The organism is Sphingopyxis panaciterrulae (genome assembly GCF_014199295.1).
Taxonomy (GTDB): domain Bacteria; phylum Pseudomonadota; class Alphaproteobacteria; order Sphingomonadales; family Sphingomonadaceae; genus Sphingopyxis; species Sphingopyxis panaciterrulae.
In genome coordinates this window covers 220,675-276,737 of sequence record NZ_JACIJH010000001.1, presented here as the reverse complement: position 1 = coordinate 276,737, position 56,063 = coordinate 220,675, and the positions used below count along the sequence as shown (strand labels likewise).

The 56,063-nt window shown below is 68.0% G+C and carries 54 protein-coding genes (2 of these 54 only partly in view); 34 read left to right on the top strand and 20 right to left on the bottom strand.

Annotated elements, in window-relative coordinates; all coding sequences use genetic code 11:
* The 10 genes from FHR21_RS01410 to FHR21_RS01365 form a co-directional block, all read left to right on the top strand.
* A protein-coding gene (locus FHR21_RS01410; protein WP_338113014.1) for an MFS transporter crosses the window boundary here: on the top strand, positions 1-271 show its 3' end. Its footprint begins 1,148 nt before the window's first position; only the last 271 of its 1,419 coding nucleotides appear in the window; its start codon lies off the left edge, out of view; the stop codon is at positions 269-271.
* Positions 268-1,725 (top strand): MFS transporter, encoded by a 1,458-nt coding sequence (locus FHR21_RS01405; protein ID WP_184094555.1) that lies wholly within the window; start codon positions 268-270, stop codon positions 1,723-1,725. The genes FHR21_RS01410 and FHR21_RS01405 overlap by 4 nt, the downstream gene beginning before the upstream one ends.
* A gap of 112 nt (positions 1,726-1,837) precedes the next feature.
* Positions 1,838-3,127, top strand: a complete 1,290-nt coding sequence (locus FHR21_RS01400) for an acyl-CoA dehydrogenase family protein (protein ID WP_184094553.1) — start codon at positions 1,838-1,840, stop codon at positions 3,125-3,127.
* 112 nt (positions 3,128-3,239) lie between these two features.
* Positions 3,240-4,331 carry a Zn-dependent alcohol dehydrogenase gene (locus FHR21_RS01395; protein WP_184094551.1) on the top strand — a complete coding sequence of 364 codons (1,092 nt, stop codon included), beginning with the start codon at positions 3,240-3,242 and terminating at the stop codon, positions 4,329-4,331.
* Entirely contained in the window at positions 4,328-5,395 is a 1,068-nt protein-coding gene (locus FHR21_RS01390) for a phosphotransferase family protein (protein WP_184094549.1), read from the top strand. The genes FHR21_RS01395 and FHR21_RS01390 overlap by 4 nt, the downstream gene beginning before the upstream one ends.
* A complete protein-coding gene (locus FHR21_RS01385) occupies positions 5,392-6,165 on the top strand; it encodes an SDR family NAD(P)-dependent oxidoreductase (RefSeq protein ID WP_184094547.1) in 774 nt (257 codons plus the stop codon). Before FHR21_RS01390 ends, FHR21_RS01385 begins: the two co-directional genes overlap by 4 nt.
* 2 nt (positions 6,166-6,167) lie before the next feature.
* On the top strand, positions 6,168-6,971 hold the full coding sequence (locus FHR21_RS01380) for an SDR family NAD(P)-dependent oxidoreductase (protein WP_184094545.1): 804 nt from the start codon (positions 6,168-6,170) through the stop codon (positions 6,969-6,971).
* A gap of 29 nt (positions 6,972-7,000) precedes the next feature.
* On the top strand, positions 7,001-7,948 hold the full coding sequence (locus FHR21_RS01375; protein ID WP_184094543.1) for an aldo/keto reductase family protein: 948 nt from the start codon (positions 7,001-7,003) through the stop codon (positions 7,946-7,948).
* Complete coding sequence (locus FHR21_RS01370) at positions 7,945-9,147, top strand: serine hydrolase (protein WP_184094541.1); 1,203 nt, start codon at positions 7,945-7,947, stop codon at positions 9,145-9,147. Before FHR21_RS01375 ends, FHR21_RS01370 begins: the two co-directional genes overlap by 4 nt.
* Positions 9,148-9,171: 24 nt before the next feature.
* Entirely contained in the window at positions 9,172-11,205 is a 2,034-nt protein-coding gene (locus FHR21_RS01365; protein WP_184094539.1) for a 3-hydroxyacyl-CoA dehydrogenase NAD-binding domain-containing protein, read from the top strand.
* 272 nt (positions 11,206-11,477) lie between these two features.
* On the opposite strand, the gene mmsB is transcribed toward FHR21_RS01365, so the two are convergent.
* The 8 genes from mmsB to FHR21_RS01325 all read right to left on the bottom strand — a co-directional run bounded on the left by mmsB (position 11,478) and on the right by FHR21_RS01325 (position 18,387).
* Positions 11,478-12,353 (bottom strand): 3-hydroxyisobutyrate dehydrogenase, encoded by an 876-nt coding sequence (gene mmsB, locus FHR21_RS01360; RefSeq protein WP_184094537.1) that lies wholly within the window; start codon positions 12,351-12,353, stop codon positions 11,478-11,480.
* A 141-nt stretch (positions 12,354-12,494) separates the two neighbouring features.
* Complete coding sequence (locus FHR21_RS01355) at positions 12,495-13,277, bottom strand: enoyl-CoA hydratase-related protein (protein WP_184094535.1); 783 nt, start codon at positions 13,275-13,277, stop codon at positions 12,495-12,497.
* 112 nt (positions 13,278-13,389) lie between these two features.
* Positions 13,390-14,436: an enoyl-CoA hydratase/isomerase family protein gene (locus FHR21_RS01350; RefSeq protein WP_184094533.1), complete on the bottom strand. Its 1,047-nt coding sequence runs from the start codon at positions 14,434-14,436 to the stop codon at positions 13,390-13,392.
* Positions 14,433-15,578: an acyl-CoA dehydrogenase family protein gene (locus FHR21_RS01345; protein ID WP_184094531.1), complete on the bottom strand. Its 1,146-nt coding sequence runs from the start codon at positions 15,576-15,578 to the stop codon at positions 14,433-14,435. Before FHR21_RS01345 ends, FHR21_RS01350 begins: the two co-directional genes overlap by 4 nt.
* The gene (locus FHR21_RS01340; protein WP_338113011.1) at positions 15,575-15,976 is read right to left on the bottom strand and encodes a RidA family protein; all 402 of its coding nucleotides are present in this window, start codon (positions 15,974-15,976) and stop codon (positions 15,575-15,577) included. Before FHR21_RS01340 ends, FHR21_RS01345 begins: the two co-directional genes overlap by 4 nt.
* Positions 15,969-16,268, bottom strand: a complete 300-nt coding sequence (locus FHR21_RS01335; RefSeq protein WP_184094527.1) for an I78 family peptidase inhibitor — start codon at positions 16,266-16,268, stop codon at positions 15,969-15,971. Before FHR21_RS01335 ends, FHR21_RS01340 begins: the two co-directional genes overlap by 8 nt.
* Positions 16,269-16,299: 31 nt before the next feature.
* Positions 16,300-16,830 (bottom strand): hypothetical protein, encoded by a 531-nt coding sequence (locus FHR21_RS01330; RefSeq protein WP_184094525.1) that lies wholly within the window; start codon positions 16,828-16,830, stop codon positions 16,300-16,302.
* A 63-nt stretch (positions 16,831-16,893) separates the two neighbouring features.
* Positions 16,894-18,387: a CoA-acylating methylmalonate-semialdehyde dehydrogenase gene (locus tag FHR21_RS01325; RefSeq protein WP_184094523.1), complete on the bottom strand. Its 1,494-nt coding sequence runs from the start codon at positions 18,385-18,387 to the stop codon at positions 16,894-16,896.
* A gap of 97 nt (positions 18,388-18,484) precedes the next feature.
* Between FHR21_RS01325 and FHR21_RS01320 the strand changes: the two genes are divergently transcribed.
* From FHR21_RS01320 to FHR21_RS01290, 7 genes are all read left to right on the top strand, one after another.
* The gene (locus tag FHR21_RS01320) at positions 18,485-19,381 is read left to right on the top strand and encodes a LysR family transcriptional regulator (protein WP_184094521.1); all 897 of its coding nucleotides are present in this window, start codon (positions 18,485-18,487) and stop codon (positions 19,379-19,381) included.
* A gap of 124 nt (positions 19,382-19,505) precedes the next feature.
* The gene (locus FHR21_RS01315; RefSeq protein WP_184094519.1) at positions 19,506-20,678 is read left to right on the top strand and encodes an efflux RND transporter periplasmic adaptor subunit; all 1,173 of its coding nucleotides are present in this window, start codon (positions 19,506-19,508) and stop codon (positions 20,676-20,678) included.
* A gap of 6 nt (positions 20,679-20,684) precedes the next feature.
* Positions 20,685-23,879, top strand: a complete 3,195-nt coding sequence (locus FHR21_RS01310) for an efflux RND transporter permease subunit (protein ID WP_184094517.1) — start codon at positions 20,685-20,687, stop codon at positions 23,877-23,879.
* Positions 23,876-25,276, top strand: coding sequence for an efflux transporter outer membrane subunit (locus FHR21_RS01305; RefSeq protein WP_184094515.1), 1,401 nt, complete (start codon positions 23,876-23,878; stop codon positions 25,274-25,276). Before FHR21_RS01310 ends, FHR21_RS01305 begins: the two co-directional genes overlap by 4 nt.
* 363 nt (positions 25,277-25,639) lie before the next feature.
* On the top strand, positions 25,640-26,428 hold the full coding sequence (locus FHR21_RS01300) for a hypothetical protein (protein WP_246426992.1): 789 nt from the start codon (positions 25,640-25,642) through the stop codon (positions 26,426-26,428).
* Positions 26,331-27,869, top strand: a complete 1,539-nt coding sequence (locus FHR21_RS01295; protein WP_338113010.1) for a Y-family DNA polymerase — start codon at positions 26,331-26,333, stop codon at positions 27,867-27,869. The genes FHR21_RS01300 and FHR21_RS01295 overlap by 98 nt, the downstream gene beginning before the upstream one ends.
* Positions 27,866-31,087 carry an error-prone DNA polymerase gene (locus tag FHR21_RS01290; RefSeq protein WP_184094513.1) on the top strand — a complete coding sequence of 1,074 codons (3,222 nt, stop codon included), beginning with the start codon at positions 27,866-27,868 and terminating at the stop codon, positions 31,085-31,087. Before FHR21_RS01295 ends, FHR21_RS01290 begins: the two co-directional genes overlap by 4 nt.
* A 136-nt stretch (positions 31,088-31,223) precedes the next feature.
* On the opposite strand, the gene FHR21_RS01285 is transcribed toward FHR21_RS01290, so the two are convergent.
* Complete coding sequence (locus FHR21_RS01285; protein WP_184094511.1) at positions 31,224-32,087, bottom strand: flagellin N-terminal helical domain-containing protein; 864 nt, start codon at positions 32,085-32,087, stop codon at positions 31,224-31,226.
* A gap of 234 nt (positions 32,088-32,321) precedes the next feature.
* Entirely contained in the window at positions 32,322-33,191 is an 870-nt protein-coding gene (locus FHR21_RS01280; protein WP_184094509.1) for a flagellin N-terminal helical domain-containing protein, read from the bottom strand.
* Between the two features lie 249 nt (positions 33,192-33,440).
* Here FHR21_RS01280 and fliE point away from each other — a divergent pair, with 249 nt between their 5' ends.
* From fliE to FHR21_RS01195, 17 genes are all read left to right on the top strand, one after another.
* Positions 33,441-33,782, top strand: coding sequence for a flagellar hook-basal body complex protein FliE (fliE, locus tag FHR21_RS01275; RefSeq protein WP_184094507.1), 342 nt, complete (start codon positions 33,441-33,443; stop codon positions 33,780-33,782).
* A gap of 3 nt (positions 33,783-33,785) precedes the next feature.
* Entirely contained in the window at positions 33,786-35,432 is a 1,647-nt protein-coding gene (fliF, locus tag FHR21_RS01270) for a flagellar basal-body MS-ring/collar protein FliF (protein ID WP_184094505.1), read from the top strand.
* Positions 35,425-36,450, top strand: a complete 1,026-nt coding sequence (gene fliG / locus FHR21_RS01265; protein ID WP_184094503.1) for a flagellar motor switch protein FliG — start codon at positions 35,425-35,427, stop codon at positions 36,448-36,450. Before fliF ends, fliG begins: the two co-directional genes overlap by 8 nt.
* Positions 36,443-37,051 carry a FliH/SctL family protein gene (locus FHR21_RS01260; protein WP_184094501.1) on the top strand — a complete coding sequence of 203 codons (609 nt, stop codon included), beginning with the start codon at positions 36,443-36,445 and terminating at the stop codon, positions 37,049-37,051. Before fliG ends, FHR21_RS01260 begins: the two co-directional genes overlap by 8 nt.
* On the top strand, positions 37,048-38,379 hold the full coding sequence (locus tag FHR21_RS01255) for a FliI/YscN family ATPase (RefSeq protein ID WP_184094499.1): 1,332 nt from the start codon (positions 37,048-37,050) through the stop codon (positions 38,377-38,379). The genes FHR21_RS01260 and FHR21_RS01255 overlap by 4 nt, the downstream gene beginning before the upstream one ends.
* Entirely contained in the window at positions 38,376-38,822 is a 447-nt protein-coding gene (locus FHR21_RS01250) for a hypothetical protein (RefSeq protein WP_184094497.1), read from the top strand. The genes FHR21_RS01255 and FHR21_RS01250 overlap by 4 nt, the downstream gene beginning before the upstream one ends.
* Positions 38,822-39,991, top strand: a complete 1,170-nt coding sequence (locus FHR21_RS01245; protein ID WP_184094495.1) for a flagellar hook-length control protein FliK — start codon at positions 38,822-38,824, stop codon at positions 39,989-39,991. Before FHR21_RS01250 ends, FHR21_RS01245 begins: the two co-directional genes overlap by 1 nt.
* Before the next feature lie 17 nt (positions 39,992-40,008).
* Positions 40,009-40,620 carry a flagellar basal body-associated FliL family protein gene (locus tag FHR21_RS01240; protein ID WP_184094493.1) on the top strand — a complete coding sequence of 204 codons (612 nt, stop codon included), beginning with the start codon at positions 40,009-40,011 and terminating at the stop codon, positions 40,618-40,620.
* Positions 40,620-41,528: a FliM/FliN family flagellar motor switch protein gene (locus tag FHR21_RS01235; protein WP_184094491.1), complete on the top strand. Its 909-nt coding sequence runs from the start codon at positions 40,620-40,622 to the stop codon at positions 41,526-41,528. The genes FHR21_RS01240 and FHR21_RS01235 overlap by 1 nt, the downstream gene beginning before the upstream one ends.
* On the top strand, positions 41,521-41,856 hold the full coding sequence (fliN, locus tag FHR21_RS01230) for a flagellar motor switch protein FliN (RefSeq protein ID WP_184094489.1): 336 nt from the start codon (positions 41,521-41,523) through the stop codon (positions 41,854-41,856). Before FHR21_RS01235 ends, fliN begins: the two co-directional genes overlap by 8 nt.
* The gene (locus FHR21_RS01225; protein WP_184094487.1) at positions 41,856-42,134 is read left to right on the top strand and encodes a FliO/MopB family protein; all 279 of its coding nucleotides are present in this window, start codon (positions 41,856-41,858) and stop codon (positions 42,132-42,134) included. Before fliN ends, FHR21_RS01225 begins: the two co-directional genes overlap by 1 nt.
* 148 nt (positions 42,135-42,282) lie before the next feature.
* The gene (fliP, locus tag FHR21_RS01220) at positions 42,283-43,047 is read left to right on the top strand and encodes a flagellar type III secretion system pore protein FliP (protein ID WP_420825266.1); all 765 of its coding nucleotides are present in this window, start codon (positions 42,283-42,285) and stop codon (positions 43,045-43,047) included.
* 4 nt (positions 43,048-43,051) lie between these two features.
* Positions 43,052-43,321: a flagellar biosynthetic protein FliQ gene (locus tag FHR21_RS01215; protein ID WP_184094485.1), complete on the top strand. Its 270-nt coding sequence runs from the start codon at positions 43,052-43,054 to the stop codon at positions 43,319-43,321.
* Positions 43,322-43,328: 7 nt separating this feature from the next.
* Positions 43,329-44,108: a flagellar biosynthetic protein FliR gene (gene fliR, locus FHR21_RS01210; protein WP_184094483.1), complete on the top strand. Its 780-nt coding sequence runs from the start codon at positions 43,329-43,331 to the stop codon at positions 44,106-44,108.
* Positions 44,109-44,111: 3 nt separating this feature from the next.
* On the top strand, positions 44,112-45,251 hold the full coding sequence (flhB, locus tag FHR21_RS01205) for a flagellar type III secretion system protein FlhB (RefSeq protein WP_184094481.1): 1,140 nt from the start codon (positions 44,112-44,114) through the stop codon (positions 45,249-45,251).
* Between the two features lie 59 nt (positions 45,252-45,310).
* Entirely contained in the window at positions 45,311-46,687 is a 1,377-nt protein-coding gene (gene fliD, locus FHR21_RS01200) for a flagellar filament capping protein FliD (RefSeq protein ID WP_184094479.1), read from the top strand.
* A gap of 12 nt (positions 46,688-46,699) precedes the next feature.
* Positions 46,700-47,095: a flagellar export chaperone FliS gene (locus tag FHR21_RS01195; protein ID WP_184094477.1), complete on the top strand. Its 396-nt coding sequence runs from the start codon at positions 46,700-46,702 to the stop codon at positions 47,093-47,095.
* A 133-nt stretch (positions 47,096-47,228) separates the two neighbouring features.
* Here the strand turns inward: FHR21_RS01195 and FHR21_RS01190 are convergent, their stop codons facing one another.
* From FHR21_RS01190 to FHR21_RS01145, 10 genes are all read right to left on the bottom strand, one after another.
* Positions 47,229-48,299, bottom strand: coding sequence for a sigma-54 interaction domain-containing protein (locus FHR21_RS01190; RefSeq protein ID WP_246426991.1), 1,071 nt, complete (start codon positions 48,297-48,299; stop codon positions 47,229-47,231).
* A 184-nt stretch (positions 48,300-48,483) separates the two neighbouring features.
* On the bottom strand, positions 48,484-49,344 hold the full coding sequence (locus tag FHR21_RS01185; RefSeq protein ID WP_184094476.1) for a flagellar motor protein MotB: 861 nt from the start codon (positions 49,342-49,344) through the stop codon (positions 48,484-48,486).
* Positions 49,344-50,207, bottom strand: coding sequence for a flagellar motor stator protein MotA (gene motA / locus FHR21_RS01180; protein WP_184094474.1), 864 nt, complete (start codon positions 50,205-50,207; stop codon positions 49,344-49,346). The genes FHR21_RS01185 and motA overlap by 1 nt, the downstream gene beginning before the upstream one ends.
* Positions 50,208-50,297: 90 nt before the next feature.
* Positions 50,298-51,128, bottom strand: coding sequence for a flagellin (locus tag FHR21_RS01175; RefSeq protein ID WP_184094472.1), 831 nt, complete (start codon positions 51,126-51,128; stop codon positions 50,298-50,300).
* Between the two features lie 13 nt (positions 51,129-51,141).
* Entirely contained in the window at positions 51,142-52,470 is a 1,329-nt protein-coding gene (gene flgK / locus FHR21_RS01170) for a flagellar hook-associated protein FlgK (RefSeq protein WP_184094470.1), read from the bottom strand.
* Positions 52,467-52,799: a rod-binding protein gene (locus tag FHR21_RS01165; protein ID WP_184094468.1), complete on the bottom strand. Its 333-nt coding sequence runs from the start codon at positions 52,797-52,799 to the stop codon at positions 52,467-52,469. The genes flgK and FHR21_RS01165 overlap by 4 nt, the downstream gene beginning before the upstream one ends.
* Positions 52,799-53,911: a flagellar basal body P-ring protein FlgI gene (locus tag FHR21_RS01160; protein WP_184094466.1), complete on the bottom strand. Its 1,113-nt coding sequence runs from the start codon at positions 53,909-53,911 to the stop codon at positions 52,799-52,801. Before FHR21_RS01160 ends, FHR21_RS01165 begins: the two co-directional genes overlap by 1 nt.
* A gap of 20 nt (positions 53,912-53,931) precedes the next feature.
* Positions 53,932-54,591, bottom strand: a complete 660-nt coding sequence (locus FHR21_RS01155) for a flagellar basal body L-ring protein FlgH (protein WP_184094464.1) — start codon at positions 54,589-54,591, stop codon at positions 53,932-53,934.
* Positions 54,572-55,360, bottom strand: a complete 789-nt coding sequence (gene flgG / locus FHR21_RS01150) for a flagellar basal-body rod protein FlgG (RefSeq protein ID WP_184094462.1) — start codon at positions 55,358-55,360, stop codon at positions 54,572-54,574. The genes FHR21_RS01155 and flgG overlap by 20 nt, the downstream gene beginning before the upstream one ends.
* A 12-nt stretch (positions 55,361-55,372) precedes the next feature.
* Positions 55,373-56,063, bottom strand: partial view of a flagellar basal body rod protein FlgF gene (locus tag FHR21_RS01145; RefSeq protein ID WP_184094460.1) — the 3' portion only. 53 nt of this gene lie beyond the right edge of the window; 691 of the gene's 744 nt are visible here — the last part of the coding sequence; the start codon falls outside the window, past its right edge — the gene reads right to left on this strand; its stop codon occupies positions 55,373-55,375.

The following is a 56,063-nucleotide window of genomic DNA, read 5'->3' as shown; positions in this document are numbered from 1 at the left end:
CGCCGGCAATTTCTTCATGCAGAAATGCGCGACCGGGCTCGGCATCTTCGTCACCGGCCTGCTCGTCGACCTCGCCGGGATTCCCGAAAAGGCCGACCCCGCCAAGGTGCCCGAAAGCGTCGTCGACAATTTCTCCTTTTACTACTGCGTGCTGGTGATCCTGTGCGCGATCGTCTCGTCGCTGATCTTCCGCTATTATCCGATCGACCGCGAAGACCATGAGGCGCGCGTGGCCGCGCTCGCCGCGGCGGAAACGGGCACGGCGCGATGACGCAAAGCGCTCTCCCCGCCCGACTACTGCCGACCCGGATCAAGGCCGCGCACGGCCTCGGCAGCGTGACGCTGGGGATCAAGGAGTCGGGGCTCACCACCTTCTTCATGATCTATTACAACCAGGTGCTGGGGTTCGATCCGCGCGTGGTGTCGCTGATCCTGATCGGCGCGATGTTCGTCGATGCGATGGTCGACCCGCTGATCGGGCGGCTGTCCGACGCGACGCGCACGCGGCTCGGCCGGCGACTGCCGTGGCTGTACGGCGCGGCGCTGCCGATGGCGATCGCCTGGACGCTGCTGTGGATGTCGCCCGACATCGCGGCGCATTCGACGCTGGGACTGTTCCTGAACGTCGTCGCGGTGCGCGTGCTGGTGTCGGCGTGCGAGATTCCCTCGATCTCGCTCGTCGCCGAACTGACACGCGATTACGACGAGCGCACCGCCTTGATGCGCTATCGTTTCCTGTTCGGCTGGCTCGGCGGGCTACTCGCGGTCGCGCTCGCCTATGGCTATTTCCTGAAATCGGACGACCCAGCGACCAACGGCCTGCTCGATCCGTCGGGCTATGCCGCCTTCGGCCTGTTCGGCGCAGCGCTGATCCTCGTCTCGACGCTCGGCTCGGCGTTCGGGCAGCAGCGCCGCATCCTCGCGCTGCCGCCGCCACCGCCGGCCGCGCACCATGGCAAGGCGATGCTCGCCGACATCGCCCTCGCCTTTCGCAACCCGGCCTTCGTCGCGCTGGTCAGCGGCGCGCTGTTCATCACCACCGGCTATGCGACGACGATCGCATCGACCAATTACATGATGCTCTATGTCTGGCAGATGAGCGACGCGCAACTCGCCTGGTATCCGGCCGGGCTCGCCATCGCGGTGTTCGGCGCCTTCGCCGCGGTCGGCCACGCCCACCGCCGCTTCGGCAAGCGCAACACCGCGATCGGCGCGGCGCTGGCGAGCGGCGCGATCGCCTTCCTTCCCTATGCGGCACGCAACCTCGGCTGGTGGCCCGAGCTCGGCGGCTGGCCGTCGATGGGGCTGCTGCTGTCGTTCCAGACGGCCTCGCTGTTCGGGCTGATCGTCGCGTCCATCTCGACCTCGTCGATGGTCGCCGAGATCGTCGAGGCGCACGAGGTCGATCATGGCACGCGCATCGAGGGGGTGTTCTTCTCCGGTTATCTGATGACGCAGAAATTCGGGCAGGCGCTCGGCATCTTCCTCGTCGGTCAGCTCGTCGCCTATGTCGGATTGACCGACCGGATGCGGCCCGAGGATTGGCCCGAAGACACGGCGCGGACGCTGGCGTGGATCTTTGCCGGGCTGATGATATTGATCGGGATCATGGCGACCGCCGGGCTGCGCCGCTATGCCATCGACCGGGCGAGCCACGAAGCACGGCTGGCCGCGCTCGCCTCGCCCCGGCGCGATGCGGCCGATAGCACGGAGCCGCGACCGTAGCGGAAGAGTGCGACGGCGCCCTTCGGCTAGCAATTTTCTATGCGGCGGGACTTGGCAAGGCGGGCGAATCGGTTCAAGAGTTTACGTGAACGTAAAGGGAAAGGAAGCAGCGATGGATTTCGACCTCACCGACCGGCAGAAGCATTGGCAGGGCCGCGTGCGCGAGTTCGTCGAGCGCAAGATCCGCCCCGCCGTCCCCACCTACAAGGAGCAGGACCGCACCGGCGACCGCTGGAAGGTCATCCAGGTCGTCGAGGATCTGAAGGCCGAGGCGAAGGCCGCGGGCATCTGGAACCTGTTCATGCCGCCGCGCAGCGCCGCGCACCACCATGTCGACGAGAGTTTCGAGTTCGATGGGCCGGGCCTCACCAACCTCGAATATGCGCTGTGCGCCGAGGAAATGGGCCGCGTCGGCTTCGCGAGCGAGGTGTTCAACTGTTCGGCGCCCGATACCGGAAACATGGAGGTGTTCCACCGCTATGGCACCGCGGCGCAGAAGGAGCGCTGGCTGAAGCCGATCATGAATGGCGAGATCCGCTCGGCCTTCCTGATGACCGAGCCCGCGGTCGCCTCGTCCGACGCGACCAATATCGAGACGCGGATCGAGCGCGACGGCGACGATTATGTCATCAACGGCCGCAAATGGTGGTCGTCGGGAGTCGGCGACCCGCGCTGCAAGGTCGCGATCGTGATGGGCAAGACCGACTTCGGCGCCAAGCGCCACCAGCAGCAGTCGATGCTCGCGGTGCCGATGGACGCGCCGGGGATCACCGTGCTGCGCCACCTGCCGGTCTTCGGCTATGACGACGCGCCGCACGGCCATATGGAGGTCGAGCTGAAGGATGTGCGCGTCAATGCCGAGGAGGCGATGCTGCTTGGCGAAGGCCGCGGCTTCGAGATCGCGCAGGGCCGCCTCGGGCCGGGCCGCATCCACCACTGCATGCGCACGATCGGCGTCGCCGAGGAAGCGCTGGAGAAGATGTGCAAGCGGCTCCAGTCGCGCGTCGCCTTCGGCAAGACGATCGCCGAGCACAGCATCTGGGAGCAGCGCATCGCGCGCGCGCGCATCGACATCGAGATGACGCGCCTCCTGTGCCTGAAGGCCGCCGACATGATGGACAAGATCGGCAACAAGGCGGCCGCGGCCGAGATCGCGATGATCAAGGTGCAGGCGCCGAACATGGCGCTGCAGATCATCGACGACGCGATCCAGGCGCATGGCGGCGGCGGCGTCTCCGATGATTTCGGTCTCGCCAACGCCTATGCCCACCAGCGGACCCTGCGGCTCGCCGACGGTCCCGACGAAGTGCACGCGCGCGCGATCGCGCGGATCGAGCTCGCCAAGCATTCGCCCGCGAGCGATCCGGGCTTTTCGTCGGGCGACATCGGGGTTTCGCGCTAGCCTCCCGTCCCGCTTGCGGGAGGGGCCGGGGGAGGGCCCGTCCCGGTTCGCGTTCGGCATCCCCTCCCCTAACCCCTCCCGCAAGCGGGAGGGGGACGAACGGAGATTTTAGATGACCAAAGCCGCCGTCCTGATCGAACCCGGCAAGCCGCTCGTTATCGAGGAGGTCGTCGTCGACAAGCCCGGGCCGCACGAGGTGCGCATCCGCACCGCCGCCTGCGGACTCTGCCATTCGGACCTGCATTTCATCGACGGCGCCTATCCGCACCCCCTCCCCGCCATCCCCGGCCATGAGGCCGCGGGCATCGTCGAGGCGGTCGGCAGCGAGGTGCGCACGGTGAAGGTCGGCGACGCGGTCGTCACCTGCCTGTCCGCCTTTTGCGGCCACTGCGAGTTCTGCGTTTCGGGGCGCATGTCGCTGTGCATGGGCGGCGACACCCGCCGCGCCGCCGGAGCGGCACCGCGCATCACCCGCCCCGACGGCAGCATCGTCAATCAGATGCTCAACCTCAGCGCCTTTTCGGAGGTGATGCTGGTCCACGAACATGCCTGCGTCGCGATCGACCCCGAGATGCCGCTCGACCGCGCCGCGGTGATCGGCTGCGCGGTGACGACGGGCGCGGGGACGATCTTCAACGCGTGCAAGGTGACGCCGGGCGAGACCGTCGCGGTCGTCGGCTGCGGCGGCGTCGGGCTCGCGACGATCAACGCCGCGAAGATCGCGGGCGCGGGGCGCATCATCGCCGCCGACCCGGTACCCGAGAAGCGCGCGCTGGCGCAGAAGCTGGGCGCCACCGATGTGGTGGACGCACTCGCCGACGATGCCGCGAAGCAGATCGTCGAGCTGACCAAGGGCGGCGTCGACCATGCGATCGAGGCGGTGGGCCGCCCCGCCTCGGCGAGCCTCGCGGTCGCCTCGCTCCGCCGCGGCGGCACCGCGACGATTTTGGGCATGATGCCGCTTTCGGAAAAGGTTGGGCTCGGCGCGATGGATCTGCTCTCGGGCAAGAAATTGCAGGGCGCGATCATGGGCGGCAACCGCTTCCCCGTCGACATCCCGCGGCTCGTCGATTTCTACCTGCGCGGACTGCTCGACCTCGACAGCATCGTCGCCGAGACGATTCCGCTCGAACAGATCAACGAAGGGTTCGACAAGATGAAGAAGGGCGACGCCGCACGGTCGGTGATCGTGTTCGATCAATGACGCTCGACGCACAGAAGGCCTTCAGCGGCACCGTCGCGCCCGAAGGCGCCGATATCCTCGACGAGGCGAAGCTGACCGCGTGGATGGAGGCGCACGTCGAGAGCTTCGAGGGCCCGCTGACCCAGAGCAAGTTCGCCGGCGGCCAGTCGAACCCGACCTACAAGATATCGGCGCCGTCGGGGAATTACGTCCTCCGCCGCAAACCCTTCGGGCCGCTGCTTCCCTCGGCGCATGCGGTCGACCGCGAGTATAAGGTGCAGGCGGGGCTCCATAAGATGGGCTTTCCCGTCGCGCGCCAATATGGCCTTTGCACCGACGACGATGTGGTCGGAAGCTGGTTCTACGTCATGGCTATGGTCGATGGCCACACCATCTGGGACGGCGCGATGCCGGGGTCGACGCCCGAGAACCGCCGCGCGACCTATTTCGCGATGATCGACACGCTCGCCGCGCTGCACGGCGTCGACGTCGAGGCGGCGGGGCTGTCCGATTACGGCAAGCCCGGCAATTATTTCGGCCGCCAGGTCGACCGCTGGACCAAGCAGTACAAGCTCTCCGAAACCGAGACGATGGACGAGATGGAGCGGCTGATCGCCTGGCTGCCCGCGACCCTGCCCGAACAGACGCGCACCAGCGTCGTCCACGGCGACTATCGCATCGACAATATGATCTGGGCCAGGGACCGCGCGCAAGTGCTCGCGGTGCTCGACTGGGAGCTGTCGACGCTCGGCGATCCGCTCGCCGATTTCACCTATGTGGCGATGGCGTGGGTGACCGAGAATGGCGGACGCTCGGGCGTCATGGACCTCGACCGCGCCGAACTCGGCATTCCCGAACTCAACGAGGTGGTCGAGCGTTATTGCGCGGCGACGGGGCGCGACGGCGTGCCCGACATGAACTGGTATTTCGCCTATAATTTCTTCCGCCTCGCCGGGATCATGCAGGGGATCAAGAAGCGCGTCATCGACGGCACCGCCTCCTCCGCGCACGCCAAGGCGATGTCCGAACGCGTCCTGCCGCTCGCGCAAATGGCTTGGGACTTTGCAAAGAAGGCCGGGGCATGAGCCTGTTCGACATGAAAGGCCAGGTCGCGCTGATCACCGGATCGTCGCGCGGGATCGGGAAAGCCATAGCGGAAGCGATGGCCGGGCAGGGCGCGAAGGTCGTGATATCGAGCCGCAAACAGGATGCCTGCGACGCGGTGGCGGCCGAACTGAACGCGAAACATGGAGCGGGAACCGCGATCGCGGTCGCGGCGAACATCTCGTCGAAGGAGGCTCTCCAGCATCTGGTCGACGAGACCGTCGCCGCTTTCGGCCCGGTCACCGCGCTCGTCTGCAATGCGGCGTCGAACCCCTATTACGGGCCATCGGCGGGGATCAGCGACGAGCAGTTCCGTAAGATTCTCGACAATAATATCGTCGCCAACCACTGGCTGATCCACATGTGTGCGCCCGCGATGCTCGCGGCGGATAAGGGGTCGATCACGATCATCAGCTCGATCGGCGGCCTGAAAGGATCGTCGATCCTGGGCGCCTATGCGATCTCCAAGGCGGCCGACATGCAGATGGCGCGCAACCTCGCCGACGAGTTCGGCCCGCAGGGGGTACGCGTGAACTGCATCGCGCCGGGGCTGATCAAGACCGATTTCGCCCGCGCGCTGTGGGAGAATCCCGACACGCTGGAGGTGTCGACGCGCCGCTCGTCGCTGCGCCGCATCGGCGAGCCGCACGAGATCGCGGGCGCCGCGGTGTTCCTCGCGAGCCCGGCGGGCGGTTTCACCACCGGTCAGACGATCGTCATCGACGGCGGCAATACTTCGAGCGGAGGATGAACATGGGCGCATTGGACGGCAAGATCGCGATCATCACCGGCGCGGGCAGCGGCATCGGCCGCGCGAGCGCGCTGCGCTTCGCCGCCGAGGGCGCGAAGCTCGTCATCGGTGACAAGACGGCGGCGGTGCATGATACCGCCAAGGCCGTGAAGGACGCGGGCGGCGAGGTCGTCGCGCTGGAGATCGATGCCGGGGTCGAGGCCGATGTCGCGAAGCTGGTCGCGACCGCAAAGGACAGTTTCGGCGGGCTCGACGTCGCTTTCGCCAACGCCGGGATCATCGGCGACATGGGCGGCATCTTCGATTTCGATCCTGCCGCCTGGACCGAGACGCTGCGCGTCAATCTGATCGGCCCGGCGCTGATGGTGAAGCACGCCGGCAAGGCGATGGTCGATCAGGGCCGCGGCGGCGCGATCGTGCTGACCGCGAGCGTCGCAGGGCTCAATTCGGGCGCGGGTCCGGGCGCCTATTCGGCGTCGAAGGCAGGGGTCATCAACCTCGCCAAGGTTGCGGCGCAGCAGCTTTCGACGAGCGGCGTGCGCGTCAACGCGGTCTGCCCCGGCCTGACCGAGACCGGCATGACCAAGCCGACTTTCGACTATGCCAAGGCCAAGGACGTCACCCACAAGCTCGGCCAGCTCAATCCGTTACGCCGCGCCGCGCAGCCTGAGGAGCTCGCCAATGTCGCGCTCTTCCTCGCGAGCGATCAGGCGAGCTATGTCAACGGACAGGCGATCGCGGTCGACGGCGGACTCACCAGCTCGCACCCGGTGACGCGCCAGCTTCTGGGCCAGACTTCGCACTAGGGAGGAGCGTCTAAGGAAAGGATTTGGCGATGCAGTATCGACAGCTCGGCGACAGCGGGATCGAGGTTTCGGCGATCTGCCTCGGCAGCTGGCTGACCTATGGCGTCGGAGTCGACGACAGCGCGGGCCGCGCCTGCGTCGATGCGTCGCTCGATGCCGGGATCAATTTCATCGACACCGCGAACATCTATGGTCGCGGCGCCGCGGAGAGCTTCCTCGGCGACGCGCTGAAGGGGCGGCCCCGCGACTCCTATGTGCTCGCGACGAAACTCTTCTTCCCGATGACCGACACCGATAAGGGGCTGTCCGCCGCGCAGGTGGCAAAGCAGATCGATGCCAGCCTGACGCGCCTCCGCACCGACTATGTCGATCTCTATCAATGCCATCGCTACGACCCCGACACCCCGCTCGAAGAGACGATGGAGGCGCTGAGCCAAGTCGTGCGCAGCGGCAAGGCGCGCGCGATCGGCTTTTCCGAATGGGCGCCCGAGCAGATCGAGGCCGCGCTCGCGCTGGCGCCACCCAATGTCAAATTCGTGTCGAGCCAGCCGCAATACAGCCTGCTCTATCGCCGCGCCGAAAAGAAGGTCATCCCGATCAGCATCGCGAACGACATCGGCCAGATCGTCTGGTCGCCGCTCGCACAGGGCGTGCTCAGCGGCAAATATCTGCCCGGCGTCGCGCTGCCCGAGGGAAGCCGCGCGACGAGCGACGACGCGCATTTCATGCAGCAGTTCCTGACCGACCCGGTGCTCGAAGCGGTGCAAAGGCTGAAACCGGTCGCCGACAAGGCGGGGTGCTCGCTGGCGCAGCTCGCGATTGCGTGGGTGCTCGCGCAGCCGGGCATCACGAGCGCGATCGTCGGGGCGAGCAGGCCCGACCAGCTTCGCGAAACCGCTAGGGCGGCCGACCTCGCGATCGACCCGGCGTCGCTTGCCGAAGCCGCCGCCATTCTCGAAGGAGTCCGCATTTCGTGAGTCACGGTTTCGATACCAAGCGGCTGGACCGCATCCCGGCTTTCCTCGCGGCGAAATATGTCGATAGCGGCCGCCTGCCGCACGCGGCGACTTTGGTGTCGCGGCGCGGCGAGATCGCGCATCGCTCGTGCATCGGCGAGGCGCGGCCGGGCGAAGCGCTGAAGGAGGATGCGATCTTCCGCATCGCGAGCATGACCAAGCCGATCACGAGCATCGCCTTCATGATGCTGCTCGAAGAGGGCAAGGTCGCGCTGTCCGATCCGCTGGTGAAATATTGCCCCGAGTTCAGGGACACCGGCGTCTTCGTCGCGGGCGGCGGCAACGTCCCCTTCCTGACCCGGCCGCCGGCGCGCCCGATCCTGATGGTCGACCTGCTGCGCCATACGTCCGGGCTGACCTACAGCTTTCAGGAGCGGACGCCGGTCGACGCCGCCTATCGCAAGACGAAGATCGACGATTTCGACGCCGACTACACGATGGACGGCTTCATCGAGGGGCTGGCGAAGATTCCGCTGCAATTCGACCCGGGCGCGCACTGGAACTATTCGATGGCGACCGACGTGCTGGGCGCGGTGATCGAGCGGATCGAACGCAAGCCCTTCGCCGCGGTGCTCAAGGAGCGCATCTTCGATCCGCTCGGCATGGCCGACACCGGCTTTCGGGTGCCCGTCGACCAGCAGCACCGGCTGACCGACTGCTATGCCTTCGACCCGAAGGAGAAGATGCGGCAATTCGACGCCGGCGACCGCAGCCGCTGGGCCAAGGACCGCAGCTTCCATTCTGGCGGTGGCGGGCTCGCCTCGACGCTGAACGACTATCATCGCTTCTGCCTGATGCTGCTCGGCGGCGGCAAGCTCGATGGCACACGGATCGTCAGCCGCAAGACGCTGAGCCTGATGACGTCGAACCATCTCGTCGGCGGCGGCGACCTGACGCAGCACAGCGTCGGCATCTTTTCCGAGGACGAGAATGCCGGGGTCGGCTTCGGCCTCGGCTTCGCGGTGACGCTCGACCCGGCGGCCGCGGGGATTCCGGGCTCGGCGGGCGATTTCTACTGGGGCGGCATGTTCTCGACCGGCTTCTTCGTCGATCCGGTCGAGGAGATCTGCATGGTCTTCATGACCCAGCTCATGCCCTCTTCCACCTATCCCGTGCGGCGCGAGGTCAAGACCCTCGTCCACGCCGCGATCGACGATTGACCCATTAGACCAAGGAGTTCTCCCATGTCCGAAGATACCCCCGTCAGCGTCACGATGCAGAAGGACGGCGACGTCGCCGTCATCATCGTCAACAATCCGCCCGTCAACGCGCTGTCCTGGCACGTTCGCTGGGGACTCAAGGAGCATTTCGAGGCCGCGCTCGCCGATGACGGCGTCCAGGCGATCGTGCTGCGCTGCGACGGCGGCACCTTCATCGCCGGGGCCGATATCAGCGAATTCGGCAAGCCCCCGCGGGGTCCCGATTTCAATGCCGTGCTCAACACGATCGAGGCGGCGACCAAGCCGGTCGTCGCGGCGATCCACGGCACGGCGCTCGGCGGCGGACTGGAAACCGCGCTCGTCTGTCATTACCGCGTCGCCGTGCCTTCGGCGAAGCTCGGCGTGCCCGAGGTCAAGCTGGGCCTGCTGCCCGGCGCGGGCGGCACGCAGCGGCTGCCGCGCGTCGTCGGGGTCGAGGCCGCGGCGACGATGACGTCGCTTGGCGATCCCGTCCCCGCCCCCAGGGCAAAGGAGATGGGCCTTGTCGACGCGCTGGCGGGCGAGGACAGCCTTGCCGCCGATGCGATCGCCTTTGCGCGCGCGAAGATCGCCGACGGCCCGCGGCCTACCCGGGATCGGGAGGTGTTCGGCGACATCGGGGTGATCGAACAGCTCAAGACGAAGAACGCCAAGCGCTGGCGCGGTTTCGAGGCGCCCTACGCCAACCTCGCCTGCGTCGAGGCGGCGACGCGGCTGCCCTTCGACGAGGGCCTGGCCTTCGAGCGCCAGGAATTCATGAAGCTGATGATGGGCAGCCAGTCGGCGGCGCAGCGCCATATCTTCTTCGCCGAGCGCCAGGCCGCGAAGATCGACGGTCTGCCCAAGGACATCAAGCTGCGCGACGTGAAGAAGGTCGGCATCATCGGCGCCGGCACGATGGGCGGCGGCATCATGATGAACTTCCTGCAGAAGGGCTTCGCCTGCACGATCGTCGAGACGCAGCAGGAGGCGCTCGACCGCGGTCTGGGCGTGGTGCGCAAGAATTACGACGCCAGCGCGGCGAAGGGCCGCTTCAAGCCCGAGCAGGTCGACCAGATGATGAGCCTCATCACCCCGTCGCTCGAACTGGACGCGCTCGCCGACTGCGACCTCATCATCGAGGCGGTCTATGAGAATATGGACGTCAAGAAGGAGATTTTCGGCAAGCTCGACAAGATCGCCAAGCCCGGCGCGATCCTCGCGTCGAACACCAGCTACCTCGACGTCAACGAGATCGCGGCGTCGACGAGCCGGCCGGGCGACGTTCTGGGCATGCATTTCTTCTCGCCCGCCAATGTGATGAAGCTGCTGGAGGTCGTGCGCGGCGACAAGACCGCCGACGATGTGCTCGCCACGGCCATGGCCATTGGCAAGAAAATCGGCAAGGTCGCGGTGGTCGCGGGCGTGTGCCACGGCTTCATCGGCAACCGCATGCTCGCGCCGCGCCAGATCGAGGCGCAGAAGCTGCTGCTCGAAGGCGCGACCCCGGCGCAGATCGACAAGGTGCATGTCGATTTCGGCATGCCGATGGGGCCGTTCCAGATGAGCGACCTGGCCGGCGTCGACATCGGCTGGCACCGCGACCCCAACCGCATCGAGAGCATCCGCGACGCGCTGTGCGCCGAAGGCCGCTGGGGTCAGAAGAAGCAGGCGGGCTTCTATGACTATGATGACAAGCGCAATCCGTCGGAAAGCCCGCGCGTCGCCGAGATCATCGCGGAATTCCGCCAGAAGGCGGGGGTCGAGAAGCGCGAGATCAGCGAGTCCGAGATCGTCGAGCGCACCCTCTATCCGATGGTCAACGAAGGCGCGCTGATCCTCGCCGAAGGCAAGGCACAGCGCGCGAGCGACATCGATGTCGTGTGGATATATGGCTATGGCTGGCCGGTCTATCGCGGCGGTCCGATGTTCTGGGCGGGGCTGGAAGGCACTGACAAGATCGCGGCGGCGCTGGAACAGCACGGCTTCGAGGTCGCGCCGCTGCTGAAGGAAAAGGCGGCGGCGAAGAGCGGATTCTAAAGGGGCCTGCGTTAAATCGGCATCACCCATCCCCGTTCGCCCCGCCTTCGCGGAGGGCGGGCTCTGAGCTTGTCGAAGGGCTGTTCTTTCCTTGCGACGCCGAAAAGAAAGAACGGTGCTTCGACAAGCTCAGCACGAACAGAAGAAAGGGTGGCGCAGATTTAGGGCTCGCGGCTCTAAACCGCCCGCAAAGACGGAAAGTAAGGCCGCTTGCCAACCAGGCAGGCGGCCTTACTTTTTGAAAGACGCCTTCCCATTACAGGAGGCGACGTTCAGCCCTGCAGCGTCCGGATGATCGCCGAAAAATCGTGGCCGCCCTCGTCCTCCGCAACGAAGGCTTCGTAGAGTTCGCGCGCTCTGGTCCCCATCGGGACATTCGCATCGACGCTCGCCGCCGCCTCTATCGCGAGGCGCAGATCCTTGAGCATCAGCGCCGCGGCAAAGCCGCCCTTGTAATCATTGTCGGCGGGGGTCGTCGGGCCGACGCCGGGAAGCGGCGCATAGCTGGTCAGCGACCAGCACTGGCCCGACGAGACGCTGGCGATGTCGAAGAATTTCTGCGGATCGAGCCCGAGTTTCTGCGCAAGCGCGAGCGTTTCGCACGTCGCGACCATCGAGGCGCCGAGGAGCATGTTGTTGCAGATCTTCGCGCCCTGCCCCGCACCCGCGTCGCCGGCGTGGATCACCGCCTTGCCCATCTTCGCGAGGATCGGTTCGGCCCGCGCGAAGCCGTCGTCGGTGCCGCCGACCATGAAGGTCAGCGTCCCCGCATTGGCCGCCGCGATGCCGCCCGACACCGGCGCGTCGACCGCGACGAGGCTCCGGGCGGTCGCCGCCTCGATATTGGCGCGCGCGGTCGCGACGTCGATCGTCGAGCAGTCGAGGAGCAGCGTGCCCGGCGCGGCGTTGGGGAAGACGTCGGCTTCGTAGACGCCGGCGACATGCTGGCCCGCAGGGAGCATCGTCACCACCGCCTCGGCACCGGTCACGGCTTCGGCGGCCGACGCGGCGCGAGTGCAACCCGCTTCGACCGCGCGGGCGAGCGCCTCTTCGCTGAGGTCGAAGGCGCGGACCTCGTGCCCCGCCTTCGCGAGGTTCGCGGCCATCCCGCCGCCCATGTTTCCGAGTCCGATGAAAGCGATTTTCATTGTCTCTCTCCATAAGCCCTCTCCCTTTCAGGGGAGAGGGTTGGGAGAGGGGGAGGCGTGCATTCCCCTCTCCAACTCCGGCTAGGCGCTACGCGCCAAGCCTCCATATCCTCTCCCCTGAAGGGGAGAGGGCTCAGAAGGTCACCGCCCTTTCCACACGCCTGCGCGCTTTTCGATGAAGGCGGCCATGCCCTCGGCCTTGTCCTCGGTGGCGGCGAGGATCTGGAACAGGCGGCGTTCGTAGATCAGCCCCTGGTCGAGCGTGGTTTCATAGGCGGCGTTGACCATGTCCTTGTTCACCATCGCGGCCATCGGCGGCATCGAGGCGATCAGCGCGGCGGTCTTCATCGCTTCATCGACCAGCGCGTCGTGCGCGACGACGCGCGCGACCAGCCCTGCGCGTTCGGCCTCGGTGGCATCCATCATTCGGCCGGTCAGGCACATTTCCATCGCCTTCGCCTTGCCGACCGCGCGCGTTAGCCGCTGCGAGCCGCCCATGCCCGGCGCGACGCCGAGCTTGATTTCGGGCTGGCCGAATTTCGCCTTGTCCGACGCGATGATGAAGTCGGCCATCATTGCGAGCTCGCAGCCGCCGCCGAGCGCGAAGCCGTTGACCGCGGCGATCCACGGCTTGCGGACCTTCTTCACGAAGTCGCTCGTCCATTTCGAGAAGAAATCCTCAAGATAGAAATCAGCGGCCGGCTTGTCGGCCATTTCCTTGATGTCGGCGCCCGCGGCAAAGGCCTTGTCGCCCGAGCCAGTGAGGACGGCGCAGCGTTGGCTACCATCCGCCTCAAACGCAGCGAAAGCGGCGATGAGGTCGTCGAGAACCGACGAGTTGAGCGCGTTCAAGGCCTGCGGGCGGTTGAGCGTCACCAGCGTGACGGCGCCGCGCTGTTCGACGAGGAGGGTTTCGTAGGTCATTCGGCATCTCCGTATTTTCGTCATGCCGGACTCGATCCGGCATCCCGCTTTGCGACGTTGAGAAAGCGGGACCCCGGATCACGTCCGGGGTGACGAAAGGTGGGTGGCAAGGTCAGGTGAGCGGCGTCCATTTCTCGTTATCGGGCAGCGATGAGAAGATCGCGTCGATCCACGCATCGGTCACCGCCTCGGCAGTCGGCGGGTCCCATTTCGGGCTGTTGTCCTTGTCGACGATCAGGGCGCGGACCCCTTCGAGGAAATCGTGCATTTGGACGACGCGGCTACCGATCGCATATTCCTGCGCCATTTCGGCGGCGAAGTCGGGCATCGCCGCGCCCTCGCGAAGCTGGCGCAGCGCGACCTTGCAGGTCTGGGGCGATTTGGTGTGAAGCGCGTCCAGTTCTTTCGCCGCCCATTCGCCGCCGTCCTTTTCCAGCGCGGCGAGGATGTCCTCGTAGCGGTCGCTGGCGAACAGGCGGTTGATCTTGTCGATCTGGCCGGTGATCGCGGCGGGCGGCGCGGTGACCGACAGCTCGCCCAATATGCCGCCGATCCGGTCGGGGTGCGCCGCGATCCGCTCCTTTGCCTCGGCAAGCCGCGCCGACGGAAGATAATGGGTCGCGAGGCCGAGCGCGAGGCATTCGGCGCCGTCGAGCCGCGCGCCGGTCAGCGCGAGAAAGACGCCGACGCGTCCTTCGAGCCGCGGCAGATACCAGCCGCCGCCGACGTCGGGGAACAGGCCGATCCCGGTCTCGGGCATCGCGAAGCGGGTGTGTTCGGTCGCGACGCGATAGTTCGCCGGCTGCGAAATGCCGACCCCGCCGCCCATCGTGATGCCGTCCATGAAGGCGACGACCGGCTTGGGGTAGGTGAAGAGCAGATGGTTGAGGCGATATTCGGTGTGGAAGAAGGCGCGCGCCTCCCGCCCGTCCTTCGCGCCGCTCTCCGCGAGCATGCGGATGTCGCCGCCGGCACAGAAGCCGCGACCCTCGCTATGGTCGATGATCACCGCCTCGACGGCGGCATCCCCGCGCCACCCGACGAGCGCGTCGATCATCGCCTCGCACATCGGCAGGTTGAGCGCGTGTATCGCCTTCGGGCGGTTGAGCGACAGGCGGGCGATGCGGCCTTCGGTCGAGATCAAGACATCTTCGGTCATTGGCGCAGCAGGTCCCTTCCCACGATCATCCGCATCACCTGATTGGTGCCTTCGAGGATCGAATGGACGCGCAGGTCGCGCCAGAAACGCTCGATCGGATAATCCTTCAGATAGCCGTAGCCGCCGAACAGCTGGAGCGCGTCGTTGACGATCTTGCTGCCGTTATCGGTCGCGAGCCGCTTCGCCATCGCCGAGAAGCGCGACTTGTCGGGGGCGTTCGCGGTGACCTTCGCCGCGGCGAGATAGAGCAGCGCCCGCGCGGCTTCGAGGTCGGTCGCCATGTCGGCGAGCATGAACTGAGTGTTCTGGAAATCCGAAATCGGCTGCCCGAACTGCTGGCGGTCCTTGGTATAGGCGATCGCTTCGTCGAGGCAGCGCTGCGCGCCGCCGAGCGAGCAGGCGCCGATGTTGAGCCGCCCGCCGTCGAGCCCCGCCATCGCGAAGCGGAAGCCGTCGCCTTCGGCGCCGACCCGGTTTTCGACCGGCACACGGCAATCCTCGAAGACAACTTGAGCCGTAGGGGATGCGTTCCAGCCGAGCTTCTTCTCGGGCGCGCCGAAGCTCAACCCCGGCGTGTCCTTTTCGACGACGAGGCAGGAAATGCCTTTCGACTTTTCCTCGCCGGTGCGAACCATGCAGACATAGATGTCGTTGGTGCCCGCGCCCGAGATGAACTGCTTGGTGCCGTTGAGGATATAATGGTCGCCGTCCCGCCTCGCCGTCGTCTTCAATGCCGCGGCGTCCGACCCCGAACCCGGCTCGGTCAGGCAATAGCTCGCGATCTTCTCCATGCTCACGAGCTCGGGCAGGAAGCGCGCCTTGATCTCCGCGCCGCCGAAGCGGTCGATCATCCACGTCGCCATATTGTGGATCGAGACATAGGCGCTGGTCGCGGGACAGCCATAGGCCATCGCCTCCATGATCAGCGCCGCCTCCAGCCGGCCGAGCCCGATACCGCCCGATTCCTCGGCCACGTAAATGGCGCCGAAGCCGAGTTCGCCCGCGGCCTTCCACACGTCGACGGGATAATGATGTTTCTCGTCCCATTCCGCCGCGAAGGGCGTGATGCGATCGGCGGTGAACTTGCGCGCCATGTCCTGAATGGCGAGCTGGTCGTCGGTGAGTTGAAACTGGTCGGTCATGCTCTTTTCTCGATGATGGCCTCGGCCTCGATTTCGACTTTCCATTCGGGGCGCAGCAGCGCCGACACGACGACCATCGTCGCGGCGGGCCGGATCGCGCCGAACACCGCCCCGTGCGCGCGCCCCACGAGGTCGGCGTCGGCGGGGTCGGTGATGAACATGCGGGTGCGCACGACGTCGGCGGGCACGCCGCCGAGCGCCGCAAGCGCCTCGCCGATGATCGTCAGGCAGCGCGACGCCTGCACCCCGGCGTCGCCGGCGGTCGACGAGCCATCGGGCTCGATCGGCGCGCAGCCGGCGACATCGATCCGGTCGCCCACCCGAACCGCCCGGCTGTAGCCGTAGACGGGTTCGAAGGGCGAGGCGGAGCTATGGGTGCGGCGCTGACTGTCAGCCACAGGTGACCTGGGTGATTTTATAGGCATCGTCGTAAATGATGTTCACTCGGTCCTGGCGATAATCCATCGTCATCGCCGAGCGCGGCGGCCCCCAGCGTAGCGTGCGGGCCTCGGATTCCTTGAGGATCGCCGCGCCGAGCTCGGGCGTCGCGGTCTGGCCGACATGGCTTTGCACCGCGTCGGCGTTGCAGGTCATCTCGGCGGGCGGCGGCGTCGATTCGGCGGACATTTCGCTCGCAGCGCAGGCGGCGAGCGGCAAGGCGGCGGCGATTGCGATCCAGCGGTGGTTCATGACGCTATCTCCCTTTCATCAACATCGCCGCTCAAGCGGCGCAACGCGTATAGCGCATCGGTTCGGCCGCGGCACCCTCGCCATAATCGCGGCGCACCAGCGTCTTGCCGGCTCCCGAAAGCCCGAGCAGCATCAGCCGATCCCAGGTCTCCCCCTCGCCGCTGAACTTGAAATCGGCGACGATGCGGTTCGCGCCGCGGTCGCGCACCCGGGCGAGGTCACCGGCCGATTCGAAGAAGCGTAGCGTCTTCGCGTCGACGACCAGCGCGGTGAGGTCGGTGCCGGGGCGCGCGGCGCAATCCTCGGCCTTGAGCGCCCAGCGGCCCTGGATCGCGGCGGGAATCGCCCGGTCGCCGCCGCCGACGCCCGGCTCGGGCGCGGCGGGTGGCGTTACCGACGGGTCGGGGGTGTAGGCAAGGTCGGCGTCGCCCGTCGCGGGGGCGGCGGACGTGGCAGGCGCCGGAGCGGCCTTGTCGGCGGTCTCGGTCGGCGGCTTCTCGTCCTTGCCGCCGCTGCAGGCGGCGAGCGTCATCAGGGCGGCCGGCATGATCCATCGCATCATCGTCTTTCTCCTTCGTCAGAAGAAATGCCCGATATTCGCACCGGTTTCATGCGTGCGCCCGGATCAGCCCATCGTCGGGATGACGAAGGCGTTCGATCCGTCGCCGCCGCCGTCGGGCCAGCGTGCGGTGACCGTCTTGACCTTGGTCCAGAATTTGACGCCTTCCATGCCGTGCTGGTTGGTGTCGCCGAAGGCCGAGCGTTTCCAGCCGCCGAACGTATGATAGGCGACCGGCACCGGGATCGGGACGTTGATGCCGACCATGCCGACGTTGACGCGCTGCGCGAATTCGCGCGCCGCGTGGCCGTTGCGGGTGAAGATCGCGACACCGTTGCCGTACTGGTGCTTCGACGGCAGTTCGAGTGCGGCTTCGAAATCCGCGGCGCGGACGATCTGGAGTACCGGGCCGAAAATCTCTTCCTTGTAACTTTCCATGTCGGGGGTGACATGGTCGAAGAGCGTCGGGCCGACGAAGAAGCCCTCCTCATGCCCCTGGAGCGTGAAGCCGCGGCCGTCGATGACGAGCTCGGCGCCCTCGTCGGCGCATGTCTGGATCCAGCCTTCGACCTTCGCCTTGTGTGCGGCCGAGACGACGGGGCCGTAATGCGCCTCGGCATCGGTCGATACGCCAACGCGCAGCGCCTCGATCGCGGGAATGAGCTTGTCGCGGAGGCGGTTCGCGGTGTCCTCACCGACCGGCACGACGACCGGCAGCGCCATGCAGCGTTCGCCCGCCGAGCCGAAGGCGGCGCCGGTCAGGTCGTTCACCACCTGGTCGAGGTCGGCGTCGGGCATGACGATGCCGTGGTTCTTCGCACCGCCCATCGCCTGCACGCGCTTGCCGTTCGACACGCCGCGATTGTAGACATAATGGGCGATGTCCGACGAGCCGACGAAGCTGACCGCGCCGATATCCGGGTGGTCGAGGATCGCATCGACCATTTCCTTGTCGCCGTGGACGACCTGCAAAATGCCTTCGGGAAGGCCGGCCTCGAGCATCAGCTCGCCGAGGCGCACCGGCACGCTGGGATCGCGCTCGCTGGGTTTCAGGATGAAGGCGTTGCCGGTCGCGATCGCCGGGCCGAACATCCACATCGGGATCATCGCGGGGAAGTTGAACGGCGTGATGCCAGCACCGATGCCGATCGGCTGGCGCATCGAATAGACGTCGATGCCGGGGCCCGCGCCCTGCGTATATTCGCCCTTCAGCACATGCGGGATGCCGCAGCAGAATTCGATGACGTCGAGCCCGCGCTGGACGTCGCCGCGCGCGTCGGCGACGACCTTGCCATGCTCGCTCGCCAGCAGTTCGGCGAGTTCGTCGAGATGCGCCTCGACGATCCGCTTGTAATCGAACATCACGCGCGCGCGGCGCTGCGGATTGACCGCCGCCCACGCGGGCTGCGCCGCCTTCGCCGCCGCGACCGCACGGTCGAGCAGCGCGGCATCGCCGAGCGCGACCGCGGCCTGCACGCCGCCGTTGTTCGGGTCGAAGATATCGCTCTTGCGGGCGCTGCCGCCGGCACCGCCGACGATATGATGGTCGATCTGTCGCATGTCGTGTCTCCCGTCTGTCCTTGCCGTCCGCAACAGACCAAGACCGGACCGATTGCAAGGGATAGACTTGCAGCATGAAACTGCATATTTGCAGCCTATGGATTGGGACAAGCTGCAATATTTCCTGTCGGTCGCGCACCACGGCACACTGGCGCGCGCGGCGCAGGCCCTGCACGTCGACCCGACAACGGTCAGCCGGCGGGTGAGCAGCCTCGAGGCCGATCTGCAGCAAACCCTGTTCGAACGCGCGCCGGCCGGCTTCGTCCTGACCGCGGCGGGCCGGGCACTCGTCCCGCATGCCGAGACGATGGCGGCGGCGGCGGCGCGCATCCACGCCCGCGAGGGACCGTCGGACCTGTCGGGGCAGCTTCGCATCAGCGTGTCCGAAGGATTCGGCAGCAGCTTCATCGCGCCGCGCCTCACGGGTTTCGTCGCCGCGCATCCCGAGATCGAGATCGACCTCGTCGCTTCGTCGGGCTTCCTCAACCCCTCGCGGCGCGAGGCCGACATGGCGGTGCTGCTCGCGCGGCCGCGGAAAGGTCCGCTGCGCACCCGCAAGCTCGCCGACTACAGCCTTGGCCTCTATGCGCCCGCGGACCGGCCCGACTGGCAGGACGCGGTCGAGCGGGCGCCGCTGTCGCGCGCGGGCATGGCGGTGATCGGCTATATGCCCGACATCCTCTATGCCCCCGAACTCGACTATCTGGGCGAGATCGAACCGGGGCTTCGCGCGACCGTGCGATCCTCGTCGATCCTCGCGCAGCGCCGGATGATCGCGAGCGGCGCCGGGGTCGGCGTCCTTCCCTGCTTCCTGGCCGCCGAAGATCCCGCGCTGGTCCGCGTGCGCCCCGACCAGACGATCGGGCGCAGCTTCTGGCTGGCGCTCCACCGCGACGTCGCGCCGCAGCCGCGCATCCGCGCCTTCATCGACTGGCTCGACACCGAGGTGCAGAAGGAACGCGGGCTGCTGGTGCCGGGTCAGAGTCTGTCCTGATCCGGGCAAAAGTGTCGCAATTTGTCGCAAGCGCCCTATTCCGCTTGCCAGCGCGCGGCCGATGCGGTGAATAGGGGCGAATTTCCGCCGCTTCCTCCCCGCGGAACGACATGAGACACGAATGATGCCCAACCAGAGGCCGCTGCTCCTGATCGGAGCCCTGTGCGCCGCGATGCTGTCGCTGACCGCCTGTTCGGGCGACCCGTCGGGGCGCGAGCGCACCGCGCCGCAGGTCGGTTACGTCACTGTCGCCGCGTCGGCGGTTCCGATCGCCGCCGAGCTCGGCGGACGCACCGTCGCCTATGAAAGCAGCGAGGTACGACCGCAAGTCAACGGCCTGATCCGCAAGCGGCTGTTCACCGAAGGCAGCGTCGTGCGCGCGGGCCAGCCGCTGTTCCAGATCGACGCAAGCCTTTACGAGGCGGCCGCCCAGCAGGCCGAGGCGAATCTGGCGAGCGCCGAGGCGAGCGCGCAGGCGGCCGACGAGAAGGCGAAGCGGTTCGAACCGCTCGCCAGGATGCAGGCGATCGCCGAGCAGGATTATACCGACGCGCTCGCCGCGGCACGGGTCGCGCGGGCGGCGGTGGCGCAGAATCGCGCAGCGCTCGAAACCGCGCGGATCAACCTGCGCTATACGACGATCCGCGCGCCGATCGGCGGACGCATCGGCCGCTCGCTCGCGACGCCCGGCGCGCTCGTCAGCGCAAGCCAGGCCGCCCCGCTGGCGGTGATCCAGCGCGTCGATCCCATCTATGTCGACATGCAGCAGTCGAGCGCCGAGCTGACCGCGCTACGCCGCTCGCTGGCCAGTGGCGGCACCCGGCCGGGGAGTACGGCGGTGACGCTGCGGCTCGAGGACGGCAGCAACTATGCGGTGCCCGGGACGGTCGAATTTTCCGAGGCGACCGTCAACGAGGCGACCGGCACCGTCACGCTGCGCGCGCGCTTTCCCAATCCCGGCGGCCTGCTGTTGCCCGGCATGTTCGTGACCGCATTGTTCGAGCAGGCGGTCGAGCCCGATGCGATCCTGGTGCCGCAGCAGGCGGTGCAGCGCGACTTCGACGGCAGTGCCTTCGTCTATCTGGTCGGCAAGGACGACAAGGTCGCGCGACGCAAGGTCGTCACCACGCGCACCGCGGGAACGGACTGGGTCGTCTCGTCGGGGCTGGCGGCGGGCGACCGGGTGATCACGCAGGGGACCGGCAATCTGAAGACGGGCATGGCGGTCGAGCCGGTTCCGGCGAGCCGTCCGCAGACGATAGGGGCGGCGGGCGGCAGCCAAGCAAAGGACGAATAGCGCCCGATGTCCCGCATCTTCATCAACCGACCGATTTTCGCCTGGGTGCTGGCGATCATCGTCATGCTGGGCGGGCTGGGCGCGGTCTTTTCGCTGCCGATCGAGCAATATCCCGATATCGCCCCGGTCCAGGTCAACGTCCGCGCCAGCTATCCGGGCGCCTCGGCCGAAACGATCGAGAACAGCGTCACCCAGGTGCTCGAACAACAGCTCACCGGGATCGACGGCCTGCTCTATTTCAGTTCGCAATCGAGTTCGCGCGGGCAGGCGAGCATTCGCGCCATCTTCGCCAAGGGCACCGACCCCGACATCGCGCAGGTGCAGGTCCAGAATCAGATCCAGTCGGCGATCTCGCGCCTGCCCGAACAGGTGCAGAGCCGCGGGGTACGCGTCAGCAAGTCCAATTCGGACACGCTGCTGCTCGTCGCGGTGTTCGACACCACCGATTCGCGGTCGAACCAGGATGTGTCCGACTATCTGACCTCGAACATCCAGGACCCGCTGTCGCGCGTCGACGGCGTCGGCGACGTCAATGTGTTCGGCGCGCCGCACGCGATGCGCATCTGGCTCAATCCGCAGCGGCTGGCGGCGATGGCACTGATGCCCGGCGACGTGGTCAATGCGATCAACGCGCAGAACAGCGAAATCGCGGCGGGCGACGTCGGCGGTCTGCCGGCCCCGGAAGGGCAGATGCTCAACGCGACGGTGACCGCGCAGTCGAAGCTGCAGACGCCGGAGGAATTCGAGAATATCGTCCTCAAGACGCTGTCCGACGGATCGACGGTGCGGATCAAGGATGTCGCACGCGTCGAGCTGGGCGCCGAAAATTACACGAGCATCACCCGCGTCAACGGCCATCCGGGCGCTGGCATAGCCATCTCGCTGTCGCCGGGATCCGACGCGCTGAAGACCGCCGAGCTGGTCAAGGCGCGGATGGACGAGCTGGCCGCCGACATGCCCGAGGGGCTCGGCTATGCCTATGCCAATGATTCGACCAATTTCATCAAATTGTCGGTCAGCGAGGTGCAGAAGGCGCTGTTCGAGGCGATCCTGCTCGTCGTCGTCGTCATGTTCGTCTTTCTGCAGAGCTGGCGCGCGACGCTGATCCCCGCGATCGCAGTGCCGGTGGTGCTGCTCGGCACCTTCGCGGTCTTCTATATCGCCGGCTTCTCGATCAACACGCTGACGCTGTTCGGGCTGGTCCTCGCGATCGGGCTGCTCGTCGACGACGCGATCGTCGTGGTCGAGAATGTCGAGCGGCTGATGGCGGAAAATCCCGGCATGACCGCGCGCGAGGCGACGATCCAGTCGATGGAGGAATTGCAGGTCGCGCTGGTCGCGATCGGCCTCGTCCTGTCCGCGGTCTTCCTGCCGATGGCGTTTTTCGGCGGGTCGACCGGGGTCATCTATCGCCAATTCTCGATCACCATCGTCTCGGCGATGGCGCTGTCGGTGCTCGTCGCGCTGATCCTCAGCCCGGCGCTGACCTCGACGCTGCTCAAGCCCGGAGCACACGGAGCCACAGGCGACCGACCGCATCGTTTCCCGCGCCTGCGCGACGCGTTCGAGCGCGCCAAGGAAGGATTCAACACGCGCTTCGACCGCGCGAGCGCCAACTATGCCGGCAGCGTCGCCAAGGTCGTCGATCGCAAATGGCTGTTCCTGGCGATCTACGCGCTCGCCGTCGCGCTGCTGGTACTGCTCTTCTATCGCCTGCCGAGCGGCTTTCTGCCCAATGAGGACCAGGGACGGGTCGCGGTCCAGTTCCGCCTGCCCGCGGGCGCGACGCAGGAACGCACGCTCGAAGTGCGCGACGCGGTCGAACATTATCTGCTGACCGCCGAGAAGAACAATGTCCAGGCGCTGTTCCTGATCGCCGGCGGCGGCGGGGGCGGCGCGTCGGGGCAGAATACGGGGCAAGGCTATATCAACCTGGTCCATTGGGACGATCGCCCGGGCCCGGACAACAGCGCCGACGCCATCGCGCAGCGCGCGCGCAAGGCCCTGTCGGGGCTGCGCGACGCGCAGATCTATGCGCTCGTTCCCGGCGCGGTGCGCGGACTGGGCGACACGTCGGGCTTCACGGTGGAGTTGCAGAACCGCAGCGGCCTGTCGCGCGACGATTTCGCCGCGGCACGCGACCGGCTGCTCGACATGGCGAACGCCAATCCGAAGCTGACCTCGGTGCGGCTGAGCGACCTGCCCGACGTCGCGACGCTGAAGGTCGATATCGATACGCAGCGGCTGACCGCCTATGGCCTGTCGAACAGCGACGTGAACAACACGCTGTCGACCGCCTGGGGCGGCCGCTATGTCAACGACTTCATCGACAAGGGGCGCGTCAAGCGCGTCTATGTCCAGGGCGACGCGCAATATCGCGCGCGGCCCGAGGATCTGGGCCAATGGTATGTGCGCTCGTCGGACGGCGGCATGTCGCCCTTTTCGGCCTTTTCGCACGTCAGTTGGTCGACGACGCCCAGCAGTACCTCGCGCTTTCAGGGCGTGCCCGCCTTCGAGATTTCGGGCCAGGCGGCTGCCGGCGTGAGTTCGGGCGAGGCGATGGCCGAAGTGGAGCGGATGGCGGCCGAAATTCCGGGCACCAGCGTCGCCTGGTCGGGCGCCTCTTATCAGGAGCGGCTGTCGTCGGGGCAGGCGCCGCTGCTCTATGGCCTGTCGCTGCTCGTCGTCTTCCTCTGCCTCGCGGCGCTTTACGAAAGCTGGTCGATCCCGGTCGCGGTGCTGCTCGTCATCCCGCTGGGGCTCGTCGGCGCGGTGCTTGCGGTCACGCTGCGCGGACTGGAGAACGACGTCTATATGCAGATCGGCCTCTTAACGACGATGGGTCTGGCAGCGAAGAATGCGATTCTGATGATCGAATTCGCCGAGCAGCAGGAGCGGCAGGGCAAGCGCGTGATCGAGGCGGCGATCGCCGCGGCGAAGATCCGCCTGCGCCCGATCCTGATGACCAGCTTCGCCTTCATCTTCGGCGTGCTGCCGCTCGCCATCGCGACCGGCGCCGGAGCGAACAGCCGCGTCGCGATCGGCACCTCGGTCATCGGCGGGATGCTGACCGCGACCCTGCTCGCCATCTTCTTCATCCCGCTCTTCTTCGTTCTCGTACGGCGCGGAGTGCGCGATGGATTCGCGGCGCTGCGCGAACGCTTCGGCAAGCGCGACGACGCACAGGAGATGCCGGCATGACCCGCACCCGCCTGTTCCTGATCGCCGCGCCGCTGCTGCTCGCGGGTTGTTCGCTTGCGCCCAAGACGGTGCTGTCGGCGCCCCCGGTGTCCGAAAGCTGGCCGGTCGGCGACGCCTATCTGGCGCAGAGCGAGGCGGCGCTGCCCGCTCTCTCCTACGATCAGGTCTTCACCGACCCGCGCTTGCAGGCGCTGATCGAGCAGGCACTCGCGAACAACCGCGACCTGCGTACCGCTTTCGCCAATGTCGCCGCGGCGCGGGCGCAGGCTCGGGTGACGCGATCGGCGCAATTCCCGGCAATCGGCGCGACCGCGGGCGCGGGCTATGCGGATCGCGGCGACGGCGCGGGCAGCGGCGACTTCTCGCTGCAGGGCGGGGTCACCGGCTTCGAGCTCGACCTGTTCGGGCGCCTCGCCAACGCGACCGAGGCCGAACGCAATCGCGCGCTGGCGACCGAGGCGGCGGCGCGCACGGTGCGGCTTGCGCTGATCGCCGATCTCGCCGACGCCTGGGCCAATTATGGCGCCGACCGCGACCTGCTGGCGATCGCGCGCGACACCGCGGCCAATGCGCGCGAGAATGTGCGGCTCACCGAGGCGCGGCTCGACGGCGGCATCGCGCCGCGCACCGACCTGCGCCAGGCCGAACAGATTCTCGCGACCGCCGAGGATGCGATCGCGGCGCAGACGAGCGCGCTCGCGCAGGACGAGAATCTGATTCGCCTGCTCGTCGGCGGCGACGTCGACCGCGCGACGCTGCCCGCGAGTCTGGCCGAGGTCACGCCCGCAATCGTCGCGCTGCCCGCGGGGGTCAGTTCCCGGATCCTGCTCCGCCGTCCCGACGTGATCGAGGCCGAATATCGGCTGCGCGCCGCCAATGCCGACATCGGCGTCGCGCGGGCGCGGCTGTTCCCCACCATCTCGCTGACCGGACTGCTCGGTTTCGCGAGCGACGCGCTGTCGAGCCTGTTCGATGGCGGTTCGTTCCATTGGTCGGCGGGCGGCGATGCGAGCGCGTCGATCTTCGATTTCGGCGGCCGGCGCGCCGGGGTCGCCGTTACCGAAGCCCAGCGCGACGCAGCGCTTTCCAGCTATGAAGGCGCGATCCAGACCGCGTTCCGCGAGGTCGCCGACGCGCTCGCGGTGCAGGGCACGATAGCCGAGCGGGTGCGCGCGGCGGCGGCGAACAGCGAAGCCGCGGCCGACACCGCGGCGCTGACCGACGCGCGCTACAGGGGCGGGGTCGACAGTTTCCTGTCCAGCCTCGACGCGCAGCGCAGCCTCTATTCGGCACGGCGCAGCGAGATCGCGACCCGGCTCCTGCTCGCGCAGACCCGAATCGCGCTGTTCCGCGCGCTGGGGGGAGACAGCGCGGCGGGAGCAGAGGCTGCGCGTTAGAATATTGCACGCGAAGACGCGAAGGGATCGCGCTTGCCGCGAAGCAGCTTTCCCTGGGCGACGTAGTGCCAAATCCATCGGGTGCAGGAAAAGGAATCTTTCGGCCCAAGCCGACCTCTCTGCATCTTTGCGCGAAACAATTGGACGTCCAGTTTGAAAGGCGGAGCGTGGCCTTTCCGGCTTCGTCACCCCGGGCTTGATCCGGGGTCCCGCTTTCTCCGTGGCTGAGGGGACCCCGGATCAAGCCCGGGGTGACGAGGAGGGTATTGAACCTTCCAAATCCAGACTGCGTCACCGTCTCAAGACCGGCGGCTTGACAAGCGCCGGGACTCGCGCGCTAATAGAACATATAGAGAACATATCATGCGCGAGTCGTCTTCCCCTCTCGCCGGGCTGCGCCGTCGCGTTGCCCGGATCGCCGCTTCCGGTGGGCCGTCCGGCGCGCGCGCCGGGGGCTGGCTGGCGAGCGGGCATGCAGGGTTCGACGCCGCGCTCGGCGGCGGGCTCGCCGCGGGGCGGGTGCACGAGATGTTCGCCGCCGATCCGCTCGACGCTGCGAGCGCCGCCGCCTTTGCCGCGCTGCTCGCCTTGCGCGGCGGGGGCGCCGCGCCGCTGCTGTGGTTGCGGACCGCCGACGCGGCGCGGCGGGGCGGGTGTCTCCACGCGCCGGGCATCGCCGAACTGGGCGGCAACCCCGACCGGCTGCTGCTGATCGAGGCGGGCGATGCCAAAGCGCTGCTCGCCGCCGCCAACGACGCGGCGCGCTGCCCCGGATCGGCGGCGGTCGTCGTCGAAAGCTGGGGCCGGCTGCCCGCGCTCGACCTGACCGCGGGACGGCGGCTGGCGCTCGGCGCACGCGACGCCGGGGTGACGCTGCTGCTGCTGCGCCTCGCCGCCGAGCCGACGCCGAGCGTCGCCGAGACGCGCTGGCGCATCGCGGCGGCGCCCTCACGCGAATTGGAAGCGCAGGCGCCCGGCGCGCCCGCCTTCGACCTGGAATTACTGCGCTGGCGCGGCGGCCCTGCGGGCGCGCGCTGGCGGCTGGAGTGGAACCGTGACGATCAAGCCTTCCGCGACGCGGCGCTATCTGGCGCTGTTCTTCCCCTGGCTTCCCGCCGAACGCTGGAATCGCGCGGCGCCGAGGCCGCCTGAGGCGCCGCTCGTCTTTGCCGAGAAGCTGCGCGGCGCGTTGCGGCTCACGAGCGTCGATGCGCGCGCCGCGGCGCTCGGACTCGTCCCCGGCATGGCGCTCGCCGATGCGCGGGCGCAGGTGCTGGGCCTGCTCATCGTGCCGCACGACCCCGCGCTCGACCGCGACTGGCTCGACCGGCTCGCGCAGGGCTGCGCGCGCTATACCCCGCTCGTCGCGCTCGACCCGCCCGACGGGCTGATCCTCGACATCGCCGGCGCCGCGCATCCGTTCGGCAGCGAGACAGCGCTGGTCGCCGATGTCGAGGCGCGGCTCGAGCGGACGGGCATGACCGTACGCTCGGCGCTCGGTCCCACCGCCGACGCGGCGCGTGCGCTCGCACGCTATCCGGCGCCGCCCGCCCCCGACGAGGCGGCGGCGATCCGGCGGCTGCCGGTCGCGGCGCTCGAACTCGATGCCGAGGCGACTCGTGCGCTTGCCCGTGCGGGACTCAAGACGATCGGTGACCTGGCGAGCCGACCGATGGCGAGCCTCGCCGCGCGCTTCGGCGCCGACGCCGCCGACGCGCTGCGCCGCCTGCTCGGCGATGCGCCGAGCCCGCTCGACCCACGCATCGCTCCGCCCCCGGTCGCTGCCGAACGCCGTTTCGCCGAGCCAGTGACGAGCGCGCCGCACGCGATGACTATCCTCGCCGAACTGGCGGGCGAGGTGATCGCCGCGATGGCCGAACGCGGCAAGGGCGGACGGCAGTTTCGCGCGACCTTCTTTCGCAGCGACGGGCTGGCGCGGGCGATTGCGGTCGAGACCGGCGCCCCGACACGCGACGCCGAGTTGGTGATGCGTCTGTTCGCCGAGCGGATCGATGCCCTGCGCGATCCGATCGATCCCGGTTTCGGCTTCGACATGATCCGCCTGTCGGTGCCGCGGCTCGAAGCACTCGGCGCGAGCCAGTTGGCGCTGGAGGGCGGCGCGGTGCGCGAGGCGACGACGGACGCGCTCGCCGACCGACTCGCGACGCGGCTCGGACGCGGACGGGTGCGCCGATATCGCCCCGTCGACACGCATATTCCCGAACAGGCGCAACTCGAACTGCCCGCGGTCGACGCGCCGCCGCCGCAGCCCTGGCCCGCGCCTGCGCCCGGCGAGCCGCCGCTGCGTCCCTTCTGGCTCTTCGATCCGCCGCAGCCGATCGAGGTGATCGCCGAGGTCCCCGACGGCCCGCCGCAGCGCTTCCGCTGGCGCCGGGCGCTTCATGCGGTGTGCCGCTACGAAGGGCCCGAGCGCATCGCCGCCGAATGGTGGCGCCGCCGCGACAACAAGGGGCTGACGCGCGACTATTACCGCGTCGAGGATGTCCAGGGCCGCCGCTACTGGCTGTTTCGCCATGGGCTCTACGATGAAAAGCCCGATCCGCGCTGGTATATCCACGGGCTGTTCGCATGAGCGAGATCCCCGCCCCGCCCCCCGCCTTCGCCGAGCTGGTCGCCGCGACCAACTACAGCTTCCTGCGCGGCGCCTCACACCCCGCCGAGATGGTCGCGGAGGCAATGGCGCTCGGCCTCGGCGGCATCGGCATCGCCGACCGCAACAGCGTCGCGGGGGTGGTGCGGGCTTGGGCTTTCCTCAAGGAACTGGAGGCGAAAGGGGAGGATTCGCCCCACTTCCGGTTCGTCGTCGGCGCGCGGCTCGTCTTCGCCGACGGGACGCCCGATATCGTCGCCTATCCGGTCAGCCGGCATGGCTGGGGACGGCTGACACGGCTGCTGTCGGTCGGCAATCGGCGCGCGCAGAAGGGCGACTGCATCCTGCACCTCGACGACCTGCTTGGGCATTGTGGCGATCTCCTGCTGATCGCGATGGACGGCGACGCGGCGCTGCTTCGCACGCTCAAGCGGGCGCGGCCGAAGTCGGTGTGGCTGGCGGCAACGATGCCGCGGACCGGAAGCGACGCGCGGCGACTAGCCGAATGCCGGCGCCTGTCGGCGGCGGTGGGCGTCCCACTGCTCGCGACCAACGACGCGCTCTATGCCACCGCCGCGCAGCGTCCGCTGCACGACATCATCACCTGCATCCGCGAAGGGATGACGGTCCAGAAGGCGGGCCGATTGCTGCGCGCCAATGGCGAACGGCATCTGAAGGCGCCCGGAGAGATGGCGCGACTGTTCGGCGGCTGTCCCGAGGCGGTCGGCGAAAGCGCGAAGCTGCTCGCGCGCATCCGCTTCCGCCTCGACGATCTGCGCTACGAATATCCGCACGAACCGGTGCCGCCGGGCTGGAAACCGTTCGCCTATCTTCACCATCTGGTGAAGACGGCGGCGGAGGCGCGTTATAAAACGCCGCTGCCGCCCAAGGTTCGCAAGCTGATGGGGAACGAGCTGCGGCTGATCCGGCGCCGGAGCTATGCCTACTATTTCCTGACCGTTTACGATCTCGTTCGTTTCGCCAAAACACAGGATCCTCCCATACTCTGCCAGGGACGCGGGTCGGCGGCCAATTCGATCGTCTGCTTCCTGCTCGGCGTCACCTCGGTCGATCCGATGCAGCACGAGCTGCTTTTCTCGCGCTTCATGTCGGCCGAGCGCGACGAGCCGCCCGACATCGACGTCGATTTCGAGCATGAGCGGCGCGAGGAGGTGATCCAGCACATCTACGACCGCTATGGGCGCGAGCGCGCCGGGATCGCGGCGACCGTCATTCACTACCGCCCGCGCAGCACGATTCGCGAGGTCGGCAAGGCGCTCGGTTTCAGCGAGGATGTGACCGCGCGGCTTGCCGATACGAGCTGGGGAAGCTGGGGCGAGGAGGTGCCGACCCGGCGCCTCGTTGAGGCCGGGCTCGATCCGCACAATGGCGAGATCGAGCGGCTGCACCGCTTCGTCGGCGAACTGCTGCAGGCGCCGCGCCACCTCTCGCAGCATGTCGGCGGCTTCGTGCTGACCGAAGGGCGGCTCGACGAGCTGGTGCCGATCCACAATGCCGCGATGGAGGACCGCACCTTCATCGAATGGGACAAAGACGACATCGACGCGCTCGGGCTGATGAAGGTCGATGTGCTCGCGCTCGGTATGCTGACCTGCATCCGCAAATGCTTCGACCTGATGCGCGAGCATGGGCTGGGCGACCGGACGCTGGAGGTCGATATCGAGTGCGATGACAAAGCTGTATACAAGATGCTGGAAAGGGGCGACAGCATCGGCGTGTTCCAGGTCGAAAGCCGGGCGCAGATCAACATGCTGCCGAGGCTGAAACCCCAAGTATTTTACGATCTGGTCGTGCAGGTCGCGATCGTGCGACCCGGCCCGATCGAAGGCGACATGGTCCACCCCTATTTGCGGCGGCGGAACAAGGAGGAGCCGGTCGAATTTCCTCGGCCCGCGCCACCGCATCCCACCGACGAGTTGCACGACGTGCTGGGCAAGACCTTCGGCGTCCCGCTGTTCCAGGAACAGGCGATGAAGCTTGCGATGGTCGCAGCCGATTTCACGCCCGAAGAAGCGAACGGCCTGCGCCGGGCGATGGCGACCTTCCGCAATGTCGGAACCATCGACAATTTCCGCGAGAAGATGATCGGCGGCATGGTGCGGCGCGGCTATGAACAGGAGTTCGCCGAACGCTGCTTCAAGCAGATCGAAGGATTCGGCAGCTACGGCTTTCCCGAAAGCCATGCCCAGTCCTTCGCCCGGCTCGTCTATGTCTCCTCATGGATCAAGCATTATCACCCCGCCGTCTTCGTCTGCGGCATCCTCAATTCGCAGCCGATGGGCTTCTATGCCCCCGCGCAGCTCGTCCGCGATGCGCGCGAGCATGGGGTCGAGGTGCGCGCGGCCGACGTCAACGCCAGCCATTGGGACAACAGTCTCGAACGCACCGACGACGGCGCCCTCGCGCTGCGGCTGGGATTCCGGCAGGTTGACGGGTTTCGAGCGGAATGGGCGGACGCGATCGTCGCGGCGCGCACCAGCCCCTTCGCCAGCATTGAGGAGTTGGCGCGCCGCGCCGCGCTGCCCGCCCGCGCGCTGCGGCTGATCGCCGAGGCCGATGCCTGCCGGTCGATGGGGGCCGAGCGGCGCCCGGCGCTGTGGGAGGCGCGGCGGGTGCGACAGGGGGTGCTACCGCTATTCGGCGCCGCTGGCGCGGACGAGCTGGGTGCGGAGGCGGATGCGAAGCTGCCGCCGACGCCGCTCGCCGAGCAGGTGCTGACCGATTACCAGACGACGCGCCTGTCGCTGAAAGGGCATCCGATGGCGTTTCTGCGCCGCGCCTTCGCGGCGGAAGGCGTGCTGAGCGCCACCCAGGTCGCGGCGGCGAAGAATGGCGCGATCGTCCGCACCGCCGGGGTGGTGCTGATCCGCCAGCGGCCCGGCAAGGGCAATGCGATCTTCATCACGATCGAGGACGAGGGCGGGATCGTCAACGCGCTGCTCTGGGCGCGGCATTTCGAGCGCCAGCGCCGCGCGGTCATGGCGTCGCGGCTGATGCTGATCGAGGGCGAGGTGCAGCGCAGCAAGGAGGGCGTCGTCCATCTGATGGCGAGCCGCGTCGTCGATCGCACCGCGATGCTCGACGCGCTGGGGGACGAGGCCGCGCCGCGCGGCCCCATGCCGCGCCATGGCCACCCGCGCGATGTCCGCATCCTGCCAAAATCGCGCGATTTTCATTGAGGCGTTCCTTTATCCGGCTGCCACCGAAATGCGCAGAACCCTGCCCCCAAAGAGAAGATGCCCCGGCCGTGGGGGGCCGGGGCATCGATGTCGGGCTGTCAAAGGGACCAACCAGATAAGCCCGATGATGTACGCCTTAGCGGAGCAGGTTCATCACGCCCTGCTGGCTCTGGTTCGCCTGGGCGAGCATCGCGGTCGACGCCTGCGACAGGATGCCGGCGGCGGCGAGCTTCGTCGATTCGGCCGAGAAGTCGGCGTCCTCGATGCGCGACTTGGCGTCGGCGAGGTTGGTGACGGTCGACGTCAGATTGTCGACGGTCGCCTCGAGGCGGTTCTGCTGCGCACCCAGATTGGCGCGCTCGGTCGCAACCGTCTGAATCGCCGTATCGAGCGTCGTCAGCGCCGCCGACGCGCCGGCCGCGGTCGAAAGGCTGATCGGATCGGTGCCGTCGTGGACGCCAAGCGCCTCGGCGGTCAGCGCCTTGATCGAAATATCGACCGTCTCGCCGTCGTTGAGGCCCGTCTGGATCGAAACGATGGTGCCGACGTCGGTGCCCGCGCCGGTGCCGTCGAGATCGGTCGTGCCGTTGAGCAGGTCGGTGCCGTTGAAGGTGGTGCGGCTGGCGATATCGTCGATCTGCGACACCAGCGCGGTGACCTCGGTCTGGATCGCGGCGCGATCATCGGTGCCCAGCGTGCCGTTCGACGCCTGCACCGCGAGTTCGCGCATGCGGACGAGGATGTTCGAGATATTGCCCATCGCGCCTTCCGCCGTCTGCGCCAGCGAAATGCCGTCGTTGGCGTTGCGAACCGCCTGATTGAGGCCGCGGACATTGGCGTCCATGCGGGTCGCGATCGCAAGCCCCGCCGCGTCGTCCTTCGCGCTGTTGATCCGCTTGCCGCTCGACAGGCGTTCCATCGCCTGCGACTGCATGCGGTTCGCAACACGCGAATTATTCTGGGCGCGGAGCGCGCTCACATTCGTGTTGATGACAGTCATGGTCTTCCTTTCCGGCCCCCCAAGGGCCATTCCCGTAGCGTGAGGGCTCGGTGAGCTTCACAAATCCAGTAACGGCAGACGGCGGCACGGATTAAGCGGCCCGCGTCAAAAAAACGGCGCCACCGAAATGCGCAGAACCCTGCCCCCCAAAAGAAGATGCCCCGGCCGTGGGGGCCGGGGCATCGATGTCGGGCTGTCAAAGGGACCAACCAGATAAGCCCGATAATGTACGCCTTAGCGGAGCAGGTTCATCACGCCCTGCTGGCTCTGGTTCGCCTGGGCAAGCATCGCGGTCGACGCCTGCGACAGGATGCCGGCGGCGGCGAGCTTCGTCGATTCGGCCGAGAAGTCGGCGTCCTCGATGCGCGACTTGGCGTCGGCGAGGTTGGTGACGGTCGACGTCAGATTGTCGACGGTCGCCTCGAGACGGTTCTGCTGCGCACCCAGATTGGCGCGCTCGGTCGCAACCGTCTGAATCGCGTCGTCGAGAATCTTGAGAGCTCCCGACGGATCGGTCGCGAGATCAATGTCCGAGACGGCGGAGCCCGAGACCAACGCGCCGGTCGTGTCGTCTACCTCGCCGATCGCGGTGGCGGCCAGAGACTTGATCGATATATCGACCGTCTGGCCGGAATCGAGACCCGTCTGGATCGAGATCGTCACCGGATCGGCCGGCGTCGTGGCATCACCCTTGAGCAGGTCGGTGCCGTTGAAGGTCGTGCGGCTGGTGATATCGCCGATCTGCGCCACCAGCGCATCCACCTCGACCTGGATCGCGGCCTTGTCTTCGGCGCCATTGGTGCCGTTGGCGGCCTGCACCGCGAGTTCGCGCATGCGGACGAGGATGTTCGAGATATTGCCCATCGCGCCTTCCGCCGTCTGCGCCAGCGAAATGCCGTCGTTGGCGTTGCGAACCGCCTGATTGAGGCCGCGGACATTGGCGTCCATGCGGGTCGCGATCGCAAGCCCCGCCGCGTCGTCCTTCGCGCTGTTGATCCGCTTGCCGCTCGACAGGCGTTCCATCGCCTGCGACTGCATGCGGTTCGCAACACGCGAATTATTCTGGGCGCGGAGCGCGCTCACATTCGTGTTGATGACAGTCATGGTCTTCCTTTCCGGCCCCCCAAGGGCCATTCCCGTAGCGTGAGGGCTCGGTGAGCGGTCACGAAGGCGAGTAACGGCACGGCGCGGACGGACTTAAGCGCGCGGCGTCAAAAATTTGCCGACGCGTGCGCTTTGCCACCCATATATTCACGCATCCAATTGAAATCCTGTCATTAAAAATTCTGGCACGCGCCTTGCATTCTTCTTTTGGCGCGTGGCGACCCGCCGCGCCCAGGACGGATGAGACAGATGAGCACCATCGACCAGAGCCGGCTGCTGCAGATGCGCAGTTCGATCCTCGATCAGAACCAGGCGCTGCAGCGCGCCGCGGGCCGCGCCGCGACCGGCGGGGTCGAAGGCGGCGGCGCCACGCCCGATTTCGGATCGGCGATCTCGGCCGCCTTGCAGCAGGTCAACGGCCAGCAGGCGAAGGCGAGCGAGCTCAGCGAGGCCTATGAGCGCGGCGACACCCACGACATCGTCAGCGTGATGATCGAACGGCAGAAGGCCTCACTCGGTTTCGAGACCACGCTGCAGGTCCGCAACAAGCTGCTCTCCGCCTATCGCGACATCATGAACATGCCGGTGTAACCCATGGCCGATACCCAGATCCTCGCCCCCGTCGACAATAGCCCGGCGCGGCTGCCCGTCCCCGCCTTTGCCGAGCGTTTCGCGCCCTTCACCCAATTCGTCCGCCAACCCGCGGTCCAGCGTGCACTGCCCGCCATCGCGACGACGACCGCGATCGGCATCGCCGCGCTCGCCTGGTTCATGACCCAGTCGGCGCCGCAGACGCAGCTCTTCGCCGGGCTCGCCGACGCCGACAAGGCGGCGGTCGCCGACGCGCTCCAGTCACAGGGGATCGGCCACACGATCGACCCCGTCACCGGCGCGCTGACCGTCGACGCCGACAAGCTGTATCAGGCGCGCATCGCGCTCGCCGGCCAGGGGTTGCCCAAGGCGCAGCCGAGCGGCGACAGCCTGATCGCCTCGCTGCCGATGGGCGCAAGCCGCGCGATCGAGGGCGAGACGCTGCGCGCCGCGCGCGAGGCCGACCTGTCGCGCACGATCGAGGCGATCGACGCGGTCAGGAGCGCGCGCATCCACATCGCCGCCGCCGAGCCGAGCCTGTTCGTCCGCGATGACAAGCCGGCGACCGCGTCGGTCATGCTGACGCTGCAGAACGGCCGCAGCCTGTCCGACGGGCAGGTGCAGGCGATCCGCTTCCTCGTCGCCTCGTCGGTGCCGGGGATGAGCGCCGACCATGTGTCGGTGATCGACCAGCGCGGCGCGCTGTTGTCCGATTCGGCGACGAGCGGCGACATGCAGGCCTTCCAGCTTCAGACCCAGATGGAGGACCGCTTCCGCCGCGCGCTCGACACGCTGCTCGGCCCGATGCTCGGCGCCGGAAATTATACGGTCGAGGTCCACGCCGACGTCGACATGTCCGAAAGCCAGGCGACACGCGAAAGCTTTCCCGAGAACGACCGCGCGCTGACCAGCGAACGCATCACCAAGTCGGTCAGCGGCACGACGCCGCCCGCGGTCGGCATCCCCGGCGCGCTGTCGAACCAGCCGCCGCCGGCGACGACTCTGTCGCAGACGGCGCCCGACGCCCGCACGCCCGGCGCCCCCGGCACCGAGAGCAACGAACAGGCGGCGCGCGCCTATGAGGTCGGACGCGAGATTTCGGTCACACACCAGCCGCAGGGTCAGCTTCGTCGCGTGTCGGTCGCGGTCGCGCTCAATCAGGGATCGAAGGCGCTGATCCAGGCCGACATCGCCAAGATCGAGAATCTGGTGAAGGGCGCGATCGGCTTCAACGCCGCGCGCGGCGACATGGTCGCGATCGGCCAGCGCCCCTTCGTCAAGGTCGAGGATGCCGAGCCGGCCTTCTGGGACCAGGGCTGGTTCCTGCCGCTGGTCAAGCAGGTCGGCGCGATCCTCGCCGCGCTGCTCGCCTTCCTGTTCGTCGGCCGCCCGCTGATCAAGGCCGCGAAGGCGCGCGCCGCGGTGCGCGCCGAGCGCGACGCCGCGGTCGAGGAGAGCCTGCTCGCCGCGACCGGCGCGCCCCCGGCGATCGGCGAACGCCGCGCCGGGCGCGAGATCACGCTGGAGATGATCGAGTCCGCGCCGAGCTATGAGGCGCGCGCCAATCTGGTCCGCGCCTTCGTCCGCCAGGATTCGCAGCGCGCCGCGCTCGTCGTGCGCCAGTTGATGCAGGAGGGCGCCCGTGCCTGACGCTCTCGACCCCGCCCCTACGCGCCCCGCGATCGACGGGTCGTCGGCCGCCGCCATCCTGCTGATGCTGCTCGACGAAGAGGAAGCGGCGACGATCCTTAAGCACCTCGGCCCCGACGAGGTAAAGGGGCTGGCCAAGGCGATGTACGACACCGCCAATGCGACCGAGGGCCAGATCGAACAGGCGCTCGACAGCTTCGTCGCGCGCAGCCGGTCGGTCAGCGCGCTCGCGATCGGCGCCGACACGCGCATCCGCACCGTGATCCACCAGGCGGTCGGCAATGTCCGCGCCGACAATATCCTGGCCAATGTCGCGCCCCGGCAAAGCGCCGCCTCGCTCGAGATGCTGCGCTGGATGGATGTCGACGCGATCAGCGCGCTGCTCGCGAGCGAGCATCCGCAGGTCGGCGCGCTGATCCTGTCGGTGCTGGTTCCCGACGTCGCCGCCCGCGCCATCGAAACGCTCGACGAGCTGCTCCAGGCTGATCTGGTGCTGCGCGCGGCGCAACTCACCGCAGTGCCTGCCGCGGCAATCGAGGATCTGGAAGCGGTGCTCGCCGCCGCCAATGTCGGCGGCCAGCGCGTCGCCAAGCAGCCGATAGGCGGCCCGACCGACGTCGCGAAGATCATGAAGGTCATGCCGCGCCACCTGTCCGAACGGACGATCCGCGCGCTCAAGAAACACGACCGCCAGCTCGCCCAGACGATCGAGGAAGAGATGTTCATCTTCGACAATCTGCGCGACCTCGACATGCGCAGCCTCGGCACGGTGCTGCGCTCGGTCGACGCGGCGCAGCTCGCGCTCGCGCTCAAGGGCGCCGACGAGGCGATGACCGACCTGTGCCTGTCGACCATGTCGCAACGCGCCGGCGAGACGATCCGCGACGAGATGGACGAGATGACGATGGTCAAGCGCAGCGACGTCGAGGACGCGCAGAAGGCGATCATGCAGGTCGTCCGCCAGATGGCGGCGAACGGCGATATCGTGATCGCGGGCGGGGCCGACGACTATGTCTGACCGCGGCGCCGAAACCGGATTCGCGCCGATCGCGCTGACCGCCGCCATGGCGGGACGCGGCGGTTTCCAGCCACGCAGCTTCGCCGCGCCTGCGCCCGAGACGGTGGTCGAGGCCGAACCCGCGCTGCCCGAGGCCGAGCCCGCCGAAGACCCGTTCGCGCGCGGCTTGGCCGAAGGACAGCGGCTCGCCGAAGCCGCCTTCGTCGCCGAGCGCCACCGCCTGCTCGCGTTGATCGCCGCCACCGAAGCCCTGCAGGACGAGCCGAGCGAAGAGCTGGCCGAGCTGATCGCCGAGACGGTCGAGCGGCTGGTCCGCCAGATCGTTGCCACGGCGCCGATCGACGCCGCCTGGCTGATGGAGCAGGCCGAGACCGCCGCGACGATGGTCGCCGAATGCGACAAGGCGCGCACGCTGTGGGTTCATCCCGACGACGCCGCGCTGCTGGTCGATTGCCCGCTGGCGCTGCCGGTCGAGGCCGACTCCGCGGTGGCGCGCGGCACGGTGCGCATCGAAACCTCCGCCGGCTGGATCGAGCATGGCCGCTCGGTCTATCTCGACGAGCTGCGCGCCGCGCTGGGCAGCAACGGGGGCGCGGCATGACCCGCCGCCTCGCCATGACCGCGCAGCAATTGCTCGGCCCCATCGACCTTGCGCAGGCCAGTCCGCGCCGCATCGGCACGCTGGTCGCGCACGAGGGGATCATGCTCGAGGTATCGGGCTTTCCGCAGCCGCTCGGCAGCAACGTCCGCATCAAGACGGCGGCCGGCGATTATGTGAACGGCGAGGTCGTCGGCTTTCGCGGTCACCGCAGCCTGGTTCTGCCCTTCGACACCAATCTGCCGCTCGCCACCGGCGCGCCGGTCGAGCCGCACGGCGCGAGCAGCATGGTCGCGTGCGGCAAGGCGCTGCTCGGCCGCATCATCGACGCCCAGGGCAATCCGCTCGACGGACGGCCGCCGGTCAAGTCGCCGTTCCAGTGGCCGCTCGCCGGGCGCAAGGTCAATCCGCTGCGCCGCGGCCGCGTGACGAAGCCGCTCAACATGGGCGTGCGCGCGATCAACGGCCTGCTGACCGTCGGCGAAGGCCAGCGCGTCGCGATCGTCGCCGGGTCGGGCGTCGGCAAGTCGGTATTGATGGGCCAGATGATCGCCGGCACCGAATGCGATGTGATCGTCGTCGGGCTGATCGGCGAGCGTAGCCGCGAGGTCAGCGACTTCGTCGAGACCAAGCTGCCCCCCGCGGTGCGCAAGAAATCGGTCGTCGTCGCGGTGCCGGCCGACCATCCGCCGCTCCTGCGCCTGCGCGCCGCGATGCGCGCGACCGCGATTGCCGAGGCATTCCGCCAGGAAGGCAAGAAGGTGCTGCTCCTGATCGACAGCCTGACCCGCGTCGCCCATGCGCAGCGCGAGATCGGGCTGACGCTGGGCGAGCCGCCGACGATGAAGGGTTATCCGCCCTCGGTCTTTGCGCTGATCCCGTCGCTGTGCGAGCGCGCCGGCATCGACCGCCAGACCGGCGGATCGGTCACCGCGCTCTATACCGTGCTCGCCGACGGCGGCGACATCGAGGACCCGGTCGTCGATTCGGCGCGCGCCATCGTCGACGGGCATATCATCCTGTCGCGCACTTTGGCTGAACAGGGCGTCTATCCGGCGATTGATGTTGCGCGGTCCCTGTCGCGCACGATGGTCGATTCGGTCGATCCCGACCATGCCGCCGCCGCAGCGCGATTCCGCCAGCTCTGGTCCGCCTATGAAGAGAATCGCGACCTGATGCTGATGGGCGCCTACGTCGCCGGAAGCGACCCTATTCTCGACGAAGCCATCCGCCGCCACCCCGACCAGCTTGCCTTCGTCAAGCAGCCTGCCGGCGCGCAGGTCGATTTCCAAAGCTCTCGCCAGTCACTCATCGAAGGATATTCCGCATGACCACCCGCACCGCACGCCGCAAACGCATCATCCGCGTGCGCTCCGTCGAACATCAGATGGCGGAGGCCAATCTGGCGCGTGCCAATGGCGAACTGGCGAACCTCGTCGAGCTGGCGAAGCGGCTCGAGACGCTGCGCGTCGACCTGGCGATGGCGAAGGGCGCCGTCGCCGGCCGCGCGCTCAATACCATCGGCGAGCTCGCGATGCGGCTCGACATGGCCAAGGAGAATCTGACCGCGCCGCTCGACCGCGCCAGCGCCCACCGCGACCAGATGGGCGTCCTCGCCCAGCGCGCGATGGTGAAGGAGGAGTCGGCGGTGCGCCTCTACGAACGCAGCCGCAAGGCCGCCGAGCAGGACATGGAGCGCCGCGACGACGCCAACCGCCCACACCGCGCGCGCGGCGGCATGCGGCTGCGCCTGATCGATGGAGGCCTGTCGTGATGGCGAGCCTGCCCCGAACCGCGGCGCAGGGCGGGGTCACCTCGATCCTGGCCGCGCTCGGCAACGCGCCCACCGCGGACGCCGGTACCGGTGGACCCGCCGCGGGCGGCTTCGCGCAGTTGCTCTCGGCTTTGCCCCGGGCGAGCGACGCCGGGCAAGGCAACGCCGCGATCCTGCCGCTGCCGGTCGACGCCGACCCCATCGACCTGTCGGTCGCCGAAGCGGTCGAGGCCAACCCGGCGGCGGTGACGATCGAACACCCGACCGCGACCGCCGATACCAAGGATGCCGCCGCGATCGCCACGCTGCTGATCCGCGCCTCTGCCGGCGAGGTCGACGCATCCGCAGACGCTGCCGAGGCCGCGCCGGGCCCCGCGCACCTGCCGGGCGACGCCGTGAAAGACGAAGAGCCGGGCGACGCGCCGGCGCCGGCCGTCGATGGCGATGCCGTCGCCGACCCGGCCGTGCCGGTCGCGCAGCCGGTCGCGGCGATGCCCACGACGACCAGGGCTGGCCGTACCGACAAGCCGACCGACACGCCGCGCTCCGCCGAGATCGCCACGATCGCGCAGCCGGCGACGAAAGCGCAAGACAATGCGGCTGCACCCGCCCCGCTGCCGGGCAGCGATGCCAAGGCCGCCAAGCCCGCCGAAACCGGCGGCGCGTCGATGACGGTGATCTTCGGCCAGTCGGCGGCGCAGGCCGCCGCAACCGTTGCCGATGCCGCGAAGGCCGCGCCGGTCGCCGAGCGGGTGCTTGACACGAGCAGCGACGATGCGTGGATCGCACAGCTTGCCGCCGATATCGCCGCGACCCGCTCGCAGGACGGCGACCTCAGCTTTCGTCTGATGCCGCGCCACCTCGGCCGGCTCGACGTCGCGATGACGCGCGGCGACGAGGGCGTGTCGGTGCGGCTCGACACCCAGCATGAGGCGACCGCGACGATCGTCCACGCGGCGCAGGGCAAGCTGGTCGAGGATCTGCGCCAGCAGGGCGTGCGCGTCGCCGGGGCCGAAGTGACCTGCACCCCGAACGAGACCGGGCGCCAGTCGCAGGGTCAGGGCCGCGCCCCGGCGCCGTCCGCCGCCCACCTTATCGAAACCGGGGACGCGCGCCCCGCATCGCCCGGTGAAGCCGGCGCCGCCGATCGCCGCGGCCGCTTCGCCTGATCAGAAAGGGTCGAACCATGAGCAAGGATAAAGCCGAAGCCCCCACCGGGAAGGGCGGGAAGATGAAGAAGCTGCTGCTGATCGCCGTCGGCGCGGCGGTGCTGATCGGCGCCGGGGCCGGCGCCGGCATCTATATGGGCGGCGGGCTCGCCGCCGAAGCGCCGCGGCCCGAGGATCGCTTCCCCAAGCTGGTCCTGCGCAGCAAGAGCGGCGACGAAGCGCCCGCCGCCGGGAACAGTCACGAGGCGCCGCCGCCGAAGGTCGGCACCGTGTCGGTGCCCAACGACCGCTTCAAGGTCGATCCGGGCAAATATGAAATCACCTATGTGCCGATCGAGCAGGCCTTCACCACCAATCTGGCCGACGGATCGGGTTTCCTGCAGGTCGGGATCAGCCTGTCGACCTATTATGACGGCCGCATGGTCGCCAATGTTCAGCGCCAGATGACGCCGATTCGTTCGGCGATGCTGATGGTGCTCGCCGAACAGGACCCGGCGCTGATCTCGACCTCGCACGGCAAGCAGGCGCTGCAGCGGCAGCTCACCGCTGCGGTCAACCAGGTGCTGCGCGACAAGGAAGGCTTCGGCGGCGTCGACAATGTCTATTTCACCAGCATGGTCATCCAGTAATGGCGCGCGCGAAGAAAGATACGGCGGCCGAGGATGACGCGAAGGCGTCGCTGCTGCTGCGCAAGGCCGAGGACGGCTATGCCTTTCCGGCGCTCGACAGCGTCGCCAACCAGTTCGCGCGCTCGCTGCGCGACCTGATCCGCGCGCTCGGCGCGCCGACGGTGCAGGTCGAGCGCAGCGCCGCGGAGCGGGTCCGCTTCGCCGACTGGTGCCGCGACGCCGCGCCGGCGATCTTCTGGCGCTATCACGCCCCGCCGCTCAAGGGGCCGCTGCTGCTCGCCGCCGCGCGGCCGCTGCTGCTCCAGCTCGTCGACATCTTCTATGGCGGCAAGGGCGCGCTCGCGGGCGAACGCGAGGAGCTGACCGATGCCGAGGATCGCTTCGCGGCGCGGCTCGGCCGCGACATCGGCCAGCAGCTCGCTGCGGCGTGGAGCGAAACGCTGGCGATCGAGCCGCAGCTCGACTGCGTGACCTGCGACCCCACGAAGCTGCAGGCGGTGCGCGCCGAGGACGAACTGCTCGTCCAGCGCTTCACGCTGCGCGGCGGGGCGCTCGACGGGAAGACGGTGCTTTGCGCCTATCCGCTCGCCGCGCTGCGTGGAATCGGCGGCGGCGAGCCCACCCCCGCGGCGGCCGAGGCGCCCGCCGGCGACCCGATATGGGCCGCGACGCTGTCGAGCGCGCTGCGCGGCGTGCGCCTGCCCGTGCGCTCGGTGCTGGCACGGCCCGAGATCAGCCTGCCGAAACTTCTCGCTTTGGAGGTCGGCGATATCATTCCGTTAACCATACCGCGTCATGTTCCGATAACCGTCGCCGGCCGCAATTTCGCGACCGGCAGCATCGGCGAGGCCAACGGCAACGCGGCCATCCTGATCGACTGTATTGAAAGAGGATCCGACGATGAGTGACATCAGCGACGCCCCGAAGGCGGCCCGCGATCGCCGCGACAGCAAAAATATCGCCGTGGCGCCGAATTTCGACCTGCTCGCCGGCGTATCGCTGCGCGTCTCGGTCGAGGTCGGGTCGACGTCGATGACGCTCGCCGACCTGCTCGCACTTGGCGAAGGCAGCGTGGTCGAGCTCGACCGCGCCGCCGGCGAACTGCTCGACATCTATGCCAACGGCACGCTGATCGCGCGGGGCGAGATCGTCCATATCGAGGGCCGTTACGGCATCCAGGTCGCCGAAGTCGTCGCGCCCGACCGCGCGCTCACCGGCTTCGAGCGGAGGGGCTGATGTTCGAATATATCCTGCGCTTGGCTGTTCTGTTGCCGATCGTCGGCGGCATGGCGTGGGGCAGCCTGTGGCTATGGAAGCGCGTCCAGATGGGCGTACCGCTGACCGGCGGACAGAAGCAGGGGCGCCCGATCGAAATGGTCGGGGTGCTGCCGCTCGGTCCCGGCTCGAAGCTCGCGGTGGTCGAATTCGCGGGGCAGCAGATCCTGCTTTCGGTGTCACGCAACGGCGTGACCCGGCTCGCCGACAATAGCCAGGGCGATTTTCATGTCGACTAGCTTGGAATCGGCGTCCTTTTCCAGACCCGTTCGTGCTGGGCCTGTCGAAGCACCGTTCTTCTTGGCGACGCCAAAGGAAAGAGCAGCCCCCTTCGACTGCCTTGCAGGCGCTCAGGACAGGCTTCGACAAGCTCAGGGCGAACGGAAAATATTCCGCGCTCGCTGGCTGAAGGCCGCCGCGATCGCGGGTGGCCTTGCGCTGCTCGCCGCGGCGCCCGCCGCGCATGCGCAGGCCGCCGACGGCCTCGCGCGCGCGGTGAACGAGATCGGCGGCGACGGCCGCCCGCTGTCGCTGTCGTTGCAGATCCTGGTGCTGATGAGCCTGCTGACGGTGCTGCCGTCGCTGCTGCTGATGATGACCAGCTTTACCCGCATCATCATCGTGCTGTCGATCCTGCGCCACGCGCTGGGGCTGCAGCAGACGCCGCCGAACCAGGTGCTCGTGGGCCTCAGCCTCTTCCTGTCGCTGTTCGTGATGCAGCCGGTGATCAGCGAAGTGAACCGCGTCGCGGTCACCCCCTATAGCCAGGAGCAGATCGACATCGGCGAGGCGGTGGTGCGGTCGGGCACGTCGGTGCACGGCTTCATGATGGCGCAGACGCGCAAGACCGACCTGATGATGTTCGCGAAGATCGCGAAGGCGCCCGATTATGCGAGCCCGAAGGACGTTCCCTTTTCCATCCTGCTGCCCGCCTTCGTCACCAGCGAGCTCAAGACCGCGTTCCAGATCGGCTTCCTGATCTTTCTGCCCTTCCTCGTCATCGACCTGATCGTCGCGTCCGCGCTGATGTCGCTCGGCATGATGATGCTGTCGCCGACGGTGATCTCGATGCCCTTCAAGTTGCTGCTGTTCGTCCTCGTCGACGGCTGGGCACTGACGATGGGCTCGCTCGCTTCCTCCTTCGGAACCTAGCGCGGTGGAGGCCGACTATTTCATCGGGGTAGCGCAGCAGGCGCTGTGGATTCTCGCCCTCGGCTCGGCGCCGATCCTGATTCCGGTGCTCGTCGTCGGCGTGCTGCTCGGCATGGTGCAGGCGGCGACCTCGATCAACGAACAGACGCTGAGCTTCGTGCCCAAGCTGATCGTCACCGCGATCTGCCTTGCCATCTTCGGCGGCAGCATCCTGGTGCTGCTCACCGATTTCACCCGCGACCTCTATGCGCAGATTCCGGCGCTGGTGCGATAGACGGGCGATGAATCCCGCCGACATCCCCAATGTGGAGGCGATGCTCCAGCTCTGGATGCTGGCGATGATCCGCCCCGGCGCGGCCTTCCTCGCCGCCCCGGTGTTCGGCGCCGCCAATGTGCCGGTCCAGCTTCGCCTCGTCATCGCGCTCGCGGTCGGGGTGCCCGCGGTCGCGGCGTCGGGGATGGCGCTGCCCGCCGACGGGCTGGTTTCGTGGCCGGGCTTCATCCTGATCCTGGGCGAGGTCGTCGTCGGGCTGGCGATCGGCTTCGTGCTCCAGATGGGACTCGCCGCGGCGCTGCTCGCGGGCGAAGCGATCAGCAACGCGATGGGCCTCGGCTTCGCGTCGATGATCGACCCGCTGAGCGGCACCGCAAGCTCGGCGATCGGCCAGTTCCTCTCGATGCTCGCGACCGCGCTGTTTCTTGCCGCCGACGGCCATCTGGTACTGATCGACATTCTGGTCGACAGCTATAGCGCGCTGCCGCCGGGGGGCGCCTTTCCATCCTTCGCCGCGATCGGCGGCATCCTGCGGTTCGGCAGCCTGATGTTCGCCGCCGGGCTGACCATCGCACTGCCGGTCGGCTTCGTGCTGATCCTCGTCCAGATGATCATGGGCGTGATCGGGCGGTCGGCCCCGGCTATGAACCTGTTCGCGGTCGGTCTGCCCGCGACGCTGCTCGCCGGCGTCGTGCTGCTCGGCATGGCGACCCCGGTGATGGCCGAGACGCTCGCCCGTTTCCTGTCCGACGCGCTCGACATGGCGCGCCTGATCGCGGCGGGCTGAATCATGGCCGAGACGAGCGACCGCGACCAGAAGACCGAACAGCCGACCGCGAAGAAGCGCGCCGACGCCGCGCGCGAGGGTAATGTGTTGATGTCGCGCGAGCTGGCGACGGCGCTGATGATGCTCGCCGGCGCCGGCTGGCTGTTCGCCGCCGGCGGCTGGCTGGTGCAGTCGGCGGGCGAGCTGGTCCGACGCGGCCTGACCCTCGATGCCGGCGACGTCGCGCATTTTGCGCCGGGCGAGGCGCTGGCGCGCAACGGCTTTGAAATCCTGCTGCCGCTCGCGAGCCTCTTTGCGCTCGCGCTCGTCGCGAGCTTCGCCGGGCCGGCCATGCTCGGCTCGCTCGGCTGGCGCGGCAAGGCGATGGAGTTCAAGGGCAACCGCATCAACCCGCTGAACGGGATCAAGCGCATCTTCGGCCTGCAAGGGGTGATCGAGCTGGTCAAGTCGATCGCCAAGGTTCTGCTGCTCGGCACCATCGGCTATTTGCTGATCGCGCGCAGCCTGCCGGCGATCATGACGATGGCGTCGAGCGACCTCAATGCCGCGCTCGGGCTGGCGGGACGCTCGCTCGGCCATGCGATGCTTGCGCTCGCCGGCGGGCTGGTGGTCATCGCGCTGATCGACGTGCCTGCGCAATGGTTTCAGCGCAACAAGAAGCTGATGATGACCAAGCAGGAGGTCAAGGACGAGATGCGCCAGTCCGACGGCGCGCCCGAGCTCAAGCAGCAACAGCGCCAGCGCGCGCACGAGATATTGAGCGGATCGGCGCGCAAGGCGGTGTCGGAGGCGACGGTGATTCTGACCAACCCGACCCATTTCTCGGTCGCGCTGCGCTATCGTCCCGGCGTCGATGCGGCGCCGGTCGTCGTCGCGCGCGGTCGCGGCGACGTCGCGCTCGCGATCCGCGAGCTGGCGCGCAGCGCAAGCGTCCCGATGCTTGAATATCCACAGCTCACCCGCGCCATTTATTTCACCGCGCGCGCCGGCCGGATGATCCCCGAGGAATTGTTCGTCGCGGTCGCCACCGTGCTCGCCTTCGTCTTCCAGCTTGAACGCGCGGCGGCCGAAGGCCGGGCGCAGCCGGCGGTCGACGTCCCGACCTCGCACCGCTTCGACGCCGACGGACGGCGGCAGGATTAGGATCGATCGGGCTTAATCCGGCACGCGGGCTGCCGTTAACAGCTTCGAAGGATAGCGAAATGGTCAGTTCAATCGCCAACAGCCTCGGCCTGGGATCGGGGATCGACATCAAGCAGTTGGTCACCGACCTGTCGAATGCGTCGCGCCAGCCGAAGATCGAGCGCCTGGCGCAGTTGACGCAGCAGAATCAGGCGCGGATCAGCGCCGTCGCGCAGGCGCGGGCCGACCTCGAAGGCTTCGCCGATTCGCTCAGCCAGATGGTCGACGACGGGACGCTGCGCAGCACCCCGACCGTGTCCGACGAGAGCGTGCTGTCCGCGACCGCGCGCGCCGGCCTGCACGCCGACAGCTTTGCCGCGACGATCGAGGTGACCCAGCTCGCCCGTGCGCAGACCGCCTATTCGGGCATCGTCGTCGACCGCGAAGCGGCGATCGGCCAGGGCACGATGACGTTGAGCATCGGCGGCACCGATTACGCCATCACGATCGACGCGACCAACGACAGCCTCGACGGCCTCGCCGCCGCGATCAACGCGAGCGACAGCGGCGCCACCGCGTCGATCATCGCCGACGAGGGCGGCTATCGCATGATCGTCAAGGGCACGACGGGCCAGGCCAATGGCTTCACCCTGGCCGCCGACGCCGGCGCCGATCCGGGCCTGACCGCCTTCGCCTATGGCAGCGGCGGCGGGATGACGCTGGGCCAGGCGGCGGCCGATGCCAAGTTCACGATCGACGGGGTCGCCTTCAGCCGCGCGACCAACATCGTCGACGATGTCGTGCCGGGCATGTCGCTGACGCTGAAGAAGGCCGCGCCCGGCCAGCCGGTCGACATCGGCGCGAGCCGGCCGCTCGACATGATCAAGCAGACCGTCGGCGATTTCGTCGCCGTCTATAACCAGATGAAGGCCAGCCTGTCGGCGGCGGCGAACATGTCGGGCACGACGATGGCGCTGCGCCAGCTCGAATCGACGCTCGCCGGCCTGGTCGGGCAGGTCGTGACCAGCGATCCCAATATCAACAAGCTGACCGACATCGGCATTTCGACGACCAAGGACGGCCTGCTGACGGTTGACAATGCCAAGCTGCAAAAGGCGCTGGAGACCGACGCGGGCGCGGTCGAGGCGCTGTTCAACCCGCGGCGCGACGCGACGCACGACACGACGACCGACCCCGGCATCGCCTTCGCGCTCGACGCGATCCGCGACACGGCGGTCGCGACCGATGGCCTGCTCGACCGAATCGAGACCTCGCTCGACAAGAAGAGCGAATCGCTCGCCGACCAGCTCGAGAAGATCGAGGCGCGCGAGGACGCCTACAAGGCGCGGCTCGAAAAGCAGTTCGGAGGCCTCGACGCCAAGCTCGCGGCCTTCAAGGCGACGCAATCCTATCTCGAACAGCAGATCGAGATCTGGAACAACCAGTACAAGAATTAAGAGTTTCCAGCCATGGCAGCCACCGCCTCGACCGTCCGAGCCACGGGCCTCTATCGCCGTCTGCAGCATGAAAGCCGGGCCGCGGCGGCCGATCCCGTCGAACTCGTCCAGATGCTCTACGACGAGCTGGAGATCGCGGTCGGCGTGCTGATTTCGATGGTGCGCCAGGGACAGCGCATTTCGGCGACCGAGCCCGCGCACCGTGCGCGCGCGATCCTGATCGGACTCGACGCCGGGCTCGACCGCGACGCCGGCGCCAATGTCGCCGATGCGCTGTCGCGCGTCTATCGCGGCATGCGCCGCAAGCTGGACGAAGCGGTCGCGACGAACGACGTCGCGGCGCTCGGCGAGTTGCTCGACGGCATCGGCACGATCAGCATCGCCTGGCGCAAGCTGCGCGAGGGCTGAAGGGATAGGCATTTCGCCTGCGGCCGGGAACAAGTCGCACCCGGCCGCCCAAGGTGGGGACGGGCGGCCGGGTGGCTTGAAAGGGGTGAACCAGCACCCCTCTTTTCAGCAGAGCTGAACGCGGTGCGGCCGATCAGGCGGCCTGTTGCTGCTGCACGCCATATTTGCGCATCTTCTCGATCAGCGTCGTGCGCTTGAGCGACAGCAGGCGCGCCGCTTCGGAGATGATGCCGTCGGCGAGGTCGAGCGCGACGTGGATCTGTTCGAGCTCGATCGTCTCGATCTCGCGCTTGAGGTCGATCGGGCGGCCGGGCGCCGGCGTCTTGGGATGCACCAGATGGATCGACTGCCCATCGTCGTCGGCCGACAGGTCGGCGTGCTCGCCCGCGACCGCCAGCCAGGGCGCCGGCGCAGCGGTCGGGTTGAGCAGGATCGCGGTCGCTTCGGCGCCGAGTGTCTCGCCGCCGTGGAGCACGCTGGCGCGCTCGACGAAGTTGCGCAGCTCGCGGACATTGCCCGGCCAGTCGTGCCGCATCAGCAGCGTCATCGCCGCATCGTCGAAGCGGCATTTGGCGTCGGCGGGCATCTGGCGCTGGAAATGACGGATCAGCGCGGGAACATCCTCGGCGCGGCTCGCCAGGCTGGGAACCTGGAGCACCACCACCCCGAGCCGGAAGAACAGGTCCTCGCGAAACTTGCCGTCGGCGATCGCGGCGCCCAGATCCTGATGCGTCGCCGAAATGACGCGAACATCGACGCGGCGCATCTCGCTGCTGCCGACGCGGACGATCGTCCGATCCTCCAGCACGCGGAGCAGCTTGACCTGCATGTCGAAGCGCATGTCGCCGATTTCGTCGAGGAAGAGCGTGCCGCCCTCGCTCGCCTCGAAATGGCCGATCCGGCGCGCGGTGGCCCCGGTGAACGAGCCTTTTTCATGGCCGAAAAGTTCGGATTCGATGAGGTCGGCGGGGATGGCGCCGCAATTGATCGCCGAAAAGGCCTGGCCGGCGCGGACGCCTTCGTCGTGGATCGCGCGGGCGACGAGTTCCTTGCCCGAGCCCGACGGTCCGCAGAGCATGACCGATGCGTTCGACCGTGCCACGCGGCGGATCATGTCGCGCAGATGCCGCGCCGCGGCGCTGCTGCCGATGATCAGCGTTTCGAGCGCAGCCTGGTCGCTGCGAGTTTGAACCATTTCCCGCATTTTCGTCTCCACTGCGCCCCACCCAGTGGCGCCCCCCTTCGATGAGCCGAGAGATTGCGGAAATTGGTAAACAACATCTTTACCGTGTCTTCATAACCCCTTCATAATAAAGGATTATTGCCATAATGGCGATATAATGAGCGGCTTTTCGTCGTTAACGATCGAATATAGCGCCAGTTTGGCACTAATTCCCCGTCACGAAATCCCAGCCGAGCGTGACCGAGATACGGCGGTTGCGCGGGTCGAGGCGATTCGAGGGCACATAGGGTTCGCGATCGGCGACCCCCTCGATACGCGAGAAGCGGCTGGCGGCGATGCCGCGGAAAGCGAGATATTGCCGCGACACCTCGGCGCGCTCGACCGACAGGCGCCAATTGTTGGTGCCCGACCTCGCCGACCAGGGCGCAGCGTCGGTGTGACCGCGGATCATGAGCTGGTTCGGCACCTCGGCCACCGTCTTCGCGAGCTGGGTCAGGATATGCGACGCCTCGGGGGTGAGCTGGCTGGTGCCCATGACGAACATCGAGAAGTCGGCGTCGTCGACGATGTCGATGCGCAGCCCCTCACGCGTTTCGGTGAAGCGGATGTTGGGCGCCAGGCGGCGGATCTCGGCCTTGGCCTGAACCTCGCGCATCAGCGCCTGGGCGAGTTGCTGGAACTTGCGCCGTTCGCTCTGCCGCCCCAGCGCCTCGCGCGGGCCGCCAGTCGCGTCGCGCGGGATCGTCATCGCCTTGGTGCCCGTCTGCCCCGCCTCGTGCGGATATTTGTCCACATCGACGAGCGAGTCGCCGCCGAACAGCCCGGTCGACCCCGCCGTGTCCTGTTTCGTCTGGACGATCGTCGGCGCGAAATAGTCGGCGAGCGCCTTGCGCTGCTTCTCGGTCGTCGCGCCGAGCAGCCACATCAGCAGGAAGAAGGCCATCATCGCGGTGACGAAGTCGGCATAGGCCACTTTCCACGCGCCGCCGTGATGGCCGCCGTGCGCCGCCTCGACCACCTTCTTGACGATGATCGGGCGCAGCGGGGTGTTCGGGCGCGCCGCCATCAGCGGCCCCGCATTCCGTCGAAGACCTCGGCGAAGCTCGGCTGGTTGGCATGGTCGACGCCCGACCGCGCCGCCTCGATCACCAGCGGCTGCGGATGGCCGTGGAGCGAGGCGATGATGAGCTGCTTGACCGTATGATAGATGGCGGCGTCGCTTTCGATCACGGTGCGCGCGCGCGCCGCGAAGGGCCCGACGAAGCCATAGGCGAGCAGCACGCCCAGAAAGGTGCCGACGAGCGCCGAACCGATCATCGCGCCCAGGATCTCGGGCGGCTTGTCGATCGAGCCCATCGTCTTCACGACGCCGAGCACCGCCGCGACGATGCCCAGCGCGGGGAGCGCGTCGGCAAGGCTCTGCAGCCCCTCGGCCGGCTTGATCGCATGGTGGCGATGATTCTTGAGGGCATTGTCCATCACCTCCTCGACCGCGTGCGGGTCGAGCGTTCCCGACGAGACGACGACGAGGCGTAGCGTGTCGCAGATCAGGTGGACCAGCGTCTGGTCCTTCAGCAGCTTTGGATATTGCTGGAAGATCGGCGAGCTGGCGGGGTCCTCGATATGCGGCTCGACCGCGACCGGCCCTTCGGTGCGCATCATCTTCATCAGGGTGGAGACGAGGAGGATGCAGTCGAGATAGTCGGCCTTCTTGTACGTGGGGCCACGAAACACCTTGCCGATGCCGCCGGCGAGCGCCTTCAGATCCTTGCCCGAATTGCCGATGATCAGCGAGCCGACCGCGGCGCCGCCGATGATCAGCATTTCGTGCGGCAGCGCCTCAAGCACCGGCGCGAGATTGCCGCCGGTCAGCGCGAAACCCCCGAACACCAGCAGGATCAGAACGACGATGCCGATAACGGGAAACATGCGCAGTCAACTCCAATCGGGGCCCGGCGGCCCCGCAAACAGGCGGGCCTCTTGAGGATTAACGGCAGCGCGCGCGAAAGATTGAGCCGATCAGCCCAAAATATCGAACAGCGTCTGACGGTTGATCCGCGCAAAGGCCGCCTGCGCCGCCTCCAGCGTCAGATTCGTCGCGTTGAGCTGCGCGATCGCGACCGACAGGTCGGTGTCTTCAACCGAAGAGCGCTCGTCGGCGAGCGTGATGTCGCGCGCCGCAAGCCCGTCGCCAAGGCGTTCGAGCCGCCCGGCCGACAGGCCGAGCGTCGCATTGCGGTCGGCGACATGGCCGATCGCGCCGTTCAGCGCGTCGAGCGAGGCGCCGATCGCGGTCGCGTCGTTCGCGGTCACGGCCGCCGCGGCGTCGCGCAGGCCGGTCGACAGGCTGTTGCCGCCGAGCACGAAGACGTCGTCCGCCGATGGCACCGGCGCGAAGCTGACATCCGAATCGAAACGCATGACGCGCGCGTCGGCGGTCGCGAACAACGGCTCGCCGTTGGAATCGCGGCGCGCGGCGAGGCCGTCGATCTCGTCCGCAATCGCGCCAAGCTCGGCGGCGATGGTCGCGCGGTCGGCATCGTTGAGGGTGCCGGTGGCGGCCGACAGCGTCAGTTCGCGCGCGCGGATGAGCAGGCTGCTCGTCGATTGCAGCACGCCGTCGGCCTGCGACACCAGCGCCTGCGCCGAAGCGATGTTCGTCTGCCAGACGTCGGCACTCGCCTGCGCCTTGCCGATCGTCGCGATGCGCCGCCACGACACGGCGTCGTCGGACGCGCGCTGGAGCCGCTTGCCGCTGGAGATCTGGACCTGCAGCTTGTCGATCTGGTCGGCGAGGCCCGACTGGCGCGCGATCTCGCGCGTCATGCGATTGCCGGTGGCGTTGATCATGATCCGGGCCTTCCTAGAGCGACGTCAGCAGCGTCTGCATGGTTTCGCGCGCGACCTGGATCGTGCGCGCGGCGGCCGAATAGGCCTGTTGAAAGCGGAGCAGGTCGCCCGCTTCCCGGTCGAGGTCGATCTCGCTGACCTCCGCGCGCGCCGCGGCGGCGGCATCGGCCCGCGTGGTCGCCGCCGCGTCCTGCGCGCGCGCCGAAGCGGTCGCCTGCGCCTGCGTGGCGAGATGTCCCGACCAGAGCGATTCGGGATCGTCCGCACCGCGCATCGCCCCCAGCGCGAGCATGTTGCCGTTGCCGCTCGACGCATCGGCGGCGGCGACCTGATCGGGGGTCAGCGCCGCCGCGGTGAGCGTCGCGGCGGTCGTACCGGTAAAGAGCGCGGCGCCGGCGTTGCCGGCCGCATCGAACCCCGCCTGGTGCGCGGCGTTGATCTGGCCCGCGAACTGGCCGGCGAGCGCATCGAGATCGGCGCGCTGGTCGGCGACATGGTTCGCCGCCTCCGAAAGCCCGGCGAGCGATCCGGTCGCGGTGGTGAAGGGTGCGCCGCCGTCGGTCGCGAAAGCCAGCCGTCCGTCGGCTCCGGCGGTCACCGAGATCGGATGGACCTCACCATTGCCGACGAGCATGTCGCCGGTCGCCGCAACGCGCAGCGTCGCCGCGCCGCGATCGTCGAGACTGATATCGACCCCGGCCTGCGCCGATATCCGGTCGAGCAGACGGTCGCGCTCGTCGAGCAGCCCCGCCTCGTTGGTCGAGCCGGGGCGCGCCTTGCGCAGGCCGATATTGATCTGCTCGAGCGCGTCGAGATTGGCGTTGAAGCTCTGGGTCTCCGACGAGGCCGCGCCGGCGACGCCGTCGGCCATGTCCGAAAGCTGGCCCGCCGCGGTGCGAAAGCCCGAGGCGATGTCGTCGGCCGCCTGGAGAAACTGGCTGCGCAGCGTGCGGTTGGCGGGGTCGGCGGTGAGCAGGTCGGCGGTGGTGAAGAGGCCGGTGAGCCCCGATGCGATACCGTTCGTCTCGTCGCTCAACGCCCCTTCGACCCGCCCCATCCATTCGAGCCGGGTCGCGGCGCGCTCGGCATCGCCCGAAGAGAGGCGCGAATCGGCGATCAGCCAGGCGTCGACCGAGCGATCGATGCCGCCGATCTCGACCCCGCCGGGGCGGACATTGGCACGGACCAGCGCGGTGTCGCCCGCCGCCATCGCCTCGCGCAGCCGCAGCGAGCGCCGCGCATAGCCCGGCGACTGCGCGTTGGCGATATTGTCGCCGATCGTCGCGAGCGCCGCCGAATAGGCGCGCAGCCCGCTGGCGCCGATGCCGAGCAGGTCGCTCACTGGACGCTCCCGCCGCCGGAGCCGGCCCCGCCGCTCGTAGCGACGCGCGCGCGGAACTGCGCCTCGACCATCGAGGCGATGCCGAATTGGCGCAGCGACGCGATCGAATCGGCGGTGCGGGCATCGGCCATCTCGCGGAAATTGTCGGTCGCGCTCGATCCGAAGATATCGTCGCCGAGCTTCGCCTGGCGCATCGAGGCCATGAGCTGGCGCAGGATCACCGCTTCGAAGGCTTCGGCCGCCTTGCGCAGGCCGCCGTCGCCGCCGCCGGCCAGCGTCGGTGTCGCGGCCGCGGGCACGCGGGTGGCGGAGATGGAAGGAGACGTCATCATATGATTACCAGTTCGGCTGTGAGCGCGCCCGCCTGGGACAGCGCCTCGAGGATCGCGACAAGGTCGCCCGGCGGCACGCCCATGCGGTTGATCGCATCGACGAGCTCGGCGAGCGAGGCGGTGGGTTTCATCAGGAAGGCGGGGCGATAATCCTCGGTCGCCTCGATCTCGCTCGACGGTTCGATCGCGGTCTGACCGCGGCTGAACGGCGCGGGCTGCACCACCGTCGGCGATTCCTTGATCGACACGGTCAGCTTGCCCTGGGTGACCGCGGCGGTTCCGACGCGGACCGCGCCATTGATGACGACGGTGCCGGTGCGCGCGTTGACGATCACCTTCGCGGGCGGTTCGGCGCGCACGACGTCGAGATTCTCGACCAGCGAGACCAGCCGCATGCGCTCGTCGCCGCCGCCGCCTGCGCGGATCGAGATGCTGGCGCCATCGACCATCGTCGCGGCGCCCGGCCCGAGCGCGCGGTTGATCGCGTCGGCGACGCGCTTCGCATTGGTCGCGTCGAACTGGTGCAGGTTGAAGAGCAGATGGTCGCCATAGGCGAAGCCGGTGTCGACCGCGCGCTCGATCGTCGCGCCGTTCGCGATGCGGCCGCTCGACGGCACGTTGACCGTCAGCTTCGACCCGTCGGCGGCGTCGACCCCCAACCCGCCGATGACCAGATTGCCCTGCGCCATCGCATAAATCTGTCCGTCGGCGCCATAAAGCGGCGCAAGGACGAGCGTGCCGCCGCGCAGGCTCTTCGCCTTGCCGATCGCCGAGACGGTGATGTCGAGGCGCTGGCCGGGCTTGGCGAAAGGCGGCAGGTCGGCGGTGATCATCACCGCCGCGGCGTTCTTGAGCGCCGGATTGACCCCCGGCGGCAGCGTCAGGCCGAAGCGCGACACCGCACCCTTCATGCCGAGCGTCGCATAGTCGAGGCTGTCGTCGCCGGTTCCCGCAAGCCCGACAACGATACCGTAACCGGTGAGCTGGTTGGTGCGCATGCCCTGGAACTGGCCCATGTCCTTGATCCGCGCCGCCGATGCGGGCGCCGCGAAGCCGAAGCCCGCCACGAGCAGGGCAAGAAAGGCGATGAGGATGGAGCGCTGGGTCACGGGATCGGTCCTTGGTCGGATCAGAAGGGGCTGATGATCGAGAAGAAGCGCGACAGCCAGCCCTGGCGGCTGGCGCGGGCGATGTCGCCCTTGCCGACGTAGCGGATGCGCGCGTCGGCGACGCGCGTCGAGGCGATGCGGTTGTCGGGGCCGATGTCGATCGCGCGGACAAGGCCCGAGATCTGCACCCGTTCGTCGCCGCGATTGAGGGTGAGCAGCTTTTCGCCGCGCACCAGCATCGTGCCGTTTGGATAGACCTCGGCGATCGTCACGCTGATCTCGCCCGCAAGCTGGTTCGACTGCGACGCCTCGCCCTTGCCCTTGAAGTCGCTGCCGCCGCCCATGCCGATATCGCTGGGCGAGAAGAAGGACAGCGGACCGGTGGTCGGCGGCGTCAGGCCGAAGCTCGAATCGCGCTGGGTGCCCGAGGCGCTACTTTTCGACGCGATGGTCCGCTCGACGAGCTGGATGGTCACGATATCGCCGACCCGGCCGGCGCGGCCGCCCGAGGTCAGCGGCACATAGCCGCCCTGAAAGATCGCGCCGTTCGCGGGCGGCGGCGGCGGTGGGCCCGGGATCGTCGCGGCGAAGGCGTCATCGCTTTCCTTGTCGCGCGCCGCCGCCGGCCACGGGGCCAGCACGAGCGCGAGGAGCAGCGCGCTAGAGAGTCTGCGTCGCATTTTTCATCATCTCGTCGGTGGCCTGGATCATCTTGGAATTGACCTCATAGGCGCGCTGGGTCTCGATCATGTCGACGAGTTCCTCGACGACATTGACGTTCGATCCTTCGAGCATGCCGCCGCGCAGGGACCCGCGGCCCTCTTCGCCAGCGGCGCCGACCTGCGGCGTGCCCGAGGCAGCGGTTTCGACCAGCATATTGTCGCCGATCGCCTGCAACCCCGAGGGGTTGGCGAAGCGCGCGATCTCGATGCGGCCGAGCTCGACGACGTCGGCCTGGCCGGGCACGGTGGCAGAGACGGTGCCGTCGACGCCGATCGACAGGCCGGTTGCATCCTCAGGCACCTGGATCTGCGGGATCAGCGGCTTGCCGTCGGGAGTGACGATGGTGCCGTCGGGCGCGCGCTCGAAATTGCCGGCACGGGTATAGCCGATGCGCCCGTCGGGCAGATCGACCTGAAAGAAGCCGGCGCCGTCGATCGCGACGTCGAGCGCATTGCCGGTGGTCGCGAACGTCCCCTGCGTGTCGATGCGCGAGGTGCCCGAAAGCTGGACGCCGGTGCCGAGGTTGAGGCCGGTCGCATAGCGATTGTCGGCCGCGGCGGTCGCGCCCGGCTGGGTGATCATCTGGTACGACAGCGTCTCGAAATTGGCGCGATCGCGCTTGAAGCCGGTCGTGTTCACGTTCGCGAGGTTGTTCGCGATCACCTGCATCCGGAAGCTCTGGGCATCCAGGCCGGTTCGCGCGACGTGCAAGGCACCGAAACTCATCTCATATTCTCCTTAACGGGGCAGTTGCATCAGGTTCGCGGTCGCGCTGTCCATCTCGCGCGCGTCGCTGATCAGCCGAAGCTGCGAATCCCAGCTCTTGCTTGCCTCGATCATCTCGACGAGCGCGGTCGTCGCGGTGACGTTCGAGCCTTCGAGCGAGCGGGTGACGAGCCGCGCCTCGGGATCGTCGGGCAGGATGCCGCCATTTCGCACCCGGAACAGGCCGTCGAGCCCCTTGACGATGTCCGAACCGGCGGGGCTCGCGATGCGGAGGCGGTCAACCTCCTGCGGATTTTCGGGATCGCCGCCGGCGGGAACGACCCAGACCCGGCCCTGATCGTCGATCTTGATCGAATCGGCGGGCGGGATCGTCACCGGTCCCTGCGTGCCCTGCACCGGATGGCCGTCGCCCGTCGTCAGCAGGCCGGAGGCCGAAAGCTGAAGGTCGCCGCGGCGGGTATAGGCTTCCTCGCCGTCGGGCGCCTGGACGACGAGCATCGCGTCGCCCTGCATCGCGACGTCGAGGTCGCGCCCGGTCGACGTGATGGTGCCGGCGCGCATGTCGGCGCCGACCACCTCTTCCGACGCCAGCGCGCGCCCACCGATACCGGCGCCCTCGAACCACAGGCTCTGCGCCTCGGCGATCTCGCCGCGAAAGCCCGGCGTGTCGACGTTCGCGAGGTTGTTCGCGATCGCCGTCTGC

Excerpts from the sequence above, each read along its gene's own strand:
- FHR21_RS01260 (WP_184094501.1), top strand. The coding sequence starts at position 36,443 with ATGTCTGACCGCGGCGCCGAAACCGGATTCGCGCCGATCGCGCTGACC.
- FHR21_RS01365 (WP_184094539.1), top strand. The coding sequence starts at position 9,172 with ATGTCCGAAGATACCCCCGTCAGCGTCACGATGCAGAAGGACGGCGAC.
- flgG (WP_184094462.1), bottom strand. The coding sequence starts at position 55,360 with ATGAGTTTCGGTGCCTTGCACGTCGCGCGAACCGGCCTGGATGCCCAG.
- fliR (WP_184094483.1), top strand. The coding sequence starts at position 43,329 with ATGAATCCCGCCGACATCCCCAATGTGGAGGCGATGCTCCAGCTCTGG.
- FHR21_RS01255 (WP_184094499.1), top strand. The coding sequence starts at position 37,048 with ATGACCCGCCGCCTCGCCATGACCGCGCAGCAATTGCTCGGCCCCATC.
- FHR21_RS01305 (WP_184094515.1), top strand. The coding sequence starts at position 23,876 with ATGACCCGCACCCGCCTGTTCCTGATCGCCGCGCCGCTGCTGCTCGCG.
- FHR21_RS01310 (WP_184094517.1), top strand. The coding sequence starts at position 20,685 with ATGTCCCGCATCTTCATCAACCGACCGATTTTCGCCTGGGTGCTGGCG.
- FHR21_RS01165 (WP_184094468.1), bottom strand. The coding sequence starts at position 52,799 with ATGACGTCTCCTTCCATCTCCGCCACCCGCGTGCCCGCGGCCGCGACA.
- FHR21_RS01315 (WP_184094519.1), top strand. The coding sequence starts at position 19,506 with ATGCCCAACCAGAGGCCGCTGCTCCTGATCGGAGCCCTGTGCGCCGCG.
- FHR21_RS01300 (WP_246426992.1), top strand. The coding sequence starts at position 25,640 with ATGCGCGAGTCGTCTTCCCCTCTCGCCGGGCTGCGCCGTCGCGTTGCC.
- FHR21_RS01155 (WP_184094464.1), bottom strand. The coding sequence starts at position 54,591 with ATGCGACGCAGACTCTCTAGCGCGCTGCTCCTCGCGCTCGTGCTGGCC.
- motA (WP_184094474.1), bottom strand. The coding sequence starts at position 50,207 with ATGTTTCCCGTTATCGGCATCGTCGTTCTGATCCTGCTGGTGTTCGGG.
- FHR21_RS01225 (WP_184094487.1), top strand. The coding sequence starts at position 41,856 with ATGTTCGAATATATCCTGCGCTTGGCTGTTCTGTTGCCGATCGTCGGC.
- fliD (WP_184094479.1), top strand. The coding sequence starts at position 45,311 with ATGGTCAGTTCAATCGCCAACAGCCTCGGCCTGGGATCGGGGATCGAC.
- FHR21_RS01175 (WP_184094472.1), bottom strand. The coding sequence starts at position 51,128 with ATGATCAACGCCACCGGCAATCGCATGACGCGCGAGATCGCGCGCCAG.
- FHR21_RS01385 (WP_184094547.1), top strand. The coding sequence starts at position 5,392 with ATGAGCCTGTTCGACATGAAAGGCCAGGTCGCGCTGATCACCGGATCG.
- FHR21_RS01245 (WP_184094495.1), top strand. The coding sequence starts at position 38,822 with ATGGCGAGCCTGCCCCGAACCGCGGCGCAGGGCGGGGTCACCTCGATC.
- FHR21_RS01320 (WP_184094521.1), top strand. The coding sequence starts at position 18,485 with ATGGATTGGGACAAGCTGCAATATTTCCTGTCGGTCGCGCACCACGGC.
- FHR21_RS01405 (WP_184094555.1), top strand. The coding sequence starts at position 268 with ATGACGCAAAGCGCTCTCCCCGCCCGACTACTGCCGACCCGGATCAAG.
- FHR21_RS01375 (WP_184094543.1), top strand. The coding sequence starts at position 7,001 with ATGCAGTATCGACAGCTCGGCGACAGCGGGATCGAGGTTTCGGCGATC.
- FHR21_RS01335 (WP_184094527.1), bottom strand. The coding sequence starts at position 16,268 with ATGAACCACCGCTGGATCGCAATCGCCGCCGCCTTGCCGCTCGCCGCC.
- FHR21_RS01400 (WP_184094553.1), top strand. The coding sequence starts at position 1,838 with ATGGATTTCGACCTCACCGACCGGCAGAAGCATTGGCAGGGCCGCGTG.
- FHR21_RS01290 (WP_184094513.1), top strand. The coding sequence starts at position 27,866 with ATGAGCGAGATCCCCGCCCCGCCCCCCGCCTTCGCCGAGCTGGTCGCC.
- FHR21_RS01285 (WP_184094511.1), bottom strand. The coding sequence starts at position 32,087 with ATGACTGTCATCAACACGAATGTGAGCGCGCTCCGCGCCCAGAATAAT.
- FHR21_RS01185 (WP_184094476.1), bottom strand. The coding sequence starts at position 49,344 with ATGGCGGCGCGCCCGAACACCCCGCTGCGCCCGATCATCGTCAAGAAG.
- FHR21_RS01240 (WP_184094493.1), top strand. The coding sequence starts at position 40,009 with ATGAGCAAGGATAAAGCCGAAGCCCCCACCGGGAAGGGCGGGAAGATG.
- fliN (WP_184094489.1), top strand. The coding sequence starts at position 41,521 with ATGAGTGACATCAGCGACGCCCCGAAGGCGGCCCGCGATCGCCGCGAC.
- FHR21_RS01355 (WP_184094535.1), bottom strand. The coding sequence starts at position 13,277 with ATGACCTACGAAACCCTCCTCGTCGAACAGCGCGGCGCCGTCACGCTG.
- FHR21_RS01330 (WP_184094525.1), bottom strand. The coding sequence starts at position 16,830 with ATGATGCGATGGATCATGCCGGCCGCCCTGATGACGCTCGCCGCCTGC.
- fliF (WP_184094505.1), top strand. The coding sequence starts at position 33,786 with ATGGCCGATACCCAGATCCTCGCCCCCGTCGACAATAGCCCGGCGCGG.
- FHR21_RS01395 (WP_184094551.1), top strand. The coding sequence starts at position 3,240 with ATGACCAAAGCCGCCGTCCTGATCGAACCCGGCAAGCCGCTCGTTATC.
- FHR21_RS01350 (WP_184094533.1), bottom strand. The coding sequence starts at position 14,436 with ATGACCGAAGATGTCTTGATCTCGACCGAAGGCCGCATCGCCCGCCTG.
- FHR21_RS01235 (WP_184094491.1), top strand. The coding sequence starts at position 40,620 with ATGGCGCGCGCGAAGAAAGATACGGCGGCCGAGGATGACGCGAAGGCG.
- FHR21_RS01250 (WP_184094497.1), top strand. The coding sequence starts at position 38,376 with ATGACCACCCGCACCGCACGCCGCAAACGCATCATCCGCGTGCGCTCC.
- mmsB (WP_184094537.1), bottom strand. The coding sequence starts at position 12,353 with ATGAAAATCGCTTTCATCGGACTCGGAAACATGGGCGGCGGGATGGCC.
- FHR21_RS01345 (WP_184094531.1), bottom strand. The coding sequence starts at position 15,578 with ATGACCGACCAGTTTCAACTCACCGACGACCAGCTCGCCATTCAGGAC.
- FHR21_RS01195 (WP_184094477.1), top strand. The coding sequence starts at position 46,700 with ATGGCAGCCACCGCCTCGACCGTCCGAGCCACGGGCCTCTATCGCCGT.
- FHR21_RS01280 (WP_184094509.1), bottom strand. The coding sequence starts at position 33,191 with ATGACTGTCATCAACACGAATGTGAGCGCGCTCCGCGCCCAGAATAAT.
- FHR21_RS01380 (WP_184094545.1), top strand. The coding sequence starts at position 6,168 with ATGGGCGCATTGGACGGCAAGATCGCGATCATCACCGGCGCGGGCAGC.
- FHR21_RS01190 (WP_246426991.1), bottom strand. The coding sequence starts at position 48,299 with ATGCGGGAAATGGTTCAAACTCGCAGCGACCAGGCTGCGCTCGAAACG.
- flhB (WP_184094481.1), top strand. The coding sequence starts at position 44,112 with ATGGCCGAGACGAGCGACCGCGACCAGAAGACCGAACAGCCGACCGCG.
- fliE (WP_184094507.1), top strand. The coding sequence starts at position 33,441 with ATGAGCACCATCGACCAGAGCCGGCTGCTGCAGATGCGCAGTTCGATC.
- FHR21_RS01390 (WP_184094549.1), top strand. The coding sequence starts at position 4,328 with ATGACGCTCGACGCACAGAAGGCCTTCAGCGGCACCGTCGCGCCCGAA.
- FHR21_RS01325 (WP_184094523.1), bottom strand. The coding sequence starts at position 18,387 with ATGCGACAGATCGACCATCATATCGTCGGCGGTGCCGGCGGCAGCGCC.